The sequence below is a fragment of the Microvirga lenta genome, assembly GCF_020532555.1.
Taxonomy (GTDB): domain Bacteria; phylum Pseudomonadota; class Alphaproteobacteria; order Rhizobiales; family Beijerinckiaceae; genus Microvirga; species Microvirga lenta.
In genome coordinates this window covers 110,978-162,626 of the sequence record NZ_JAJBBR010000001.1, presented here as the reverse complement: position 1 = coordinate 162,626, position 51,649 = coordinate 110,978, and the positions used below count along the sequence as shown (strand labels likewise).

The window sequence follows — 51,649 nt, the reverse complement described above, 5'->3', positions numbered from 1 at the left end:
GAGGGCAGGTCGAAAGCCTGCTGCATGTCGACCGGCAGAAGCACAGAATTCGCGTAATCCATGGGGAAACCTCAGTTGCCCTCCTGTCTTCGCGCGTCGTCGTGCCGGTTTCACTGGACAAGATGACCGGTGGGCCGGCTAAGTGCCGGTCGGGAAGCATCGGGGCGGCGGGAGCGTCATGCTGGACGAGAAAGACAGGATCCTGGTGGCGTCCTTGCGCCGGAATGCGCGGGAGAGCCTCGTCGGCCTTGCCCGCAGCGTCGGCCTGTCGCGCAGCGCCACGCAGGAGCGGATGCGCCGCCTGGAGCGCGAGGGCGTGATCAAGGGCTATACGGTGGAGCTCGCCTCCGAGCACGACCCGGCGGTGCGGGCCATGATCGCCGTCACCTTCGAGCCGGGTTTCCGCTGCAAGCACGTGGTGCCGCGCCTGTCGGGCATTCCCGAGATCACCGCCTGCCACTCGCTGACCGGCTCCATCGATCTCATGGTGATGGTGTCGTGCGACTCCAACGCGACCCTGGACCGGATCCGCGATGCCGTCGCCGCCGTGCAGGGCGTGGCCACGGCCACGACCCATATCGTCCTCGCGACCCCGTGGGCGCGGGACTAGGGAGCGCTAGGCGCTTCGGATCTCGCTCTCGCGCACGGCCCGTTCGGTCGCACCGCTCTTGATCCGGTACGAGAGTTCCCCGCTCTGGTCGGCGGGCATGAGCCGGACGACCTCGTAGACGCCGGTCGAGCTCGTCCGGGAATCGGCATAGGCGGGGTGCTTCAGCCGGATCATCTGCCGGACTTTGAACTTGTGGGACATCGGTCGGTCTCCTGGTGAGGGGCGGGGTGTTCGTTCTCCGGCGCGGGCGGGCGGATTACCGGATGCGCCGGATGCTGGTGATGGTGCCCTCGGGCAGGGTGCCCTGTTCCTGCTGGGCGCGGGCGATCGTGCCGACCACGCGGGTGTCGGCGGCCTGGGAAGGATTGTCGATCCACAGATAGGCTGTGCGGGCGTCGTCGTAGTTCACCAGGAACATCACGGATTTCGCGGGAGTGTATTTCCGAAAGGTGCTCATCGCTTCCTCTTCAGTTCGGCATCGAATGGGGGAGCAAACAAAAAAGCCGCTCCCAGGGGAGCGGCTCCTGATCAGGCGCTCGCGATGTGCGCCGGTTCATGCATTAGGCCGTCTGGATGTTGTTGACGGCGACCTTGCCGCTGCGGCGGTCCTCTGCGGTGTCGAAGGACACCTTCTGGCCTTCGCGAAGGCCGCGGATGCCGGCGCGCTCGAGAGCTGTGGCGTGGACGAACACGTCCTTGTCGCCGTTGTCCGGCTGGATGAAGCCGAAGCCCTTTTGGTCGTTGTAGAATTTCACGGTGCCCGTGTTCATGGGATATTCCTCAGTCATGTGTCAGTGCACGTGGGCGCAAGGGCGTGGCAACGCACGGCCTCGAACCCGGTTCGTCGATGTTTGGAAGAGTGTCTGAACGTGCGCCTGGCATGCCAAGGCGTAACGGCCCGATTGTCCGGCCAAATGTCGATAAAGAACATCTAGTGCCCATTCACGGCGAAAACAAGGCTCCGGGCCAAGAAAAATCCCGATCATGCGATATTTCATCTTAACGGAAGCCTGATTTTTCCGGGAAAAATCTCCGGAAATTCTGGGTTTATTCGTTATCGCCGGCGTGAAAAACGATCTTTCTGCTTGAAAATATCGGCGGAACGATCTATGTTGGGTTCATCTAAACGATCTGTTCGGCCTGCTCTCCGAAGCTCGTGATCGAGCACCGGGCCCGCTTTCCGCACTTTTGAAGTTTGGTCGCCGCGCATGATGCCGCGGCGCGCACATCGTTTTGCTCCGCAATCGATTTCAGTCACAACGAACAACGGCGGCACGGCCCTGGCCGAAGCCGCCCGAGGAAGAACCATGCAAACCCTTTTGCATTCCAAGCCCGCACCGGCCCTGTCGCGTCCCCTGACGAAGAAGAAGCTGCGCAAGCCCGTCTCCACGTGGCAGCCGCAGCAGACCATTCTCACCCGCGACGAGATCCGGGCGATCATCATCGACCAGATCGGCTGATCCGCCGGTCCGGCAGCCGGGGCTTCGCGCCCCGGCATGGGCCGCTCCCGCGGTCCCGAGACCTCCGCCTTCTCGACCCGGCCCGCCGTTTCCACGGCGATGGCCCTGCGCTCCCGCCCAGGCGAGACGCCCCGCATCCGGCCCGCTCCTCCGAGGGCAGGCGCCGCCAGGGGGCTCCCGCAACCGGCGCGGCCCGCTTGATTCCCTCCCGGTCCCGGACCTGCCCAGGCGCGCCGATAAAGCCGCGCCGCTCTCCCGCCATGAGGCGCGGAGCAGCCCCGACGACCCGCGCCGATGGCGCCCTTGTTCTCCTCCCCCTTACGGATTTCAGACCGCGCCGGCACCCCCACCCTGGCCCTCCCCACAAGGGAGAGGGAATGGCGGCGCGCCGGACAGCGCCGCATCCGGCACCGGACAGCGCCGCACCCGGCAAGCGCGCATTCCCTCACCCGGACCTGCGGTCCAACCTCTCCCCCACTGGTTTCGCCGGTTCGAAGGCTCACGCGGATGGCGCCGCGTTGCTCTCCTCCACGGTCTCGGCCTCGGTTCGAAGGCTCATGCGGATGGCGCCGACCGGCTCTCCTCCCCACGGACCTCGGGCTTGCCCGAGATCCGCATCCTCTTGCGCAAGTCGGGAACACCCGACTTGCGGTGGGGAGGAGGTGGAGGTGGATAGCCTATGAAGGCATGGCGCCGGCACCCCGGCCCTCCCCACAAGGGGGAGGGGAAAGAGGGTGCGCCGGATCCGAAGGCGGCGCGTCTCCCGGGCCCGACGGCCCGGCCTCTTCCATCGGAAGGGAGGAGCGGGGTCCCGGACATCCGCCGCGCCTGGAGCATCGTGCGGAACCGAAGGTCCGCGCCGGCGAAAAGCGGATCCGGTTTTCCGCTCGAACGGTGCTTTTCTTGAGGAGAAAGCATCGGACCGATCCCAAAAGGGCAAGTCCGCTTTTCCCGTCCGATGCTTCAGCGGCGCAGGGAGGCGCGCAGGGTGGCGCGGGTTTCGGCCCAGAGCTGGCGATGCTCGTGCATGTGCTCGGCCACCGCCTGGGCGAAGACGGTGCGTTTCTCGAAATAGCACGGCGGCCCGTAGCCGCCCTGGCAGCTCTCCTCCCGGCGGCAGGCGCGCTTGCGGCAGGTGGCGTGCACGCGCAGCACGTCGGACAGCCGCCGCAGGGCATCGTCGGCATCGGGAAGCTTGGACAGGATCGCGTCGGTGCGGTTCATGAATCGTCTCTCGGCAATGGCTGGCATGAAATGAAGTTTTGAAAACGGCACGCGCCTTCGGGCTCCGGGCCGGCTGGCCCGAAGCCGAAGAGCGATCGAGGGTGGCGCGACGTGCACTCGTCCGGCTCGATGGTGATGGTGGTGAAAGCGATGAACCGGACGGCACCTCGCGCACGGCTTCTTTAGGCGGACAGGCGGCCATGGTCCGTGCGCTGCCGCAGACGGACGCCGCAAGCCTGTTGCGGCCGGGTCTGCAACCAACGCCGGTCCCGAGGCTGATGCCTGGGCCTCCCGCCACAGGAGGGTGCGTTCCCCTCCTGCGCAGGACCGTGCCCGACCCCACAGTCACGACGCCTCGCGAGCGCGCCCCTCGGCGGGTCAGGCAGGAACGATATAGCTTAGCTTGTGGGGGGCGTCAAGAACAAAATGGGAACAAGGTATCAGCCATGATAAAGTACCCCAATAATCAAGCGTGCACTGTGGATGGTGCGAAAGCCGCGGTGCTCTTTGCCAATTGATAGGATCTGTGAGGAGCCAAGCCCGCCTATGCTTTCGAATTGGCATAGGTGAGCGAGGTCTCCCGGGAGCGGTGCTCCAACGCGCTTAAAAATACTTGATCCATCGTCTAGCGTTAGGGCGACTAGGGCATCTTGTTTCTTACTAAGGGTGCTGAGATCAATTCGCACACCTCCAAGAACAATTTGATTTTCAAGCGCTAGAGGCACTGCGCTATCTTCGATAACCCGAAAGGCACTCTCAACGCGCTTTAACACTCTCGTTGCATCGACCTGAATCGCCTCTTCTGGTCCCGGGCCGATACTAATGTCATGTTCAAAAATTATTCCCGCAACCTGATGTATTGCAATTTGCGGCTCTGATAAAAAAATAGTTTTGGGGGTTTTAGTCTGAGGATTGCGGACTTCAGCTGTTAGCCCAACAACGCTAGAATTTACCCCCCTCAAAAGCCTTCTTGCATAGACGTTGTCGGCATGGCGGGCGATCACCAACCTTCGGTCAGCGGCCGGACCTGGTATAGATTCAACAATCGCTAAAGCTCCAGTTGGTGCCGCAAATCCAAAATTGTCTCGACGGAGATAAAATACCGCCTTGTTGTCGAGTATCTGGGGATCAAGCGGCTCAGGGATATCCTGAGATTCACCCACGGGGGGGGCTTGGGTGAAAGCCGCCTAGTCAGGACACACCATGACTTCTAGCCCGGGATTAACCATAGGTTCTAGTGCGGGTATTGCCTCCACAGGCTCTTGATTGGACGGCGCATCTCGGCGGCGCCAACGGTAACACTCCTCATGCATCTGCTCAACAAGTTCTAAAAGTTCACCTAATTGATAGGAGCATTCTGCCACCTCAGCTGCCCTAATCTCTTGACGCTGCCCATGATGGGATTTGTTCATCAGAGTTAATACAGTAGAACCATCCATAAGCGCTTCGTGATCTACAAAGCGACGGAATACGTGGGCACTAAACATCCCTTGTGGTCCTGCTTTCACCATTGAACGTAATCGGCTTACGAAGCTTGCAAGAGTAGGATTAGCATTTGCCTTAGCCCATGCCGAGTGTGCTGGGCCATCAAACATATCTCCTAGTTTTGCCTCAAGAAAAACTCGGCAAACGTCTAGAAAGTCCCTAGCTGGCTCTTCCGCGTTCATATCCTTTTCGTGGCGGGCTTTACGCTCAAGAATAGACGGAAGAGGTGGTGTCGTCCGAACAACAGGTTGCTGATATGTGGCGGGATGAACTTCTAAATGGTCAATTCTTTTGATTCCAGAGATGCGAGAAACACATCCCGAAAATTTGGAGTCATAGGACGTGATAATCAGTTGGGCTCCTGCCTTAACTAGAGGAGTTAAGGATGTAGCTAGACGCTCGCGGTTCTCATCGTCGAGTAATTCTTGTGGGTCATCAAGTAATAAAGTTTTAAGACCGCCGCGTTCTTTGAGTACATGCTCCCAGAACGCAAGGTAAAAGCCGACAAGACTTGCGCGTAATGCAGAAGCGTTAGTTACGTGCTGTGCAGGTGCCGACACTCCTCCTGCTTCAATCACGAGATCTAACTCGCCCTTGCGTCCCATATTGGTATCAACCAACTTATGTGCTGTGTCGGGGAAGGCACCTAAGTAAATACGTGACCGCCACTTCGCTGCATCGGCGCGAAGAGTTTTTCTAAGCTGATCTACTTGTCGATCCGCCAAAAGCCCTAGATCTGAAAGGCTGGCTAGGGCGCTGCTAGCTAGTACATACTCGCTAAGTCGTTTCTCTGTAGTGCGCCTAGCTTTTAGCTGATCCCTAATACGGTCGCATTGAAGTAAGGCATCTGAAAGTGGCTTGGTGCCTCTGACCATCCTATCTAATGCCAGAAGCTTTCCTGCTAACGTGAGAGTTTCTGAAGCCTCTCCTTGCTCTACCAAGCGACCAAGGACGTGAGAGGAAATTTGACGTGCCAGTGGGTCGTTCTCTTTGCGCCATCTTGCAAAGCGAATAGCTCTATCGAGCCGCTTCAATGCTTGGCCTAACTCATCACAATTTGATGGAAGGCTTATCTCAGGTGCCTCGCTAAAATCTGATCGACTGACTGCAATGCTGTCAAAAGTAGCAGCAGTCTCTTTCTTCAGTTCAGATAAGACGCCACGAAATGGCTCAAGGCTGAAGAGTTCATCTACGACGGCTTTCCGTAGAAGGTCGCAAGGATGCGGTGGAAGTTCGGTTGATAGCTCTCTCTGAAGCGGCTCAGGTAGAAAGCGTATTAGGTATCCAAGAGCATGCTCGGACCATCGTTTAAGAGTTTGTGATAATAAAATTGCATCGGCCTTAGCATCTTGAAGATGAAGCCTAACGGGAGTGCCGGTTACAGGATCAAGCGCCTCCTTGAGGGAGCCACCGCAGATAGCGCAGATATCCCCACTAATCTGAGTGTCAGGATGCTCCTCAATCCACATCGCAACACAGGCGTAAAGGCGTGTGCGCGCAGCAACTGAAGGATCTCCTGCTAGAGCCTCAAGTGTATGGGCCTGTGCAAGAATTTCAGCTATTTTGTCTTCTGCCTCATCTAACTGGTCAGATGTGAGGAGCCTTAGGCCATTAAGCCTTGCTGCAGAGATTAGGTCCTGTGGACGACTCACATGGTCTAGTGCGCGGCCAATGTTTTTCTCTAGATCAGTGAGAAGTGCAGCATTTGATGGGCTGAATGCATCACCAAGTATGGAACTGGCGGCATCATAAGCGCGAAGCTTCGCTTCCCGAAAATGCTCTGTGATGTCATTAAGGGTCTGCTCGATTCCTTTGTCATCGGAAGGAGCTGGTATTGCTACATCTGGAGCTATATCAGGATGAGTCTCTATCTCTTTTTCAAGATCACTCTTTGCAACATTGTATGCAATATCTGTGCGCTCTAAATCTGCTGTCTTAGTCTTGATAAACTCCCCAATCTTGTTCTTTGCGCGTCTACTATGATTGGCGAGATCAACGAGCGCAGACAAGCCGGTAAGTTGAGATACAGCTCGTCCGAGTTCGGATTCGGTTCCAACTTTAATGAGGGGCAGAAGGCTTGGCATGATAGTGCCAATGCGGACTGCTATTGGGTCTATTCCAAGAACTGTTAGATCGGGGGCTATTTCACTAAGTTTGCCTTGAGCTGATCGGTGCTGGCTACGACGGATAGCAGGGAGAGGGGTCCCAAAGTCATCGACAAAGGTTAACTCTACCCAAGTGTCTGTAGGGACCCATGCTTGATCAGGTATATAGTGGTCCAAATTTGGCAGGGGAGTTACTGGCGAGAGCCGATGAGATGTGCGGTCTCGATCATCTGTTGCTGTAATCCAACATTCAAAATCGCGATCTGCCTTTTCAGGCTCGCGCTGAGGGCGCAGTACTTCACCTGTTAAAGCCCACACGATCGCATTGATAAGTGATGTTTTCCCCGATCCGTTCCTACCTTCGAACAACGTCAATGAACTGGAAAATTCATGGACGTAATTGTTTGGCGCTTCTCCAGGCGTGCCAAATTTATGCAGGCCTGCAAAGCGATGTGCTTCCACTTTTTTCAATATTAGATGGCGCTTATTAGCGCCTACTGGGCGTGCCGGAAGGGCAGTCAAATATGGTGGAGCTTCAAGGATTGTACTTACAAGATCTTCAGCGTGCGCCCCGGAAACATTAGCAGTCCAAGTGTCTGATCCTCTTTTCCGATACCAGTGAAGCGCACTGCGTGTGTGTTCGTCTGGTAAGGTAAAATCTTCTAATTCTCCAACTTGAACGGATCTCCCACTAATGAGATCTGTTAGGAGAGACTCAAGGCTATGCAGGTGAAGTGGTCTCGCTTCAAAGTCAGTCATAATCCCCCCAAACGTGCCGGTCGCCGCTATATTGACGGCTTAGATCCCAGCATCGTCTCTATAAGCTTGACCTTATCTCAACTATAAGCTTTGCGCGACCCCTGGATTGCGACGAGCGATAGAAATTTTCCAGATCTGGGGCACTTGGGCGCGAGACATAACTCCCATTTGCCCCCCAACCACCCGCCATGCTAACCCTCGAACCGGAACCGGGCGCACCCGGTTCTGGGGCTTAGAAACCCCTCACAAGGCGGTCGGCATCGACCGCAACGATGCCTCCTTGCCCTATGGCCGGGAGGTGTTGGCGCATGTCCAGGGCGCGAGCCTAAAGGCCAATGCGGCCGTCCTTGTGCGGTTTTCTAACTCCCGGCCACCAGCGCGCCGCTGGTGGCTGCTTCCCAGGGGAGTTGCAGCATGGACCAGCCGTATTCCGCCTTCGCGGATCTGCTCAACAAGTTTCACACGTCGTCGGATGCGATCCAGGCGCTCTGGCTCCTCGCGGTGCCGCTGACCGTGCTCGGCACGGCCTATTGCGTCATGCGCGCGATCCGCGAGATCGCGCTCGCCGTCATCGACAGGCGCGGCGCGTGGCAGGGCGAGCCGGTCTATGCGATCTACCGCGCGCCCGACGGGCGCTGGATGCTGCTGTCGCGCGGCGCGGTGCGGGAGCTGGCCCACGGGGACGAGGCGGAGCGGGAGCCCTATCCGAGCCTGACGCAGCATTGAGCCGCGCCGCCGCGACAGGAGCCGTCGGCGGCGCGGAGGATCGTCGAACGGCAGGCGGGGCGGACATGGTCCGCTTCGGAGAGGCCGCCCCGGCCCGGCGGCATGGCGCTCGAAACCCTCAGGCGCCTTTCATCTGGATCAGCTGAACGAGGTTGCCGCAGGTGTCGTCGAGCACCGCCATCCGGACCGGCCCGGCATCCATCGGTTCCCGGGCGAAGGAGACGCCGAGGGACACAAGCCTGTCGTATTCGGAATCGATGTCGTCGACCTGGAAGGAGGTTGCCGGGATGCCGTCCTCGACCAGCGCGGCCTTGTAGGGCTTGACGGCGGGATGGTCGCTCGGCTCGAGAAGCAGCTCCGTCCCGTCGGGATCTTCCGGCGAGACCACGGTCAGCCAGCGATGCTCCCCCACGGGCACGTCGTTCTTCACCCTGAAGCCCAGCAGGCGCGTGTAGAAGTCCAGGGCCTTCGACTGGTCGTCCACGAAGACGCTGGAAACATAGATCCTCATCGGGCTCTCCTTTCTAGAGGTGGTTGCGGAGCCACAGGCCGAACGCCTCCCGCAACGGGCCGGGATCGAGCGTGTGGAGCTTGGTTCGGCCCGACCACTCGACCCGGACGAGCCCGGCCTTCTGCAGCATGTCGAGATGCTGCGTGACCGCCTGGCGCGAGAGGGGCGCTCCATCGTCCGCAAACGACAGGGCGCAGATTTCGAACAGCGACTGTTTCGGACGCTCGCGCAGACGGTCGATGATCCTGCGACGGGTCGGGTCGCCGAGGGCCTTGAAGACGCGGTCGAGTTCATCATCGTTCACGGGGTTCAATATGCAATGAAATCATTGCATGTCAAGGCGCGTCGCGCGCCGCTCCGGATCGACAGGCAGCGCAGCCCGGCGCGGGCGTGCCCGGCGAAGCGGGATCGGGCCGATGGGGATGGGGCGGGGTAGGGGGCGAGCATCGCCCCGCCGGCGGCATCCGCCGCGAGGCCCGCCGAGCGGCCGGGGGAACCGCATCCCCGGCTTGAAAAAACCCTGTCCGCTGGGGACAGGGTTTCGAGTTTTCTCCTCGCCTTCGGGATGACAATCCGAAAAGCCTCCGCAGTAGGACATGCGGCCCCCGGCCTGTCAATATTGGATCCTGATTTTCAGTTAATCATGAGATCATAATCATAAAATTTATTATCATTCCTTGTGAATCCAAATAGTAGTACCACTTTCGATACTTTGAAAAATACCACGTTTACTTATGACGTGTTGCCGATTTGCTATAGGGGCTGCGGCCGAAATCGCCGTAAGCTGCGCCGGTTCCTCCTTGCACAAGGGTGACTCTCATGAGGAAGTGTTCTTCGAGTCTTCTCGCGGCCACGGCGATCTCGGCCCTGGCCATCTCGGCGGCCTCGGCGGCGGACCTGCCGGTCACGACGGCTCCTCCTCCGGCTCCGGTCATCGCCCCCGTTCCCATCTTCACCTGGTCGGGCTTCTACGTGGGCGCGAATGCGGGCTGGGGCTGGCGCGAGGACGACCGGGAGCCCGTGTTCCTGGCGCCCGGTCCGGGCATTCCGGCGGGGCTCTCCGGCACGCTGGTCTTCTCGAACAACAACGACGGCGGTTTCACCGGCGGCGGGCAGGTCGGCTACAACTATCAGCTCGGCTCGTTCGTGGTCGGTCTCGAGGCCGACATCCAGTGGGCCGACACGGACCAGGACCAGAACGTCCTCTTCGTGCCGGGCAACGGCTTCGCCGGAACCTTCGTGCCGGGCGTGTTCAACAGCAACGCGCCGGAATGGTGGGGCTCCGTGCGCGCCCGGCTGGGCGTCGCGTTCGACCGGGTGCTGGTCTACGGCACCGGCGGCTTCGCCTATACGGACGACAACACCGGCTGGGCGCTGGGCGGCGGCGTCGAATGGGCGCTGCCCGTGAACTGGTTCGGCTCCTCCGCCGTCACCTTCGGCCTCGAGGGCCTGTGGCTCACCTTCGAGGACGACGACAACAACTTCAACGGCCCCATCGGAACCTTCACGCCCGTCGGCGGGGAGCCCGTGGCCGTCACCGTGCCGGCGACGAACAACAACGACAGCGACTTCTTCGTGGCGCGCGCCAAGCTGAACTTCAAGTTCGGCACCTACTGAGCTTCCGTCTCCTCCCGCGATGGACTGGGCCCGGGGCGACCCGGGCTTTTTTTGCGGCGCCGGAGCCGCGATGCCGCGAGCCGCCGATCGCCCTAGCCACCCGCACGCGCCTGCCTGTAAGAGAGGCGGCGAACGAAAGCGGGAGATGCGGATGAAACCTGAGAGAAGCGAACGGCCGGAGCCGTCCGACGCCGAGGCGCGGCGGAAGCTGGCGCCCGTGATCTGCTATCCCGTGGACAGCCTGGCGCCGCCCGACCTTCCGGCCTATCGCGCCGCGCGGGAGGGCTGGGAGAAGGTGGACGAAGTGGTGGTGCCGCCGCGCGACGCGCGCTGCTTCACGGTGCCCGCCGGCTGCTTCTTCCGCATCGTCTCCATCGAGGGGCCGCAGGTCGGGGACCTGAACCTCTGGGCGGCGGACGACATCGGCGAGCGCTTCTTCTCCGGCAAGACCCGGGCGCTGCACGGCACGCATCTCTCCACCGGAGACCGGCTCTGGTCGAACCTGCCGCATCTGCGGCCGATGGCGACGATCACGCAGGACACCCTCGACTGGTACGGCTTCGACGAATACGGCGGCTCCGTGCACGATGTGATCGGCACGCGCTGCGATCCCTACACGCACCGGCTCCTCTCCGGCGGCGACTATCATCATTGCTGCCACTCCAACCTCACGCGGGCCCTGGCCCATCGCCTGGGCCGCCCCCTCGCGGCGGTGGAGCCCGCGGTGCACGACGTGCTCAACGTGTTCATGTGCACCGGCTTCACCCGCGACACGGGCCAGTACTTCATGAAGGCGAGTCCCGTGCGGCCGGGGGACTTCCTGGAATTCTTCGCCGAGATCGATCTGCTCGGCGCCCTCTCAGCGTGCCCCGGCGGCGATTGCAGCACCGAGCATTCCAGCGACACGGCGGCCTGCCACCCCCTGCTCGTCGAGATCTACCGCCCGAAGGCGCCGCCCGAGGGCTGGGTTCCGCCCGCCCGCAACGGCTACGGCGGGAGCCACGGCGAAAGCGCGCCCGGCGGCGCATAGCCGGGCGCGGGGTTCACCCCGGGCTTTTTCGCGGTGCCGGAACGACGACGTTCGGAACTCAGCCGGCTTTCTTTGCCTTTGGGTTCGTCGGCCCGGCTTTCCGAGCCTCTTTCATGTAGGCTCGCAACACCGCATTCATGCGGCGCTGATACCCTGTCCCTTGCTGCTTGAAGAAATTCAGCACGTCCTCGTCCACCCGGATGGAGATGGGAAGCTTGCGGGGAGGGGAGGCGACTTCAGCCTTCGACCAGTCGATCTGCTGGAAACCTGTTTCATCCGGATCGTCAGTCGCAGCGGCCTCGATCTCCTCGTCCGACAGGGCATCGATGCGCGCCCAATCGGTGCGGGAGGTCAGGCGCTCCAGACGCCCATCCTCATGCTCGACAATGCTCGTCCCATCGTCCAGCGATGCGACGTGACGGACAATTCTTTCACGGTCCATATCGTTGTCGCTCCTCTCTTCGCGCCATCCTGGCCGAGATGACGCGGACGGTTTCGCCCCGCCACGTGTAGATCACGGCGATCACCCGGCCTTTGCAGCGGCCGATGATCAGATAGCGGTCTTCCTCATGTTCGGCCCTTGATCGGAAGGATAACGCATCGGGGTCTCCAAAGACCTCGATGGCGTCCAGGAAATCGATGCCGTGTTTTTCGATGTTCGAGCGTCGCTTGCGCTCGTCCCAGTCGAAATTCAGTTCTCCTCCGGTCAAACAGAAATCCTTCGTTTGAGGACAAGAGTCCTCTGACCACGATGATCCTTCGTGGCACCCCGGCCCATTTCAGTTCGACGCCCTGCAGCCGTTCTTTGAAGGCCGCTTATGCCATGTCCAAGTTGGGCCTGAAGGGCCGTCCTGGATCAGCAAGGCTGTATATACAACCATATGTACAAAAATGCAACTCCGATACGTGGAGGTCAGCGACGAGGCGTAACCCAGACCTTTGGGCGGCAAGGAAATCGGCCCTGTGGATTGCGGGCACAGCCGCGCCTTTCATTCTTTGCTAAGCCCGCCCTAGTTTATGGAACAGGTTTGGAGAAACCGCCTCGTGCGCTACCCGCCTCACGTCCTCGAAGAGATCCGCGCCCGGCTGCCGGTTTCGGCCGTCGTGGGCAAGCGCGTGCGCCTGAAGAAGGCGGGGCGGGAATGGAAGGGGCTCTCGCCCTTCAACGCCGAGAAGACGCCGTCCTTCTACGTGAACGACCAGAAGCAGTTCTATCATTGCTTCTCCTCCGGCAAGCACGGGGACATCTTCACCTTTCTCATGGAGACCGAGGGGCTGTCCTTTCCCGAGGCCGTGGAGCGGCTGGCCGGGGAGGCGGGCGTGCCGCTGCCCAAGCTCTCCCGGGAGGACCGGGCCGAGGAGGTCAAGCGCAAGAGCCTCTACGACGTGATGGAGCTGGCGGCGGAGTTCTTCGAACATTCGCTCCAGGGTCGGTTCGGAGCCAAGGCGCGGGACTACCTCGCCGGGCGCGCCCTGAGCCGCGAAACCCAGGCGCGCTTCCGCATCGGCTACGCGCCGCCCGAGCGCTTCGCGCTGCGCGACCACCTCGCCGCCAAGGACGTCTCCATCGAGATGATGGTGGAGGCGGGGCTCCTCTATTCCGGCGAGGACGTGAAGGTGCCCTACGACCGCTTCCGCGACCGGGTCATGTTCCCGATCTGCGACATGCGCGGCCGGGTGATCGCCTTCGGCGGCAGGGCCATGAGCGCGGACGTCTCGGCCAAGTACCTCAACTCGCCCGATACGCCGCTCTTCAACAAGGGCAGGCTCCTCTACAACTACCATCTCGCCCGCCAGCCCGCCCACGACAAAGGCACCGTGATCGCGGTGGAGGGCTATGTGGACGTGATCTCCCTGAGCGTGGCGGGGTTTCCCAACGCGGTGGCGCCCCTGGGCACGGCCCTCACGGAGGACCAGCTCGCCCTGCTGTGGCGCATGGCCGAGGAGCCCATCCTGTGCTTCGACGGCGACAAGGCCGGGCGGCGGGCGGCCTACCGGGCCCTCGACGTCGCCCTGCCGAACCTGACCGCCGGCAAGTCCCTGCGCTTCGCCATCCTGCCCGAGGGGCAGGATCCGGACGACCTCGCCCGGGCGGGCGGCGCGCCCGCCGTGGAGCGGGTGCTGGCCTCGGCGCGGCCGCTGGTCGACGTCCTCTGGGGGCGGGAGATGGAGGCCGGGCCCCTCGACACCCCCGAGCGGCGGGCCGGGCTGGAGCAGCGCATCCGCGAATCACTCGGGGTGATTCGCGACGAGACCCTCAAGCGTTACTATCGGGAAGAGATGGAAAACCGCCTCTCGGCCCTCAATCCCGACCCGCGCGGCGGGCGTTTCAACCGCCAGGGCGGGGGGCAGCGGCGCGACCGCCGCGGGCCTGCTCCGGTGTCGCCCGGCAGCCGCGTGAGCATCTCGCCGCTCCTGGCGCGCAGCCCGCTCTTCAACGGCACCACGGTGGAAACGCCCCGCGAGGCGATGATCCTGGGCACCTTCCTGGTGCATCCCGAACTGCTGCAGAATCATGCGGAAACCCTTGCAGAGCTTGAACTTGAGGGCCGGGCTTCCCAACTGATACGGAACCTGCTGCTCGACGGCGCGGCCTCCGGAAACCCCGTGGACCTGTCGGTCATGCGGGCCCGGCTGGAACGGGCGGGCCTGGGGCAGGCGGCCGAGCGCCTCCTGGCGCTTGTCCGCCCCGGCGACCGCTGGATGCTGGATCCGCACGCGGATTCCTTGCGGCTTGAGGACGCATTGCGGCAGGCGATCACCTTGCATCGTCGCGCCCGCACGTTACATAGCGAGCTTCGGGCTGCTGAACGCGCACTCGCCGAAGAGGACAACGAGGCCAATCTCGCCTGGCTGCGAGAGGTCCAAAACCAACTGTCCTCCGTCGAGGGTGCCGAGGCCGACCTGGACAACGGAGTTGTCCACCGTGACCACTGACACACGAGGAGTCAGGGCGCGGCAAGGTGGAGCACTGCGGGTTGAGCGGGGGATGGTTAACGGTTAGTCAAGCGACTTACTGTTTTATTATTGGGAATGACGTTCGGGTGGTGAAGCCGTCACGCTTTGCCGCCCATTCGCGCATCGCCGGTCTTTCCAGGGACGCCGGTGGGGCGCCGGAGTAGAGCAAAAGCATGGCAACCAAGGCAACCGAACGGGACGAAGGCGAGACGACGGCTCCGGAGCAACAGACCGACGGGCCTCTTCTCGACCTGACTGATGCCGCTGTTCGGCGGATGATCAAGCTCGCGAAGAAGCGGGGCTATGTCACCTACGACGAGCTGAACGAGGTTCTGCCCTCCGAGGAGTTCTCCTCGGAGCAGATCGAGGACGTGCTTGGCCAGCTCTCCGAGATGGGCATCAACGTGGTCGAGGCCGAGGAGGCCGAGGAAGGCCAGCCTGCGGAAGCGGAGGAGGAGGAAGCCGAAGGCGGCGACCTCGTCGAGGCTTCCCAGTCGCGCGCCGTCGCCGTGCGCGAGACGACGGCCAAGGAGCCGACGGACCGCACGGACGATCCGGTGCGCATGTATCTGCGCGAGATGGGCTCGGTGGAGCTTCTCTCCCGCGAGGGCGAGATCGCCATCGCCAAGCGCATCGAGGCCGGCCGCGAGGCCATGATCGCGGGTCTCTGCGAGAGCCCGCTGACCTTCCAGGCCATCATCATCTGGCGCGACGAGCTCGTCGAGGGCCGGGTGCTCCTGCGCGACATCATCGACCTGGAGGCGACCTATGCGGGTCCCGACGGGAAGGGTGCGCCGCGCGAGGACATGCCGGACGGCGGCGACGAGGAGCAGGCCGTCGCCGGCGAGGGCGACGAGGCCGCCCCGCCCGAGGGCGAGCTCGACGAAGACGACATGGAGAACAACGTGTCGCTCTCGGCCATGGAGGCCGAGCTGAAGCCGCGCGTGCTCGAAACCTTCGACTCCATCGCCGACAACTACAAGAAGCTGCGCCGCCTGCAGGTCGAGCATGTGGAACAGCGCATGCAGAACAAGCAGCTGACGCCGGCTCAGGAGCGCAAGTACAAGTCGCTCAAGAGCGACATCGTCACGTCGGTCAAGTCGCTGTCGCTGAACAACAACCGCATCGAGGCCCTGGTCGAGCAGCTCTACGACATCAACAAGCGGCTCATCTCCCATGAGGGCCGCCTGATGCGTCTGGCCGAAAGCCACGGCGTCGCCCGCGAGGAGTTCCTCAAGCACTACCAGGGCTGGGAGCTGGACCCGAAATGGGTGCTGCGCGTCTCCAAGCTCGGCGGCCGCGGCTGGCGGGACTTCGTCGCCAACGCCAAGGACCAGATCCACGACCTGCGCGAGAACATCCACAATCTGGCGAGCGAGACCGGCCTGGAGATCCAGGAGTTCCGCCGCATCGTCATGATGGTGCAGAAGGGCGAGCGCGAGGCCCGTCAGGCGAAGAAGGAAATGATCGAGGCCAACCTGCGCCTCGTGATCTCCATCGCCAAGAAGTACACGAACCGCGGCCTGCAGTTCCTGGACCTGATCCAGGAGGGCAATATCGGCCTCATGAAGGCGGTCGACAAGTTCGAGTACCGGCGCGGCTACAAGTTCTCGACCTACGCCACCTGGTGGATCCGGCAGGCGATCACCCGCTCGATCGCCGACCAGGCCCGCACCATCCGCATTCCGGTGCACATGATCGAGACGATCAACAAGATCGTCCGCACCTCGCGCCAGATGCTGCACGAGATCGGTCGCGAGCCGACCCCGGAGGAACTGGCCGAGAAGCTGGCCATGCCGCTGGAGAAGGTGCGCAAGGTCCTGAAGATCGCCAAGGAGCCGATCTCCCTCGAAACGCCCATCGGCGACGAGGAGGATTCGCATCTCGGCGACTTCATCGAGGACAAGAACGCGATCCTGCCCATCGACGCGGCGATCCAGTCGAACCTGCGCGAGACCACGACCCGCGTGCTGGCGTCCCTCACGCCGCGCGAGGAGCGCGTCCTGCGCATGCGCTTCGGCATCGGCATGAACACCGACCACACCCTCGAGGAGGTCGGCCAGCAGTTCTCGGTCACCCGCGAGCGTATCCGCCAGATCGAGGCCAAGGCCCTGCGCAAGCTGAAGCACCCGTCGCGGAGCCGGAAGCTCAGGAGCTTCCTGGACAACTAGGAACACGAAAGGCGGGCTTCGGGCCCGCCTTTTTTGTTGGTCGCTTCACCAGCCGGGGTTCAGTCCATGCAAACGTTCGAGGCATGGTTCGACGGTGCCGATTACAGCGTTGCTTTGATGTCCCTGAGCGAGGTTGCTCGGCTGAAAGCCCATGGCGGTTGGCTACAGGAGCCTGTCTTCCTTCACAGGATACGGGCCGCATCGCTCGAGGAGGCCGTGGATGTGCATCGAGAGAAGATGGACTGGGACAACTTCGCCGACCAGACGGACCTGATCGAGACCTGCTCTGGGTGCGGAGTCGGCTTCTTTCCGAAGCGGTCGGCCTCATGCCCGAACTGCTCCGATGAGCCGTAACAGGAAACGGTCTCGGCCAAGAGGCACGTCTTAGGCTAGGCAAAGAAGAAAAACACCACCCCGCCCGCCGCAACCGCCGTGAGGCTTGCGCCCGATACGATCCAGCCTGCTTTCGGCGCCCCGAAGAAGAAGGTCAGGGCGGCTTTCGAGGCCGTGTTGACGGCGACCGCGACGGCGATGGCGAGCGTCGCCGTGACGATGGCGATGCCCTCGTGGGACTGGCGCGCGAGCGAGAGCGTGATCGCGTCCACGTCGGCGATGCCCGAAATGGCGGCGAGCGCCGTGAGACCGCTGCCGCCCAGGGTGTCGCCGATCCATTTCGTGAGCAGGTTGATCGCGCCGATCAGGGCGGCGAGCTTCAGGGCCATGCCGAGATCGAACGGGTTGCGGATGTTCAGGACCGGGTGCTCCCGGCCGTCGTCCCGGTTCGTCAGGAAGAGGATGGCCGCCGCCGCCAGGAGCACGAGGCCCGCCGCCCCCAGGGGCCATGCGAGGGGAAGGAGGAGGGCGCCGTTGAGGGCGCTCGCCACGATCAGCACCCGTGCGACCATGACCGTGCCCGCGAGCAGGATGCCGGCGGCGAGAAGCGGGCTCGCGGCCGGGTGCTCGCGCGCCATGCGCGCCAGCGTCACCGTCGTCGCGGTCGAGGAGGCCAGGCCGCCCGCGGCCGCGGCCAGGGCGACGCCGGCCTGGCTGCCCATGATGCGCACCGCGACGTAGCCCGCGAACGAGATCGCCGCGATGAGGATGGCCAGCAGCCAGATCTCGGCCGGGTTGATGGCGCCCCAGGGATCGACGGTCCTGTTGGGCAGGAGCGGCAGCGCCAGGAAGGTCATCGCCAGGAGGATCAGGACGGAGCGGACCTCCAGCCAGGTGATCCGCCTCAGCCAGCTGTGCAGCGGTTTCTTCAGCGCCAGGATGAGCATCACGGTCACGCCCGCTGCGACCGCCACGGTGAGATCGCCGAGGATCGCATAGGCACCGAGCGCGAAGGTGAGGAGCCCCGCGACGACGCCGGTCACGCTGAAATTCTGCTCCGCCTTGGCTTCGAGCCACGAGAAGGCGCTGAAGCCGATGGCGAAGCCGAAGAAGGCCAGGCCGAGGAAGACGGGGCTGGTATGGGTGGCGAGGATGGCGCAAAGCCCGCCCAGCAGGGCCGTCAGCGTATAGGTGCGCAGGCCCGCGGTGCGTTCGCCCTCCGCCTCCTCGCGCTGCTTCCACCCGCGCTCCAGGCCGATCATCAGGCCGATCGCCAGCGCCACGGCAAGGCGGAAGAGAAGGGGGGAGTCGGTCATGCAGGGTCCCGGCCATCACCGGCCCGGTTCCGGCGAAAGTCCGGCCCGGGCGTGTCGCCGCTTCCTAGCACGACCTTGGCCGTGCCGGCACTCCGCAATCCTCCGGAGGCCTACTGCGCCGCCGGAGCCTCCGCGGGCGCTCCCCCGGTCGAGCCGGTGGTCGCCGGGCCCTCCTGCGGCGGCGGTTCGACCGCCGGGACGATGCCGTCCGCCAGAAGCGCGTGGAGCGCCTGCATGTGCCCGTCCTGCCGCGACGGTTCGGTGGGATCGGAGGTCATGACCACGGTCAGCGCCAGGCTCGGCACCACGAAGAGCATCTGCCCGCCATAGCCCCAGGCGTAGTGGACCGGATGGCCGCGCACCTCGCGCATGAACCAGCCGTAGCCGTAGCTGTCGCCGGTGAAGGGCGAGGCGGTCCGCGGCGTCCAGGATTCCCTGATCCAGTCTTCGGACAGGACACGCTTACCGTCGATCACGCCGCCCAGCCGGTACATCTCGCCGAAGCGCAGGAGGGCGCGGGGCGAGAGCGCCATCTCGTTGCCGCCGAGATAAATGCCCTGCGGGTCGCGCGTCCAGGGCGCGATGTTGATGTCGAGGGGATCGCCCAGCCAGTCGCGGGCGAGATCGAGGGTGCTGCGCTTCGAGGCCCGCGTGAGCATGGCCGAGAGCAGATGGGTGTTGCCGGTGGAATAGAGCATCCGGCCACCGGGCTCGTCGACCATCGGGCGCGACAGGGCGTAGCGCACCCAGTTGCCGCTGCTGACCCAGGCGCCGTAGTTGCGGCCGGAGGTGCGCTCCAGCCCCGAGCGCATCGAGAGAAGATGGCCGACGGTGATTTCGTCCACGCGGTCGTCCGCGTCCTCCGGAATGCTCGATTCGAAGATCGACGCGACCGTCTGATCGACGCCCTTCAGGACGCCCTTGTCGATGGCGATGCCGACCAGGGCCGAGAGCACCGTCTTCGAGGCCGACTTGATGTTCACCGGGCGGTCGAGGGCGGGGCCGCGAAAGACCTGCTCGGCCACGACGGAGCCGTCATGGGAAACGATCATGGAATGCAGGTTCGGCAACTCCTTGGCCCGCTCCACCGTCTGTTCGAGCAGGGCCGTATCGGGCTTGCGGGGAGGGGCGGGCGTCTCTGCGGAAGGCGGCGCGGCAGGCTGGGCCGTCGCGCCGGGCGCGACGGCCGACAAGGCAAGGACGACGATGCCGATCTTCGGCACCTGAAGGCTGCTGAGGCGGATCATGCGGCTCCTCGGTTCGCGGATGTCATCCCCCGACATGGGGAGGCAACCGTGCAGGACAATCGCGCGCACAGGATCGTGAGGTCCCCGGCGGGGTGTCGCTCCCCCGCGGCGGTCCGGCCGTCGTCTATTGAAAGATGCCCCCGCGCCTCCATGATACACAGGACGGGTCGAGAGGAGTGCGTATGGCCGAACGGGTAATCAAGGACGATCAGCCACGCGTCTATTTCGACTGCAACAAATGCCCCGCTTTCTGCTGCTCGATCTACGAGCGCGTCTGCGTCACGAAGCGCGACATCAACAGGCTCGCCAAGCATTTCGGCGTCACGCCGGCCGAGGCCGAGCGGCGCTATACCGCGGACTACGACGGCGAGCGCGTGCTGAAGCGGGTGAGGGACGTGATCTTCGAGCGCACCTGCACCTTCCTCGACCAGAAGACCCGTGGCTGCACGATCTACCACGCGCGCCCCGAGGTCTGCCGCTCCTATCCCAACCGGTCGCGCTGCGCCTATTACGACCTGCTGCGCTTCGAGCGCATCCAGCAGGGGGACGAGAGCGTCGTGCCCCAGATCAAGATCACCTTCCACAACGTGGAGGAGGAGGTCGTGGACAACGCCGAGGGGCCCGAGCGGATCTACGAGTGGGACGAGAAGGAGGAGTGACGCGCCGCGCTGCTCTCCTCCCCCACGAGTTCGGCCGGTTCGAAGCTCATGCGGGTGGCACTGCGCTGCTCTCCTCCCCCTTGTGGGGAGGAGGTGGAGGTGGGGGTGTGGGCGCCATCCTGGTTCCAGTCCGGCGCCAACACCCCCACCCTGGCCCTCCCCACAAGGGGGAGGGAAGACCGTTGTGCTGAACACCGCCACATCCACGACAGCCTCTCACCAACTCCCAACCTCATCCCGAGAAGCGGCGGGGCTGCGTCTCGAAGGAGGGGCCAGTGCACTCCGGAGACGCCTCGTCCTTCGAGACGGACCTGACGGTCCTCCGGATGAGGCTTCAAAACGCCGCTCCCGGGACCGGAATGTCCGGTCCGCAGGCCAGACCTGCACGATCGGATGAAGATCCGGCGGCCGTTCTGGTTTATAGCCAACTTGGAAACGCCTACGCTCGGCGAAGGCCGGGCTCATACGAAGAACGCCAAGATGGACACGAAGTCGCCTGTTCTGCCTGCCGCGCCCACTCGCTTGGCGGAGGGCGTGGCCGTTCCCGTCCTCGCGGCGATCAGCGTCTCCCACCTGCTCAACGACCTGATCCAGTCGCTCCTGCCGGCGATCTACCCGATCCTGAAGGAGACCTTTCGGCTCGACTTCGCGCAGATCGGCCTGCTGACCCTCACGTTCCAGCTCACGGCCTCGCTGCTGCAGCCCCTGGTCGGCATGGCGACCGACAAGAGGCCCCAGCCCTTCTCCCTCGTGGTCGGCATGGGCTTCACGCTCGTCGGGCTGCTCATCCTTTCCCGCGCCGGTTCCTTCCCGGTGCTCCTGCTGGCGGCGGCGCTGATCGGCATGGGGTCGTCGGTCTTCCACCCGGAATCCTCCCGGGTCGCCCGCATGGCCTCGGGCGGCCGGCACGGCCTGGCGCAATCCGTGTTCCAGGTGGGCGGCAATGCGGGCACGGCCATCGGGCCGCTGCTCGCCGCCTTCATCGTCGTGCCCATGGGCCAGTCGAGCATCGCCTGGTTCTCCGCGGTCGCACTGCTGGCGATGATCATCCTGTTCAATGTGGGGCGCTGGTATCAGGCCCGGCTCGTGGACATGAGGGCCAAGCCGCGGGCCGCGGAGGTCAGGTCGCCCCACACGAGAACGCGGGTCGCGGTCTCGATCACGATCCTCATGCTGCTCGTGTTCTCGAAGAACTTCTACACCGCCAGCATCACGAGCTACTTCACCTTCTACCTGATCTCGAAATTCCAGGTCTCGGTGCAGGATGCGCAGCTCCACCTCTTCATCTTCCTCGGGGCGATCGCGGCCGGCACCATGCTCGGCGGCCCCATCGGCGACAGGATCGGCCGCAAATACGTGATCTGGATCTCGATCCTCGGCGTCCTGCCCTTCACCCTCGCGCTGCCCTACGCCAACCTGTTCTGGACCGGAATCCTGAGCGTGCTGATCGGCGTGATCCTGGCCTCCGCCTTCTCGGCGATCCTGGTCTATGCGACCGAGCTGGTGCCGGGGCGCGTCGGCATGGTGGCGGGCCTGTTCTTCGGGCTGTCCTTCGGCATGGGGGGCCTGGGCGCGGCGGTGCTGGGCCAGCTGGCGGACTGGACGAGCATCGAGACGGTCTATTACGTCTGCTCGTTCCTGCCGGCGATCGGCCTGCTGACCTACTTCCTGCCCAACGAGAGGCCGAAGGCGCTCACGGCGTGAGGCGTCGGGAAGCCGGCGCCTACTGCCAGGAATAGTTGAAGCTGACGCTGATGCGTTCGCTCTCCGCCTCGTTCACCGGCACCTCGTGGCGCAGCCAGCTCTCCCAGAGCAGGACGGTGCCGGGGCTCGGCTTCATGTAGGCGAATTGCCGGTTCTCCTGCTTCGCCTTGGCCTTGCGGGGCGGCGCCGCCATCATGAAGCCCAGGCGCGGGTCCTCGAGCTTGAGCGCGCTCGCCCCCTCGGGAATCGTTACGTAATAGGTGCCGCTCACCACCGAATGCGGGTGGATGTGCGAGGTGTGGACCCCGCCGGGCGGCAGGATGTTGATCCACAGGCTGTCGAGCACGAGCTTGCGGCCCTTCAGGTCGAATTCAAGTTCCTTGGCGAAGGCGGACACATGGGTGTCCAGCGCCTTGAGGAGCTGCCCGAAGACCGGGATGCGCCAGGGCAGGTCGTTCAGCGAGGCATAGGACGTGTAGCCCGGATAGCCGTTCTTCGCGCACCAGCGCTGCCCGGCCTCGTCGTCCTCGGCGATCGACAGGCAGGCGGCTTCGAGCTCCTCGTTGAGGCGCTCGGATTTCGGGCCGGTGAGTTCGGCACGGTAGACCTTGGTGACGAAAAGCGTATCGATGGTTGCCATAGTTTGGCTCTAGTCGGCAGGACAGCTTCTGTCAAAGCTATCGGGCGCGCAAAAAGCCGGCCAGCTTTTATCATCGGCGAACTCTCCATTGGCTTGCAGGAATCATGGACGCCACCCACCTTGGCCGTATGACGCCACCATCCGACCCGCCGCCCCTGTCCCAGGACCTGCTCGCCCTGGCCCGGACCCTCGATTCCGACACGCTTTCCCGCGTCATCGCCCTTCGGGACTGGCTGGTGACGGCGGCGGTGCGCATGGAGGACCCGAACCTGGTGCTCACCGGCTTCGTCGAGCGCCTGATCGCCCTCGGCCTTCCCATCCACCGCGCGGCCTCCGCCATCGAGACGCTCCATTCCGAATATGCGGGCATCGGCCGGTTCTGGACGCCGGAGGAGGGGACCGTGATGCGCTATCTCCCGCACGGGGAACGCCGCGACCAGGTCTACCGCAGCAGCCCCTTTGCCCATGTGAACCGCACGGGAGAATGGCTCCTCCTCGATCTCCGGGAGGCGCCGGACGATCTCTTCCCCATCATCCCGGAACTGAAGGCGGCGGGCCTGCGCCACTACGTGACGGTTCCGATCCGCTTCATCAACGGGGCCGAGAACGCCCTGTCCCTGGCCACGCGGGCGCCGGAGGGTTTCGGCGAACGGGGGCTGACGATCCTGCGTCTCGTCATGCCGTCCTTCGCCCTCGTCACCGAGCTGCGCGCCACGAGCAACCGTCTCGACGAGGTCCTGCGCATCTATGTGGGCGACGATCCGCACCGGGCCATTCTCTCCGGCGCGATCCTGCGCGGACAGGTCACGCGGATCCGCTCGGCGATCCTGTTCGCCGACATGCGCGAGTACACGCGCATCTCCTCCACCCTGAGCCCGGAGAGCGCCGTCGAGCTTCTGAACGACTATTTCGACTGCCTCGTGCCGCCCATCGAGGACGAGGGCGGGGAGGTGCTGAAATATCTCGGCGACGGCCTGCTCGCCATCGTCCGCGACAAGGGCGACGATACGGGCGGCGCCGCGCAGGCGGCCCTGTCGGCCGCCACCAAGGCGCTCCGGCGCGTCCACACGGCCAACAACGAGGGCCGCTTCCCGGTGCCCATCGGCATCGGCATCGCCCTGCACCACGGCGACGCGGCCTACGGCAATGTGGGTTCGGGGCGGCGGCTGGATTTCACCGTGATCGGGCGCGACGTGAATCTCGCGAGCCGCATCGCGGAGCTGAACAAGCAGCTCGGCGAACCCCTGCTCATGTCCAAGTCCTTCGTCGAGCACCTCTGGGGCAACCCGTCGCCCCTGGGCGCACACGCGGTGGACGGGTTCGAGGAGAAGATCGAGGTGTTCAAGCCCTGAGGCGGGTGCCGGCGCCCCGCCTGCTCAGAGCAGGCCCCCATTCGAGACGGCACGCCACAGGATCTCGCCGCCGAGAACGCCGAGCCCGATGAAGAACCAGCGCCGGAACGCCGCCGGGCTGACCCGGTGGCGCAGCCATGCGCCGGCCGCCATGCCCAGGAGGGCCGGCGCGATGGCGCCCAGCGAGGCGCCCATGGCGGAGGCGGGCAGGGCTCCGTTCCAGCCGAGGCCCAGGCCCAGCGCGACCGTCGACACGGTGAAGGACAGGCCCAACGCCTGCACCAGCACGTCGCGCTGGAGCCCCAGCCCGGCGAGATAGGGGACGGCCGGTATCACGAACACGCCCGTCGCGCCGGTCATGAGGCCGGTCGTCGCGCCGACCACCGGACCTGCCCATCTCTCGGATGCCTGCGGCACCTGAAGCGAAACCTTCGTGATCCCGAAGAGCGCGTAGACGATGAGCGCGGCACCGAGGCCCGCCCGGATGAGCGCGGAATCGCCGCCGGCGACGATGCCGGACGCCGCGACGGTGCCGATGAAGATCGCAGCCATCATGCCCCGGAGCCGCCGCAGGAGCTCGCCGAAGCGGGGGCCCTGGAAGAGCTGCCAGAGATTCGTCGCCAGCGAAGGCAGGATCAGGAGCGCGGCGGCTTCCGCCGGCTTCATGAGGAGCCCGAGCAGGCCCATGGCGACGGTGGGAAGGCCGAGGCCGATGACCCCTTTGACGAGCCCCGCGAGGAGGAATACGGCTGCCACGGGCAGCAACTGGGCGACGGGATCCGACATGGCCGCCAGTCTGAGCCGAAACCGGAGCCGGTCACAATGCGGAATTGCCGGAGCCAGCCTTCAGCAGCCGCGAAGGGAGGGCTCCGGCATGCCGCTCATTTCTCCAGCACCGTGACGTCCACGAGGGGCACGGCGTCGTACTTCGCCGCGAGGACCTGCTTCACCGCGGCGGACAGTTCCTGGCGCACCCTCGCGGCATCGCCGTTGTCGGTCTGCACGTAGAGCGTGACCAGCATCGTGTTCTGGCCCGGGATGTCGGCCCGGGTGAACTGCGCGTTGGCCTGCACCAGCTGGGCCAGGCCGCTCTCCTGCACCACCTGGCGCACGTCGGCCGTGGCGCGCTGGGCCTGGGAGGAGCGGAGCAGGTTCGGCTCCTCGGAAAACTGCCACGTCACCAGGGCGACGGTCGCCACCAGGGCGCCGGCCCAGGCCAGAATTCCGAACCAGCTCCTGCCGCGCTTGTAGCGGACGCCCTGAGGCGAGATGCCGTAGAGGCGAAAGACGATGGCGCCGGAAACGTTGATGCCGACGATCTGCAGGAGGAGCACGAACGCGGCGGATCCGACGATGTCCCATTCGCCGATGGCCGCGCCCATGCCGACGAGCCCTGCCGGAGGCGCGAGCGAGGCCGCCACGAGCATTCCCGTCGCCGCGCCGCTGACGAGGCTGCTGCGCTCCGACTGGCACAGGTTGAGGGCGCCAGCGGCACCGGCGGAGAGCGGAAGCAGCACCGCCACGGACGACAGGAAGCTTCGCTCGATCATCAGTCCGGTGGCGATCTGCTGCTGCATGATCATGCTCAGGATGAAGGTGATCGCGATGGTGGTGACGAGCGCGGCGAAGTAGCGGCCGAGGGACCGGCCGAAGAGCTTGACGTCGCCGCGCGCCGTCGCGAGAGCCGCGTTCATGGCCGGACCGGCGAAGGGCGCGATGAGCATCGCGGCGGTCAGCAGATAGATGGTCTCCGTGAACAGGCCGATCCAGACCACGATGCCCGCGGCTGCGGCGTAGCTGAGAAACCCCTTCCACGAGCCGACGCTCTGGAGGCCGCTCAGCACCACCTCGATCGGGCTGCGGGGCTCGATGTCGGTGGCCTGGTCGGGCGCTTCGCTCGCGGGCGGCTTGAGCGTGATGACTCCCTGGGGAGCAAGGGTGATGTACAGGTCCGGGATGCCCTCGAGTTCCCCGAGCAGGCCTTCCACCTTGGCGTTGGAGGTGTGGACGATCACCAGATCGACGGGCCGTCCCTCCGCCTCGGCCGCCATCGCCGCCACGTTGGTTCCGCCGTGCCTGCCGGCGATGGAGAGCACGCGCGATCCGCAGCCGCGCGGAACCGTGACGATCATCTGGCGCATCGTTTCCGTCTTCCATCCGTCTGTTGTCGGCCTGACCCATGAAGGGCCGGGCCTCGGGCCATGGTCCGGAGCCGATGCGCGGCGCTCCGGGAACGGCAAGGTCTCGAGACTCCCTGCCACCCGAAGAGCACCGCGGCACCCGCGGGTGACCTCTGACACCCTGCTCCACCTCTGGAGAAACGACCGGTGCCGGGCTTCGTTCACGCCGGATCGAGGATAGGGGCCGGCTGGCCCTGCTCGCCGCAACCTATGCTGTGGTCGTATTCACAATCGCGGTTCGGGGTCTTAGCCTGCGCGCCGTAGTGGAGCGGGCGGCGCCAAACCCGCGATGGAGAACGGAATGTCACAGCTGATCCTGGAGCCTCTGAATTCGTACCGCTCCTATCCGCCGGAGGAAATGATCGCCCGGGCGCAGGCCTTCTACGAGGACATCAGGCGGCGCAGGACGGTGCGGGACTTCTCCGACCGGCCGGTGCCGCGGGAGGTGATCGAATACGCTCTCCTGGCCGCCGGCACCGCGCCATCGGGCGCCAATCTCCAGCCCTGGCACTTCACCGTCATCACCGATCAGGACACCAAGCGGCGCATCCGGGAGGGGGCGGAGATCGAGGAGCGCGACTTCTACAACGGCCGTGCCCCGCAGGAGTGGCTCGACGCCCTGGCGCCGCTTGGCACGGACGAGCACAAGGGGTTCCTGGAGACGGCTCCCGTGCTGATCGCCATCTTCGGCCAGCGGTCGAGCGAGGGGCCTGACGGACGCAGGATCAAGAACTACTACGTGCCGGAATCCGTGGGGATCGCGACCGGCTTCCTGATCGCCTCCCTGCATGCAGCGGGCCTGGTCACGCTCACCCACACTCCCAGCCCGATGGGCTTCCTCAACGAGGTCTGTCACCGTCCCGAGACGGAAAAGCCCTATATCCTCCTGGTCGTCGGCTACCCGGCGGAGGACTGCACGGTGCCGCGGCACGGCGGGATCAAGAAGCCTCTCGAGAGGATCGCCTCCTGGCTGTGACGGGGCTGACGAGCCTCTGGCGTGTCCTACTCTTCCGGCTCGGGAAGAGGCTGTGCGAGACCGCCCGTGTTGCCGACGCCCGTGTGCAGCTGATCGATCTTGATGCCGCCTGGGAGGACCGGAGAGCCATGCTCCGGGGCGGAGGAGACCTGCGGCGGAGCGGTGCGGGATCGCTCCGCCGGGCCCAGCAGCTCGCGCACCATCTCGATCAGGGCCGACGGTGGATAGGGCTTGGGGAGAAACCGCATCCCCTTCGGCAGATCTCCTAAGTCCGGTCTCCTGTACCCTGACGTGACGATCACCCGGATGCCGGGCCGCCTCATATCGACAATGCGTGCCAGGGCGAAGCCGTTCAGCGGACCGGGCATGTCCACGTCCGTGCAGACCAGGCGAACGTCGTGCCGGGCTTCGAGGATGGAGAGAGCCTCGTCCGCGTTCACGGCCTCGATGATCCTGTATCCGCCCTCTTCGGCGAGGATCTCAGAAGCGACCATCCGCACCAATGCTTCATCCTCGACGAGGAGGATGATGGTGGGGCTGTTCTCGGACGTCATGGGCAGCCCTCTCGCGCGCGATGCACTCAGTCGGGAGTGCTGGGGCGCTCATGGCTGGGTGGTATGAAACCAAAGCCTGCCGGACGGGGCCGACGGCGAGGAACTCTATACCCCCGATTCCACAGGCTCGATAGTGTGGCGACATCGCACGCGGCAAAAGAAGTGCGGGCTCGATCCGGCAGGCGAGGGCGGCCGGATCATCCTTGGACGTCCGTTTCGGGCCGATCCTGTCCGCGGGAAATCTCGTCATGCCAGCGGCCGTCTTCGTCCTGGTATGCGATGGTCTCGGTTTCACCGGGGACCTGCTGTTCGGCAGCGGCGCGCTCAGCGGCCCGCCTTGCGTCATCGTGCGTCCGGAACGCTTCCGAGTAGACGTCCCCGACCTTGTAGGCCCAGCCGCCGTCGTGCTCGACGATCTCATAGTGAACAAGCGCCATGGCTGCTCTCCGAACATCTTCCTGGACTGAACAGCCTGTCGGGCGGGCAGTTCCCAAAATCGCCGCCGCAGCTTGTATTGCGCCGGGCGGCCGCTCACGAACGGCCAAGGCCGGTCATCAGGCGGGCAATCTCGTCCAGAAGACGCTGGCGCTCACTCGCGCCGATCTTTCCGGACATGCTGGCCTCGACGCAGGCCTGCAGGTGATCGCGCAGCATGTCCACCTGCACACGCCGAAGCGCGGCGATGACCGCGTTGATCTGATCCGCCACGTCGCCGCAGTAGCGCTCGTCCCGGATCATCTGCTGAAGGCCCCGCACCTGGCCTTCGACGCGGCGCAGGCGCGGAAGCTGACGTGCATGATCGACGGCGACGCCGCCGTGCTCTTCCTCCGAACCAGCCATGGCGTTCCAACCACCTCCTCCGCATCAACGCGTGAGCCGCCGATTGGTCCGGAACTATACCCCCTGCTGGTATGTTGGTCCGGCAACGGCAAGACCGCGGCGCGACGCGACGCGCCTGGAGGCGGTGATGACGCCGGTGGGGACGCCTTCTCGATTTTCGACCCGCCGCACCACCGTTCTCCTTCCTGACGTGGAGGCGACCGGAAAGATGGCGGACGAGAAGAAGACGGGCGCGGCCCGGCACAGGAAGGGCACTGGCCTCGGCATTGCTGCCGGTGCCCTGGGCGTCCTTGCGCTGCTCGGGATCGCCGGCCTGGTGGTCGTCTATACGGGCGCCTACAACGTGGCCGCGACGGAGGAGCATGCCTCGTTCACGCGCTGGGCCTTCGACACCACGTTCCACAATTCCGTCGAGCGCCGGGCGGACGACGTCGTCGCGCCCGCCAACTTCACGCCGGACATGATCGCGGCGGGAGCGACAGCCTACAAGTCGATGTGCCAGCACTGCCATGCCGGGCCGGGCGTCGAGCGCTCCGAATGGGCGAGCGGGATGCGTCCGAGACCGCCGCACCTGACCGAGGCGGCGGCCGAGTGGGAGCCGCAGGAGGTGTTCTGGATCGTCAGGCACGGGGTCAAGATGTCGGGAATGCCGGCTTTCGGCCCGACCCATGACGATCAGGCGATCTGGAACATCGCCGCCTTCGTCAAGCAACTGCCGGCCATGACGCCCGAGCGCTATGCGCAGCTCGGCAGCGCGCAGCATGGCGGCGGGCATGGCGGCGGAGCGCAAACGACCGGAGCGACTGGCGGTGCGGCGCAGGGCGGCGGGATGCAGAGCCCGGCGCCCGGTGGCGCGCACGGCGCGCATCCGCACTGACTTGGAGCAGGCTTCTCATGGGTATGTCCTACTGGCGCTTCGCTGCGATGATCGCGACCTCGACCGTCGTGATGTACGGGTTGATGTACCTGAACACCTACGCCGCCGAGCACGTGTTCTGGAGCGAGACGCGCGCCTGGATGGCACTCGTCATGGGGGCGACCATGTCCGTGATCATGCTCGCCTTCATGATCGACATGTACAAGAAGATGGCGCTCAACCTCGCCATCTTCGGAGGCTCCATCGTGGTGTTCGCCTTGAGCCTCTGGCTCGTCCGCAGTCAGGCCACGGTGGACGACGTCGAGTACATGAAGGCGATGATCCCGCACCATTCCATCGCCATCATGACGAGCACGCGCGCGCAGATCTCCGATCCGCGCGTCCGCAAGCTCGCGGACGAGATCATCGAGGCGCAGGAGCGGGAGATCGCCGAGATGAGATACCTGGTCGACGATCTGGAGGCGCGGGATTGATGCGGGCGCTTTCCTCACAAGCCCGTCCGGCGCGGCTGGCCCTGGCCGCCGCAATCGGCCTGCTCGCGGGATGCGGCGAAAGCGCCGCGCCGGACGATGTGGTCGATCCCGTCAGGGCGCCCGGGATCGCCCGGATCGTGCCGGCTGGCGAAGCCCTGTCCGGGGCGCACATTCCGACCATCGATCCCGCCACGATGGTCGATGCGGAAATCCAAAAGGCGCTGGGCGCCGGTCCCCGTTGCGATTTCCGATATACGGGCGGGGGGAAACCTGTTCTGGCGATGAACATGCAGCCGGATGGGACGGCCTCGGGCGGGGTCATGAAGCTGAACGGAAACCTGGTTCCCCTCAGCCCGGCACCGGCCGACGCCACCGGGCCCGAGGGTCGCCTTCTGCTGACGGCCGACCCGGTCCGGGTGGTCGTGGCGCCCGCGGCCGACGACGAGGCCGAGGATCGCGAGGGCATGAGGCGCCGGGAGGCGACCATGATGTTCGAGATCGGACAGAACCTCAGGGTCGGGTATCGCGGCTACATGGATTGCGGGGCCGCGCCGCCGGTGAGATCGTCCCGCCAATAGGTCGGGCTGCCGCATCGGCCTTTCGCTACGCCCGGATCGGCGAAGGGCTTTCTTCACGGCCCGAGCCGCGAAACAGGTAATCCGCAGTGAACTCGCCCGCCTCCTGAAGGCGGGCCCGGTCCAGAACCCTGATCTCGGCACCCCCGCGTGACGATCAGCCCCTCGCCGCGCAGCCCATCGGCAGGCCGCCGGCGCCTCCCGCATTCGGGCGAGCTTGGCCGTCAATCCATTAACAGGTATCATCCGCGTCGATTCCAACCATGCGAGGACGGTGAATGACGCGTAAGGATTCGATGGCGACGTATTGGCGGATCGGGCTCACCGTAGCGGCCTTCGCCCTCATAGCCGGCATTATCGCCGCACCCATCTTTCCGAAGCTTGGATCACCGGACGTCGTCGCCTCCACGCCGCACCAGGGACCGGCCCCGCGCCTGCCGGTCTCGCCAGCGAGCCTCCAGACCGACTAGCGATGCGGTTCGCTTGAGCCGTCTTCGGCCCCGCGCATTCCGGCGACATGGGAGGCATGGCCCTTTCCGTCCGGCATGCCAGGCGGCAACCGGGCGAGGGAGGTCCGGGCTCGGCCGTGGATGAGGTCTTTGGCACCAATGGGAGCGAGGCCGGGACCGTCCGACCTTGCCTCGAACGCAGGATGCGATATGAAGGGCTCGGACCTCCTCCGGGCCATTCCCTTCCGATGGGATGAACCGGTTGCGGGGCCCGTTCAGGGTCCGAACGACCGTGAACGGCGCATGACGAGGGGTGACGAACGGGACCCCTTCGATTATGCGATAATCTTACATCCCTTCGGGGCCTGTAGCTCAATGGTTAGAGCCGGCCGCTCATAACGGTCTGGTTGCAGGTTCGAGTCCTGCCGGGCCCACCAATCTTTTCAATGACTTGGGCGGGAAGGTCGTTGCTGCTTCGTTTTACGGCAATCAATACGGCAATCATTGCCGCGCCCTCTTGCGAGTGATCCGGTCTGCGGCAACGGTCATAAAATCGGGGTGATGGTGGCCATAGACCCTGTCCACCATCTGCTCAGACATGCCGAGGAAGCCGGCTGTCTCCCATTTATCCACGCCCTGCTGCATGAGCCAGGTCGCTGCCGTATGGCGCAGTGTGTGAGGGCTGATCGTCTTCTGGATCCCGGCGAGCTGCACGGCCCGTTTCCAACCGACCTTGATCGATTTCACCGGCAGGCCGTCCCATTCGACGACGTACTGAGCAATGACGCCTTTGTCCTTCCAGCGCCGCAGATGGGCCAGGAGCCGCTTCGGCAATCTGACCGGGGGCTGGCGCTTGTTCGTCTCGGCCGCCCCCTCTGCCAGCCGATAGAATAGCCCGCTCTCAAGGTCGATGAAGCTCCGGTTCGCGCCGGCGTAGATGGAAGCTGAGAAAATCGCGCCTGAACGGGAGCCGGTATAGATCCCCATCAGAATGAAGCGAGCGATGTGGCGCAGATCGTGCCACTCCGATTCGACAACCTTTCCCTTTTCCTTCCCTCGAGGCAGGCGAACGGTGCGCCCGTGCCGCCAGCACGCCCAGAGGAGCTTCGCCACTTCATCGCGGGTCAGCCAAGCCCCTCGAGGAGCGCCTTTCTGGGGCAGGTCCACCTCGACATAACCCGTATGCAGGTTCCGCTTGGCGTGATGATTGATGGCAGCTCGGAGATCTTCGAGGTCGCGCCGCGAGCCGCCTCGCTTCGACCTGTCCTTGGCATAGTCCCTGCAGGTGGTAGGGGAGACCTCCGAGAGCATCTTCGTCCCCCACCAATCAAGGAGGCGATCAATCCGGGCAGATGCCTTCTTTGGGCTCGCCTGCTTCGGCACCACCTCATCCAGGTACACCGACAGAACGTCGGCTACCGGGACTTGAGCGGGATGACGGGGGCCCTGAGGGACGGGGTTGTGCTTTGAGGCAATGTACTCTGCGAGCTTTCCTTCAGCCTCTGCACGCGCATCCTGGCGGCAGCCAGTGCTGTATTGGCGTCGCCTGTCGATGATGACCCAGACCGCCTCTCGGTCCCCGCTGGCTGGTCTGAGCCATAATCTGGCTGGCTTGGATGGACGAGGCATCGATCTACCATTTTCCGAATTTCATTGAGGGTCGTCATGTCCTTCCCCGCGATCCTCCAGACCCGGAGACGGCCCTTTGCCGCCTCGCGTCTCAGGCTGGACAGGCCGATCGAACCGTCTGGGAAGGCGAGGCTCGCGGCCACGTCGAGCCTCAGTGGAGTGTCGTCTCCCACGTCTTCCCGTTTGATGGCTGCTTTTCCCATCTCACTGTCCTCCAAGACGCTCGAACTTGGCAATATCTGAATAGCCGTAGTTAAGCTGAGAGTTCATTCGCCTTGCTCTTATCTTTGCAATAATTTCAGATGGTTAGTCACTGGAGGAGCTTTCTAGACGAATGGCTGGAGGCGTCTTTCGCCCATCCCTCGGCCGCCTCCATGGCTGTCGCCTCATCATCGAAGATCCGGCAGAGCACCGTCTGCCCGTCGACAAAGCCGAGAGCCTTCCAGCGGAGGCCGCATGGGACGGCCAGGGCGATGGTCTGCCCGCCGACCCGCAGGCGCCAGTGATCGCGGCGCTTGCTCCAGCCGCGCGTGAAGATGCCTGTCATCTCCGCACCTCACATCAGCAGGGGTTGCACGGATCCGTCTGGGAAGACGAGATCGAGAGGGGTATCGGCAGTCGGCTCATCGCCGTCCCAGCCATCCGGCCACGTGCCCAGGTCAATCAGCTCGCGGATACGAGCCTCTTCCTCAGCACTGAGGATGTCGAGCCTTGGGCGGCCGAGGCGCTCGGCTGCCTCATTGCAAGCCGCCTGGATCTCCAGCACCCGCGCAAGCCCCATGAGGCGGGCCTCAAACGTGAGTGGCCCCATCCGTTGCGGGTTCTTTGCCATGGAGCCATCCTTCAGGATCTCGGCCCCGGCCTTGCGTAAGCGATGCTTCGGCTCCCGAAGCTCGCGATAGAGCGGCTTCAGGCCGAGCAAAGGCGAGAGATACGACCAGGCCGGGTTGAGCAGGATCGTCTCGAGTGCCTTTTCCTTGCTCGCGAGGGGACAGCCTATGCAGCCGGTGCGAGCGTTGATCTCTTCGGCTTCATCACCACCATAGGCATCTGCGACAACCTTGGTGGCCCAGCCGCCGTAGTCAGCCATCGGTGCATAGATCTTCAGCCAGTCCCAGACATTGCACACGCGCCAATGAAGGATTGGCGCGAGGGTCGCAATACGTCCGCGAATGCCCTTAGCCTCAGGCAGAGTCTTCTGGTACCAGCCCTGACCGCACTCGGCTCCGTCCTTGCCACAGCTCATTTCGATGCGGCGGTCGCGTATTGCACTCTCACCCTGGCGCACGCCAGTAATCATGAGTACCTGTTGGCTGTCAGGAACGGAAGTCAGCGCGCGCTCAACCGCGGCTGCCATCGGATCGACCTTGATCTGCCGAGTGCACCAGCGCAGCGTGTTGTTGTTTGGTGGCGGAACGCCTCGACCCAGGATGTAAACGAGGAAGCGCTTATCGAGCGGCGCTCGGACGATCTCCGTCCGGATCCAGTTGCCGCGGCGCTTCAGACCCTCCATCACTTCACCAGCTGCAGCAGCCAACGGCGGGAGCTCCTGGCGCGTGTCTGCGTAGAAGACAGACAACGTCTTTGGGCGAGGCAGGCGGCCGACCTCGATCAGATGGACGATGAGGGTGAGCACACAAGTGCTATCCTTTCCCCCCGACCATGCCACAGCCCAATGATCGTGTTGGGGCCCATAGGCCTGCAGCGATTGGAGTGTGAGGTCGACAGCATCGTCATAGACGAGCCGAGAGCTACCGGCGAAGAGATCCTGTTGGGGGCGAAAGCTCATATCCGCACCTCACGGCCGGCGCCGACGCGCGACAGGGGAGCGCCAGCCATGAGGGGGAACTGTGAAAGGGTGGTCATTTGGACCTCCGGACGAGGGTGCCATCCATGCGGCGCTTCCACGGCGAGTCCTTGCTGCCGACCATGGGCGGGCCTTTGCGCTGCTTGATGCCGATGTGACGCTGCTTTTGACGCTTGGAACGGGCCGCGAGGCTGTGGTCTTGGGCGTCCTTCGCGGCCTTGTGCCAGAGGTGAGCAGGACCGAGGTTGCCGCTCTCGTCCTCGTCTGAGCCGCCGTTCTCGAGCGCCTGGATGTGTTCGACAAACCAATCCTCGCGAGCTCCGTCGATCGGCTGGTGGCACAGGACGCAAATGCCCTTGTGCATCTCCCAGAGCTTCAGGGCCCGCCGCGGCGTCATCTTCCGGCGCGGTGTGGTCCCCACGTCTTCGCAGATACGGAAGGCCATCAGGCGGCCCTCCCGACATTCCGGGTGAGGGTTTCTGGTTGAACGCCGATCATCTCTGCCAGTACGTCCAGAACCTTGCTCTTGCTCTCCTGGAAGACCTGCTTGCCCATGGCTGCCTTGGACTGGCTCTTGGCCGTCCAGACGGTCACAACCGCCTCGTGGGTGGTCACGACGGCGAACTCGTCCATGGGCTTGATGAAAGCCGCGATGCGCTGCGCCTCGGCCTTGGAGTTGCAGACGATCGAACGCTCATCCCGATAGCCTGCCTTGATCAGCGCATACTTTCGGAGATGCTCCGATGTGGGGAACCGCTCGGCCATGAGCTCGGGCAGGTTCATCCAAGCTTCGTTGATGGCCGCGAAGTAGTGGTTGTGGTTCGCCTGCGACCGGTGTTCCTGAACGGCGAGACGGTAGTTCTCACCGACCACGAATGAGGCATCGCATTCCCGCTGGAAGCGCGGGTGCGGGGCCATTGCCTCGCCTGTCCATTGGAAGATGATCGGGGCGGACGACATTACGCAGCCTCACGCCGGTAGAGCGCCACGAGCTGGTCAACGCGCCGGTCGAGTTCGGCTAGAAACTCGCGAACCTCTGCCTCAAGTTCTGCGATGCGGAGGTCGTCGCGGTGAACCCGCTTCACGAACAGGCGCATATGCTCGGGCATCCGAGGGTCGAAGGAAACGAAGTCGCACCACTGACGGCCGGTGCACGCCATCTGCCAGAGCATCTGTGTGACGTACTTGCCGGGAACCGTCTGGCTGATGAGCGTGTCGATGTGGGTGGCCGTGTTCGGACACTTGATCTCGACAAGACCATCGTCCCCAACCAGGCCGTCAGGGCTGGCACCGGTCATGGGGATGGCCGGGTGAGGAACTAAAGCGACCTGCTCGACCGTGGCGTCCGTGCGGAACTCATAGGCGATCCGGGCATCCGGCTCCGTCTCCGTTCCCCACTTCATCGCGGGGCTGCTGAACTTCTCGGCAGGCTCGCCTGTCAGGCGTTCCGCGATCAGTTCGGCCATGTAGTTCGCCCGAGACGCGCCATAGCCCGTCTTGGTCTTCGCGATGACATCAGCCACCCGGGATGCCGTGATCCGGCCGCACCGGATCGCCAGCCATTCTGCGGAGCCCTGAACGATCTCGCCCATTACTTGGCCCTCTTCGCATTCAGGGCATCGAGAGCCCGCTGATACTGATCTGCCGGGAGAGCATTCAGGCTTCCGACCTTGAGGTAGGCGCAGAACTTCTTCGGGTCGGCTCCTACCTCGATGATGAGATCCTGAAGGGCTTCAACCTGCTCTTCGGAGATGGTGAGCGGTGCGCCGGCCGCGCTGCCGTCGTCATCCTCTCCACGGCTGGTCAGGTTGAGCAGAGCCTGGGCGGTGTACCGCTTCCCGTAGGAGGTCGAAGAGCCGACCGCCTGCACGGCATTCTTGCTGCCGCTGGCATCGATCGGCAGGAACATGGTCGTCTCTTCACTGTGGCCGTCCCGGTGGCTCAAGACGCCAGTCACGACGATCTTCCCGTCCTCCTGGCCGGTGCGGAAGCTCAGGGCGAAGCCGTGCTTGGCGAGGATCGGCTTGATGGCCTCGTTGATGTCCTCCCAGAGGGCATATGTGCTCTGAACCTTGCCGCTCCGGTCCTTGATGCCACCCCGTTCGGTGATGACCGGGAGATCCGGCTGCATGGCTGCGAGGGCTGCGGTATAGGCCGCCTTCGCGTTCCGGTTCATGATGCGCTCCTGCATCTCGAGCAGGCGTTCCATCTTGTCGATATCGACGGCCGGGTTCATCGCCGCCCGCTCGATCACCTGAATGATGGCGGCGCTTTCCGATGATGCCTGGGAAGCTGCAGGCAGGTTCTCGATGATTTCGGCCTCTTGCACGGCCACTGCGTTATTCTTGCTGCTCATGGTTTGGCATCCTTCGGGAGCTTGATGATCGGTTTCGGGAGGCCGAGTTCTCTGCAGAGCCGGGAGGTTGTCTCAATGCGGACCCTCTCGGCTCTTTTCGTCTGGGGGCCTCGCCAGCGGGGGATCAGAACAACCGGCTTCATGGCGCTACCTCTGCCATCAGGAGCCCATCGGCCACGTCTTGGACCCACGACGAGACGTTCACGTAAGCCGAAGTCATGGCCAGAGCGACGAGAGCCCAGAATGCGACACGCTTCATGGCGCTACCTCGTGATCCAGTAGGCGAAGAGCAGATAGCCGGTCAGGATGATGGCGAGGGTGCCCATGAACAGGGCCTCCGTCTTCCATTCGCACGAGGGCTTCTTGGGGATGCGAAAGCTCATGATTGCTTTCTCCTCACATGAGTATCGATCCAGTGGCGGCGCGCCTTGTCTTCGGTGCGGAAGTGTCGATCACAGTCGCAGCAGCGGAAGGGTTTCCGGGCCTTGAGAGCGCGCTGCCGACGATTGCGAGGCGTCCAGGCATAGAAGCGGTCTGGCTAGGTCGGAGACGCGTCCATCATGACACCTCACCGAGTTCGAGCCGCTTGGCATCAGTCCCGCCGCAAGGGCAGGGGAGGACATCGGGAATACCGTTCGACTGATAGAAGAAGATCCACCCTCTGTCAGAGCAGCGAACGCATTCCTGCATCGTGTTGAAAGGAGCCGATTGCGCTGCATCTGCTTGGGCCTGGGTGACCTCGTGGCAAACCACCGGAGAGCGGCGAGGGAATTGGAGCACGGTGCCCATTAGCGCCCCTCCACATTCGGATAATCGCCCCATGCCGTCTCGTCGCTCGGACAGTGGGCATGGCTGCCGATGAAGGCCAGCGCGTGGACGAGGTAGGCGCCGACAATGCCTCCGATCAGAAAGGATGCCGTGGTGGTAAAGAGGATGATGTGTGTACAGCTCATGATTGCGCCCTCACTCCGCAGCCATCGGAAAGGGGGCATAGTAACGCTCGTGCGCCACACGACGCGCCCACACGGCGAAATCGTCAGCATTCTCGCAGGGCGTTTCACGGACGGCAAGGTTGTCGCAGTGGACTTCCGTCAGACGCTCGAAGAAGTTCGTGGAGGCAAGGGCAACCTGCTGCGCCAGGACCGAAACTTCAGCCGCGCTCGCGATGCTGTCGCGGCCAGTGATGGCAGCGTGATTGACCTGATCGATTAGTTCGACAAAGCGGTTATGGGCGACCGAGAGATTGCGGGCGTTGGATGCGAAGGACATTGGGGCTCATCCCGTTGAGGTAATGAGCTAAGATTATACGGTAAAAAAACCGCGTCAACAGGGTATCAGTAAAAATACCGCATGAACTCTATCCTTGCTGGCGACTGGGTGCTCCCCGCTATCCACAGCTCTGAAGACTCGACTCCTCAGAACGAAGTGAACAAAATAGAAACATCAACGCCTGGAGACGATCTTGCCGGCCAACTTCATTCCGCCTACCCCAGAGAGTCCGCTCCCAAAGGAGCACCGCTATAAGCTCCAGCTGCGTTGCCAAGACTGCTTGACTGACTCGTACCCGGTCGTGACGTTCGGCGTACGGCGGCTGTCAACCGTGGAAGTGAGTCAGCGGATCCAGGAATTTGCCTACCGAACGGAAATGCCTTGCCCGAGCTGCCAAGGTGGTTCACCTCGGCTTATTGGCTTCTTTGCCGATAGAACAAAGGATGAACACAATGTCAGCTACAGCTCTTAAGACCTACTATGTTGTGCAACCGTTTGTCCGCGGAAAACGAGGAGGGCTCAAGGCAGAGCAGGCAATTCAAGTGCAGAGCGAGACTGCCGCGATCCTTAGGGGAGAGCGCCTAGCTGAGAGCAAAGCCGGTGTGCTTGTATTCTCTCAGACAGGCGATCCAGAGATGGGGGACTTCGATGAGCCAGTGTTCTTGGCGAGCCATGGCGATGTGCCGCCCCGCGACTAAAAGAAAGGCCTCCTCACCCGCCGTTGCCACGGGATGAGGAGGCCTCCCGCTTCAGGAAGGCTGGAGATGTTCAAAGGAGCCTTCGCCAAGAGAATAACAAAGGTCGACAGTGGTTTCAGCTCGGCGGTAGAAGATTGTCGCACAAGGAAACCAATTTCGCCCGAGCTCGTCAGTACAGCGATCCAACCGACAGGGAGCATGAAATGAAACCCGTAACTGGGGCGCTTGCTGGCGTTGTGCTTGTAGCGATGAGCGGAGCAGCTTTGGGCGAGCCAGGTCCCAAAGAGCGGCAGTGCATGGTCGGAGAGCAGCGGATCGAGGGTGAGTGTAAGCCCATTACGCGAGGTCCAAAGAATAGAGGCTCTGGGCCCAACTAGTGCCTTTTCTAGTTTGGCAAAAGAAAACCCTGGCTTGTGCCAGGGTAAGAGGAGGACCAGGGAGTGTAAGTGGAAGAGCAATGATCTTCAGAGGATCAACTTCCCAAGCTTGGCATTGTTCCTAGTTAGAAGGCGAAGAGCGTATCGTAGTGTGTGGCCGCACGCGCACCTCGGCATCTGAGGAGCTAACATTGCGGCGCTGTGGAGATCGTGACAGTAAGTGCCTCGGGCGGTGCCGTAAGGTATCCCGCCGCTTGGGGCGCACCCTGTCTTCAAATTATGGACGCCGCGTAGCCTAGCGAGCTAATCCTCCTTGAGAGGGTTAGTACGTCACATCGCTAATTACGCGTCGGACTAACGCCAATATCCGTACTTGGCGCCCATCGTCCTCGCTCGGGTCGTGGAAGACCGTTTTCGGTACGACGATCGGCTTATGGCGCAAGCTGGTGGAGCGAGGACAGAACTCATATCTGTCCTCATGGATCTCTAGCTGCTTGACGGACCATTCTCGGGTATGGCCGCCATCTCTGGTCTGCTCGACCACGACAACCAGCCCATCCCGGAGGACCATCAGGCCTTCAAGGTCGTGGAAGTCCAACCCGATAACCTTGTCACCTTCCAGCATCGGGCGGGGCTTAAGGCCGTTCATGGAATCGCCCCTAACCCTGAACCCAATCCTCCGCGCGTGTGGGAACTCTTTATCCGGGTAGTCGGTCACATACTCGATGTCATCGGGTTCAAACTCTGGGGCCTCTCGGAAGGCGCCGGCCTCCACATCGCCAACAATTGGCACCATCGCCGTCTTCTCGGTGATGAGGGTGGCTCCAGAGGCGGAACTGGACGGAGCATCTGACGATTGCGCGCCTGACCCTAGTTCCTCTGGGCCTGCCCCCGCAAATAGCCAAACCGCCGTTGTTTTCAGAACCGGAGCAAGGGCGTTTAGCGTTGCGGTGCTCACTCCTTGACGGTCGTCCTTCTCGACTGCCCGCTGCAGGTTCCGGATCGCATCAGGCTTGCCAGCCTCCCGCGAGGCGGCCGACGCGGAGAGGCCAACTACCTCAAGGCGTTTCTCGATGCGGGTCAGAATTTCTCTCAGTTCCATAGGGCGGTAATCTAACCGCGCTGGTTCGTTCAAACGAGCGGTAATTAATCCGTTGACTTCAGCGGTATTAATACCGATATTCGTTTGCATGAGTGGCAAAGATCATCTTCTAAGGTTGGCTGCGATCTTCGGAAAGCAGCTTGGCATTCCTCAGACGACCGTCAGCTGGCGGCTGTTTCAGGACACGAACAAGCTTGAAGGGATCGAGCGAGGGCGTGATCTTTACCTCGGCAGGTTTGAGCGGGCTGTCCAATATCTCTCGGACCATTGGCCCGCGGGTGCGGAATGGCCATCTGACATTCCAAGGCCCTTGGGCTCCCGAGCAGGCGAGGCTGCCTGATGCGCCGCGCTCGCTATCGTCTTTGTGCTCACGGTCATCTCTGGTTCCTCACCCATGACGGCTACGTCCTCATCAGGAGGGCGAGCCGATGATTAGTTCATGGCGTCTGACTTGCTCGCTCCCATCTCTGCAGCTTCTGCTGCGATCAAAAGTGCTTGGCCAAGGCCTCGGGCCAATTCTGCGCTCATTGCAAGTGGCAGTTTATATCGGGTGCCGAAGACCAGATCCTCCGGGGTTCTCGCGAAATCCAGAACCATCATGGCCTCGCGACCATCAACGGTACCAACTGAGTAGGAGGTGAGCGTGCCCGCTTCTCCTGCGTCTAACAGTGCGTTCATTGGGTGCCCTAACGGAAGTTGTTCCTACTACTCTTACGGCCTTTATGTGACGCCCAATGTGTCGGCTCGCACACTCCGACGGCATTCATATTGCTTGTTTGCCTCGCGATCCGCTCCGACCTCATTCGATCCCGCTGGTCCCGTAGTCGGGTTGAGGAGTGCTGACCGTTCCCTCTCCACCTGTTGGCCTACACTCACCCGGTTCACTGCCCACACCTCTGTCCCGCGAAGATCGCTCCAAGCAGCACTGCTTTCACCTCAATTCAACAGGCAAACATTACATGAACGCTAGGAACCCCTACGCGGCCATCAAGGCTGCCTTCGATCAGGATGTGGACCGCCTCGGCGGCGTTGTCGTCGCTGCGCGCAAGACGAGGGTAGGGCAGGCTCTAATCTCTCGCTATTCCTCGATCTCCGATCAGAACGCCTCCACGCACGTTCCAGCTGATGTCCTCCTCGATATCACTATGGAGATCGTGCGGCGCGGCGGTGAGCCCGACACGCTCCGCGTCCTCGCCGACCTGGCCGGGTTCAAGTTGGTCCCGCGTGAAGCATCCGAGGCCGGTGGCGAGAACCTCCTCAAGCACCTCGTCGATACCACCCAAGCGCAGGCGCGGCTCTCCTCCACGATTGCTGACGCTCTTGCTGACGGTCAGATAGATCCCGCTGAGCAGCGGGCCATCGACGCCGCTGCGGCAGCCGAGGAGAAAGAGCTCGCCGAGCTTCGGCAGGATCTCAAGCCCGCCCAGGTCGTCATTCCGATCCGCGGGAGCGCAGTATGAGCCGCCGTCTCCCTGACGCGAAGATTGCGGCCGCCAAGGCTCTCCGCGCCAAGGGGCACAGCATCAGCGAAATCGTCGCTCTGGCGGAGATCAGCCGGGGCACTGCGCATGCGCTTACCACGGGCATCCGGCTTCCCTTCGGCCCTCTCAAGCGCGGACCCAAGAAGAAGATCGCTTTCAACGTCTGCAAGGCCCTCCACGAGCAGGGCCTGAACTATCGCCAGATCGCTGCGCGCCTCGGCTGCGCTCACTCGGCGGTCTACCGCACCCTCAAGACCGGAAAGGCTGCTGCCTGATGGACGATCAAGCATTCAACACCGAGTCCGTTGCCGCCGATCAGCTCCGCGCCTTTATCGAGCGCGTCGAGCGCATCGAGGAAGAGATCAAGGGCCTGAACGGCGACAAGTCCGACATCTACAAGGAAGCCAAGATGAACGGCTTCGACGTGAAGGTGATGCGAAAGGTCGTCGCTCTCCGTCGCAAGGATTTCGCCGAGCGTCAGGAAGAGAACGCTATCCTCGAGATGTACATGAACGCGCTGGGGATGGTCTGATGACTGCCCCTCGCACGTGCACGCGCACGCGTAAGAGAGCCCCCAAGCCTCGGCTGCCGCTGTTCACGGGCGAGGTGATCTCTCGCGAGCGTCTCCCAAGCCCGAAAGAGATCCGTCTTCACTTCTCGGTTGCCAAGTGCCTGAAGGACTATGCCCGCAGGGATTGGCAGTGGACCCACTTCCCGGCCGGCGAGGTGCGCGACGAGGTTACGGGCGCCAAGCTCAAGCGCATGGGCACGAAGCCGGGCTGGCCTGACTTCATCTTCGTCTCGCCCGAGGGCGTCTTCCATGGCCTTGAACTCAAGCGGGAAGGGGAGGGCCTGAACGACGATCAGGAGGACTTCCACAACCACGCCAAGGCACAGGGCTGGAAGGTCGCCGTTGCCGAAACCTTCAAGGATGCGGTGGAGACCCTGAACGCCTGGGGCTGCCTGCGCATCAAGTTCAGCGAGGTTCGCTGATGGTGAAATTTGCTCGCCAGGCCGACGCATTGGCCATTTCAAAGGAACAGGCCCTTGAGGGCTTCTTCTACTTCAGCCGCGTGCGTGAGGAGAGGGCCAGCAAGTTCCCTGACTACGTAGAGGCCCGCCTCGCAGCCAGTGAGAGCATCGGGAAGCTCGCCAAGGCTGAAGAGGCTTTCGGCAGCGCCCGTGTCCGCACGTGGCTCAATGAGATCGAGGGGAAGGCCACGGCAGCCCTGAACCAAAAAGGTGACGCATGAGCGGACTGTCGCCTGAGATGATCGACGCCATGGTCGCCGCTGGTCTGACCGCTGAGCAGATGGCTGCCCTCGTCAAGGCTCAGCTGGCGGCACAAGCTGCCGCTGATGAGGCTCGCCGTGCTGCGAAGAGAGAGCAAGCCACCGAGCGCCAGCGTCGGAAGAGAGAGCGTGATCGTAAGCCTGTCACGCATGTCACGCGTGACAACGCGCTACAGGCCGTGACGGAGCGTGACACCCCCTCCGAGGTTCCCCCCAAAGATATTAACTCAAACCCCCCTCCTACCTCCCCCAGTTCCGATGCTGACGCATCGGCGCTGCCTGCCGGCCGCGCCCCGGAAGTTTCGATCAACGATCAAATCTGGAGCTCGAAGGCTGCCCTGGCCGACCTGTCGGGCAAATCCGAGGCCAGTGTCGGCAAGTGGATCGGCAAGGCGCTGAAAGACCATCCGCCCGATGTCGTGAAGCAGGGCATCGACGCCGCCCTGCATGCCGGAACCCGCGACCCCTTCAGCTACGCCCGAAGCGTGATGCTCAACTCCCGAGGAGCCCAGAATGCCCAGCCAGGAACTCGCAACGGTCGAACCGATCCCGCCTCTCGACCCCAAGGCACCGCGGCTCGGGTCGCTTCCCTCATGGGCTACGAGCCTGAACCAGATGTGCATGGACCTGAGGAAGAACGACGCGTACCGGATCGGCCCTCATGACCGAAAGGTCGTTACGCTTCCGGCTTCCTCGATGCCGAACCCGACGCAGCGGGTGTTTATCGAGCGTAGGGTCGCAGAGCTGGACCTGATGACCAACCCGGGCCCGGCCAAGGAGATCGACGCGACCATCGGCGCGATCATCGTTCGCTATGCGACCGCCCGCCAGGACGACGACATGATGCGGGCCCGCATGGAGGGCTACCGGATCGTGCTGCGCGACTTCCCGGCCTGGGCCGTCCGTGAAGCCTATGCCCGCTGGCTCAAGGGCGAGATCGGCCGCGAGTACGACGCATCCTTCCCGCCTCCGGAGCGCGTTCTCCACGACTGCGCCAAGAGCCTCGTCATGGCTACCATCGGCCAGAAGGTCGGCCTGCAACTGGTTCTGGACGCCGAGGGCTATCAGCCCCTTTCAGAAGCGGAAATGGCCGAACGCCGCCAGCGGCTCGACGCTCTAATGCAGAACATCGCCACCACGGCCAGCCCTGAGGATCGTGGACCCGGCAAGCTGAAGCCGCAGCCCGAGACGCCCGAAGAACAGGCCCGCCGTGAGCGGATCCTGAAGAACCCCGGCAAGGGCATCCTCGCTGAGCTCCGTGAGAAGATGGAGGCAGACCGTGCCGCAGCCGAATGAACCTGAGGCGGCACCTGAGGAGAGGGCCCGCGCCGTTCGGTATTGGGAGGAGGTCGTCCGTCCCCAACTGGCTGGGCGCAGGACCGAAGCCCCGAAGCCTGCCGAGACGCCCGCACAGCACCTTGAACGCCACCTCGCCCGAGCGGACGAGCCGGTGAAAGTCGGCCCGGAACTCGCCAGGAAACTTGCTGAAAAGAGAGGTGGCGCATGAGCACGCCGAACAAGCTCAACAACCTCGATGTGAAGGAGATCCGGCGCCGCCGCCTCCTTGGCGCTCCCGGCCAGAAGCTCGCAGCGGAGTACGGCGTCAGCGCGGCGACGATCTCCTACCACACGAGGGGCATCAATCATCGCCTGATCAAGCTCTTCGGCAACCGGAGCGCAGCATGAGCACCAAGGTCACTATCAAGCTCATCGAGACCATCCGTCAGGACCGCTCCAAGGGCTTCATGCCTGCCGAGATCGCCGCCCGCTATGGCGTTCCAGCTCACACGGTCCGTCACCTCACGAGGGACATCAAGCCGACCAAGCGGGTGTTCCTGGACGACCGCAGCGAGGAGATCCTGCTCCTCGTAGGACAGGGGCTCAGCCAACGTGAGATTGCCCGCAGGCTCGGCGTTACCTCTAGCGCCATCAACAAGGCATTGGCTCGCATGGAATGGAAGGCAGCAGCATGACAAAGCTCTATCCGCTTGCCGCAGACCCCGGCCAGACCCACTATGCCAGGGCAAGGATCATCGACCACACGCCCCCGGAGACATTCGAAGGCTTCACCTGGTTCGTGGTCGTCTGCAATCCCAAGTGCGAGAGGAGGGCGCAGCTCGGCCTCCGCAGGGCAGGGTATCAGACCTATCTCCCCCAGACGAAACGCTGGATCACTCACGCCCGCAAGAAGGCGAAACGGGAGTCCCCGCTTTTCCCCCGCTACCTCTTCCTCGGCATCAAGCCAGATCAGGACTTCTACCGGATGCGTGGCGTGGATGGAGTCGAGGGACTAGTCCGAAATGATGGAGTTCCGGTCCAGATCCCGGCGCCGGACGACCACCCCCATCCACTGGCACGGCTGCTCGATCGGGAGTTGGTCGGAGAGTTCGACTTTACTCGCCTGCCTGAAGTTGGCCCTCAGTTCAGTCCTGGTGAACAGGTGCGTCTTGCATCTGCGTTCCTCTCCGAATTTCAAGGACAGGTCGTGGCCATGCTGTCAAAGGGCAGGGTAGATGTTCTTGTCGAGTTCATGGGCCGCATGACCCGCGTACAGTTGAAAGCGACCGAGTTGCAACGGTTGGAGGCTGTGGAGTGAGAAGCCAAGGCGGCTTGCACAGAAATCCATCCTACTCCTGGATTGTGCTCATCAGGCGAAATCCGGAATTCCAGCTGTGATTTCGCGAAAGGCTGTTTATGGAATGCCTCACCGCGATTGCAAGCCAATGAGCATCATTACCTGCAGGACCGTGGCTGAGGCCCGGAGCCAGTCAAGAACTCCGGGCCCCCACGTCAGAAGGTCAGCCCGCATGCCTTTCGAATTGCTACTTGCACTGGGGATGGTGGCAATGAAGGGTCGAACTCGCCTCTAGGCAGAAGCGGCGGTTGAGCTAAGAAGCGGGGCTGTGTTCCCCGATGCGGTTGCGCCCGATGCACCAGGAACGGGTGGCACAGATAGACAGTGCCAGCCTGACCCGTAGCCAAAGCCTCTTCGCAGCCTTCCGTCGACGCGAAACCGTCGGCTGCAAGTTCCCCCAGCGTCAGGCCGTTCTCTCCATGTGGCAGCAGCTGCCGGGCGATATGGGCATGAGAGCCCTTGCGGATGACTGTCGGTGCGTCTTCCGGGTCCACATCCGAGAACAGGAAGAGCAGCAGCAGCGCGCGGCCTCGGCTTTTCGCGTTAGCGCGCCACTGCATGAAATCGGGGTTCTCAAATCCGAAGCTCACGTCGACGTGCCAGCCGCCATCGCCAGGGTCATCCTTGGAGGGGAAGCGGATCGGAAACGTTCCAAGTCCAGTTGGCTTCAGCCAGCGTCCCTCGCCCGCAAGCGCATCATAAGCGCTGTGCAAGCGCGGGGTATTTGCGGCCGCGACGAAGGTTGACCCTGACATGAAGCCAAGGCGGATGACTGGCTGTGTCCATGTGTGAGGCTCGTTGGGGGAAAGACCCATAGCCGTCCATAGCTCGTCCCGCCCCTGACGCGCGAGTTCGGCATTGAAAGCGTGTTCGAGCTTCAGGTAGCCGTGTTCAATGAAATCATCGATCTGAGCATGGCTCAGACCCGAGGAACCGAAGTTCGGCATATCCATAATTCTCCGTTCGGCCGCCATTTCTGACCGGCCGTGAAACCTGATTGGCGCTTATTGCGCAGCGACGACGTCAATCGTTCAGATCAGGGGGAAGAATGTGGACATGAACATCATGCAGCCGATGGTAGGCTAGCTGTCCTATGAACACAAGCCACCAGCGCGGCAGCCCTCAAGACCCTTTCGAGATCATTAGTGGTGAAGCGTGGTCGCGCAGGTGTGAGAAAAGTGTCCGCGATTTGCGCGTAATGCCCTTTATGGAACCGGATAGTGTGTCGTTTCAGCGTATTCGGAAGATTTTATGATTGTACTCTATCCAAATCCAGTATAGCTCTAGTCTAAGCTGCTCTTTTGAGAGCTCTAGCGAGAGCAGTTATTCTTCCGAAAACTTACGCCAAATATTGGGCAAAAAACGCAACTTTGGAGCTTCGAAGTCTCATGAGCCTGCGCCTCTTTCAGATCCCGTACGACTCCGGGCACCGGGGGCGCCGCATGGGTGCTGGACCTCTCCATCTCGTTGAGAGGGGCATCCTCAACCAGCTTCGAACGCGAGATCCTGATACGCGGCTTATTCCCGTCGAGGCCCAATCTCCATTCCCAACGGAGATTGGAACAGCTTTTGACTTGCACCGCGAGACGGCAGCGGCGGTTTCAAACGCAATCCGAGATGGTGCCCTTCCGCTCGTCCTTTCAGGTAACTGCAACAGCTCGCTCGGCACCGTTTCCGGCATACAACACGCCTATCCCGATGACGCTGTTGGTGTGCTATGGTTCGATGGGCATGGGGATTGCAATACACCTGAGACTTTCACAGGGGACTTCCTCGATGCCATGGGACTAAGCACGCTGACTGGCCGCTGCTGGCAGGCGCTTTGCGCCACTATACCAAGCTATCGAGCACTTCCTGACAAGCACGTCATCCTGGTTGGCGGGCATGGCATGGATGAGGGAGCCCGGACTGTCCTTAACAGCTCCCAGATTACGACGATAGGTCCCCAACAAATCCGAGAATTCGGTGCCAGGGACGCATTGCAAACGGCCCTCGACGCACTTCAGCGACAGGGTGTCTCCCGCATCTATCTTCACCTTGATGTTGACGTCATTGACGCTGCATTTGCGCCTGCCAACGAATTTGCGCCCGAGGGTGGCCTATTGCCAAAGGAGATCATTGATATCGTTGCTGCTGTCACGGAACAATTCACGGTCGCAGCCGCCACTGTCGCATCCTATGATCCTCAATGGGATCGAGAGGATCGCATCCTGCAAGCAGCCACTCAGTTTCTCATGGCTATAGCATCAACTCGCTCGTTAGAGCCGAATTGACGGATTTCGCGGAGCGGGCCTTATGGAACGTACTTGGTCTTCGACTGCCTTTAGGCCAGTCCAACAATGGTTTCTGGGAACAACGATGCGAGACTCTTGCAACGGATTGCCCATGGCGCTAGTTATAGACGCATAGCACTCTCGGTGATTTTCACCCGGAGTGCGTTAGCTTTATGAACGCACGCCGCCCGGTCATTCCGAGGCGGCTTTTTTGCGTCCTCGTCAAAGCCCCGCAAATCCCGCCAGACAAATCGCCGAGACGACGGCTGTTTCATGATAGAGATCAGCCCCAACCTCTACGTAGAAGAGAGCATCGCTGAGAGGCTGGGGCTGCTGAGATAGGCTAGGGCGGGGGCCTACTTGCGGTTTATGGCCGGCACAATGCCAGCAGCAACAGTGAACCGCAGGGCTTCCAATTCGGCTCTTAGCCTCCGCACCTCGTTGACAAGTTCTTCAAGGGCAGTAGGCCCGATGTGTTCGAGAGCCACATTCTGACGACGCTTCTGCCTCGCTGCAATGTCGTCCTCTGCCTTCTTGAGGATCTCATCTACGTTCTTTGCCATTCGGTTCTCCTTTGTTTGGCAAGAACATCCTCTCAGAAGTGAATAAGGCAACAAAGTGATGGTTAACGGCCCGCAAAATCTGCGCCCGAAATCCACAGGTGCCAGCATGGACATCCTCCTCCGCTTCCTCACCCTGACACTCAGGGAAAATCAGACCGAGCTCCAACTGTCTGAGATGCGGAAGAAGCAGGTCTTCATCCTCCACACCGACCGCAGGGTGGTGCTCACGAAGGAGCATCGGCGGTTCCTGCGTCTGGCTTGAGCCTTCCTGAAAGCGGGAGTAAACCTACGGCTCGATGCCTTGGATGCGAGGGCCTGTCGGCCCTGTGGTGACCTCTTCGACGCCCTTCACCCTTTGTGTATGGTGTACTAACAAAAAGGCAAGACTCACACAGGCCTCGTCATAGGCGGCCCTCATTGAGGTGGGTTGCCCGTTCGTGAGCGGGGCCGCCTCATACAGGTTTTCACAGAGATTGCGAAGGGATTGCGTCTCGAAACTGACATCAATCTTGTGAGCGAATGCGTTTCGAATTTTGCGCACGTACTCCAAGGCTTTGAATTCTCGATCTGTAATGAGATCAAGCCCGTAACAAATTTTAACACGCGCAGAGAAACTGCCGAGTGGTCTATCGCTGAGCAAAAGCTCGTCGGCGACTTCCTCTCGAATCCTGGACTCAAGGAGGCGACGGAGCAACTCGTCAAGCATTGATGCTCCCAACAGTACTAGGCCTCGATCGGTCCCGCCGCCAAACTCTTGCGCCATGAGTCGCCTGAAGTCATGCATCTCAGGCCATTCTTCGATCTCAATCTTATTGAAGTCCATCATTAACTCCCAACTGCATAGCCATTATAGCAGAGGGCTGCAGCGCGTGGCTAAACTCACCAACATCCAGCCCCGACTTGCGTCTATGCCTCCAAGGCTCAAGGCTCCACCCAAGTCGGTAGATCCCTTTTACACCTCGCCAGAGTGGAGGGAATTGGTAGCGAGGCTCAAGAGGGAACGAGGAGCCTATTGCCGGAGGTGCGGATCAACTGACCGCATCATCGCAGACCACATCATCGAACGTAAGGATGGTGGTGCCGATCTGGATCCGAACAACATCGAACTCCTCTGCCACGCGCACCATCAGAAGAAAACAGCACAGGCAAGGGCACGAAGGGCAAGAGGGCAGGCATCGTAACTGAAGTGTCTGCTCGGGTTCTATCTAAGGGCGTCCTCCAAGAGCTCACGGTTTCGGATCAACCATCCGACACTTCGCGTCTGCCAAGCGATGCCCCATACTCGTGGCGCGTGCTCCGTTTCAGGGGTAATCTGTTGCTCGATCACCTCGTTGGAGGCGCTCTGCGCAGCAAACTCTATGATTCTATAGGTGAGCCTATGCCGCATATCAGCAGAGAGTTCATATCCTTCGGCAAAAATGCGGACCTGACGCGCGCGCGATGCGGCGCTTGGTAGCCCGTTCATCTCAGCCACATCGTCGTCATAGAGCTGCGCATTATTCCAGGTAGCCATGGCAAGCTCCGTCAGCCGGTCCACTGGGCCCGCGACTTCCCAGTCAATAAGCCCAATAGGTTTGCCATCCAAAGAGACGATGTTCCAAGGGGCTGTGTCGCAATGGCCGATTATATCCGGAATACCGACACTGCGGCCGAACCAAGCTCGCCAGGTAGCATTGTCTGGGACTCTAAATGATGCAGTGGCATCGTGTAGGCGGCGCATCATGGCCCCAAGCTCGAATATGGCGTCGTCTGACCACGGTGCGGGATTTCTCACCTCTCCTTCAATGTATGTGAGGAGCTCTCGACCTTGTTCATCGAAGCCTGAACCCACGACCTGCGGCGCTCCTGCGAACCCTACCTGCTGCAGGTGCCGGAGCAATGCATGAACAGACGAGGCCCACGGCCCGGTCTCCCGGACAATGACATTGCCACGACGAGCAACAGCCGTTCGACCGCCACCCGAGAGCGGTTGCTCTTCAGCGTCATTCCGTTCGTCCATCAACGGACTCCTGCCTGCTCTGAGACTTCAATACTGATCTGACGGGGTGGGGGAGTCAAAAGTCTAGGATTAGGCTCAGCCCCCGCACCCGCGCCCCCTCATGCGCAGATTATTCCCGGCTTGGAGGTTGCAACTGCAAACCAGCTCATGAAGTGCGACAGAAACCGCAACAAGGAATACGAGCAGCGCAGAGGCTCAGCCCGAGAGCGAGGCTACACCACCCGGTGGGACAATGCCCGCAGGGCCTTCCTGATGCAGAACCCGCTCTGCGGCATGTGTCAGAGGGAAGGGCGCATCACCCCGGCTACGGTGGTCGATCACATCCAAGCGCACAAAGGCGACCAAGAGTTATTCTGGAACACCGATAACTGGCAGCCCTTGTGCAAGCCCCATCACGATAGGGACAAGCAGCAAGAGGAGCGAGGAAGGCTTCAGGCAGTTGGTGAAGATGGCTGGCCGCTATGACTGCTTGAAGTAAGGTCGGCCTTTGAGGTGGAGGAGGACGATAGGGTAGGCCATTAGGACTGCACCGATCGCCAAAGACGTCGCCACCATTCCTCCACCGATCAACCCAGCGTCGGCGGCCACAATGTACGCAAGAGCAGCGGCAGGATAGAAGAGGGTAACCGCCGTAATCAAACCTGGCGAGAAGCGTCCCCGAAACACGATGAACGGTAAGACGTGAAAGAAGGTAGCATTGATTAGCATCAGTGCAGCGAAACTTAGTCCGATGACTGGAAGTGTGTTAGCCGTCTGCGCCGCCACAAAGCCGAGCACCACGACTCCCGAGTTCGTCACGTAGAACGTAGGCCAGTCAACGGGCAACTTGAGGACAGACTGCGCCCAGCCTCGCCAATCTAGTGCAAACTCCTCGAGGATATGGATTGCGTATGCGCCTAAGAGGAGCCAGCACACTGCTTCGTACGTCATCGTCCCCCCAGACAAAGGTTACTTAGGCTTCGCCGTTTGACGTTTCCGAAGTCCACAGGGAAATCGTTCAAGTGTCAACGCATAGCGATCTTAACGCTGGGCTAGGGCAGGGAGCGAGGACGATTCCAGGTTGTAGGGTGGACGGGTGGCCCTTATGGTGCTTTCCCGCTGGAGCCACAGAAATAGCCGCCAGCAACTCCAGCCCCGTCAAAAACGCCATCCCCTGAGGCCCTCGCTCTCAATCGTGAAGGCAGTAAGCAACAGTCCAGGTAGAAGCCACCCTAGCTTGTCTCAACGGAAAGCTAACGGGGCTGACGTCGATTAGTGCGGAATTCTTCGATTTCAAGCCCCGGATTAAGACTATCTTCAACGGATTTCTTGATTGATGAATGCGCCTGAGCTTGTCG

The 51,649-nt window shown here is 62.6% G+C and carries 66 protein-coding genes and 1 tRNA gene (1 of these 67 only partly in view); 32 read left to right on the top strand and 35 right to left on the bottom strand.

Going from position 1 to position 51,649, the window contains the following annotated elements:
- Positions 1–62, bottom strand: the 5' end (the start) of a protein-coding gene (locus LGR44_RS00910; RefSeq protein ID WP_226736246.1) for a cysteine hydrolase family protein. 520 nt of this gene lie to the left of the window's left edge; only the first 62 of its 582 coding nucleotides appear in the window; the start codon lies at positions 60–62; the stop codon falls past the left edge of the window.
- Between the two features lie 116 nt (positions 63–178).
- Here LGR44_RS00910 and LGR44_RS00905 point away from each other — a divergent pair, with 116 nt between their 5' ends.
- Entirely contained in the window at positions 179–610 is a 432-nt protein-coding gene (locus tag LGR44_RS00905) for an Lrp/AsnC family transcriptional regulator (protein ID WP_226736244.1), read from the top strand.
- A 6-nt stretch (positions 611–616) separates the two neighbouring features.
- On the opposite strand, the gene LGR44_RS00900 is transcribed toward LGR44_RS00905, so the two are convergent.
- The 3 genes from LGR44_RS00900 to LGR44_RS00890 all read right to left on the bottom strand — a co-directional run bounded on the left by LGR44_RS00900 (position 617) and on the right by LGR44_RS00890 (position 1,380).
- Positions 617–811, bottom strand: coding sequence for a hypothetical protein (locus LGR44_RS00900; RefSeq protein WP_226736241.1), 195 nt, complete (start codon positions 809–811; stop codon positions 617–619).
- 55 nt (positions 812–866) lie between these two features.
- The gene (locus tag LGR44_RS00895) at positions 867–1,067 is read right to left on the bottom strand and encodes a hypothetical protein (RefSeq protein ID WP_226736239.1); all 201 of its coding nucleotides are present in this window, start codon (positions 1,065–1,067) and stop codon (positions 867–869) included.
- A gap of 103 nt (positions 1,068–1,170) precedes the next feature.
- Positions 1,171–1,380 (bottom strand): cold-shock protein, encoded by a 210-nt coding sequence (locus LGR44_RS00890; protein ID WP_226736237.1) that lies wholly within the window; start codon positions 1,378–1,380, stop codon positions 1,171–1,173.
- A 537-nt stretch (positions 1,381–1,917) separates the two neighbouring features.
- On the opposite strand from LGR44_RS00890, the gene LGR44_RS00885 reads away from it, so the two are divergent.
- Positions 1,918–2,070, top strand: a complete 153-nt coding sequence (locus LGR44_RS00885; protein WP_226736234.1) for a hypothetical protein — start codon at positions 1,918–1,920, stop codon at positions 2,068–2,070.
- A 963-nt stretch (positions 2,071–3,033) separates the two neighbouring features.
- On the opposite strand, the gene LGR44_RS00880 is transcribed toward LGR44_RS00885, so the two are convergent.
- The 3 genes from LGR44_RS00880 to LGR44_RS00870 all read right to left on the bottom strand — a co-directional run bounded on the left by LGR44_RS00880 (position 3,034) and on the right by LGR44_RS00870 (position 7,643).
- The gene (locus LGR44_RS00880) at positions 3,034–3,294 is read right to left on the bottom strand and encodes a hypothetical protein (protein WP_226736232.1); all 261 of its coding nucleotides are present in this window, start codon (positions 3,292–3,294) and stop codon (positions 3,034–3,036) included.
- A gap of 440 nt (positions 3,295–3,734) precedes the next feature.
- Positions 3,735–4,457 carry a hypothetical protein gene (locus LGR44_RS00875; RefSeq protein WP_226736230.1) on the bottom strand — a complete coding sequence of 241 codons (723 nt, stop codon included), beginning with the start codon at positions 4,455–4,457 and terminating at the stop codon, positions 3,735–3,737.
- 24 nt (positions 4,458–4,481) lie between these two features.
- Positions 4,482–7,643 carry an ATP-binding protein gene (locus LGR44_RS00870; RefSeq protein WP_226736228.1) on the bottom strand — a complete coding sequence of 1,054 codons (3,162 nt, stop codon included), beginning with the start codon at positions 7,641–7,643 and terminating at the stop codon, positions 4,482–4,484.
- Between the two features lie 414 nt (positions 7,644–8,057).
- Between LGR44_RS00870 and LGR44_RS00865 the strand changes: the two genes are divergently transcribed.
- Positions 8,058–8,369 carry a hypothetical protein gene (locus LGR44_RS00865; protein WP_226736226.1) on the top strand — a complete coding sequence of 104 codons (312 nt, stop codon included), beginning with the start codon at positions 8,058–8,060 and terminating at the stop codon, positions 8,367–8,369.
- A gap of 118 nt (positions 8,370–8,487) precedes the next feature.
- Here LGR44_RS00865 and LGR44_RS00860 read toward each other — a convergent pair whose 3' ends face one another.
- On the bottom strand, positions 8,488–8,880 hold the full coding sequence (locus tag LGR44_RS00860) for a VOC family protein (protein WP_226736224.1): 393 nt from the start codon (positions 8,878–8,880) through the stop codon (positions 8,488–8,490).
- A gap of 13 nt (positions 8,881–8,893) precedes the next feature.
- A complete protein-coding gene (locus tag LGR44_RS00855; RefSeq protein ID WP_226736222.1) occupies positions 8,894–9,184 on the bottom strand; it encodes an ArsR/SmtB family transcription factor in 291 nt (96 codons plus the stop codon).
- Between the two features lie 515 nt (positions 9,185–9,699).
- On the opposite strand from LGR44_RS00855, the gene LGR44_RS00850 reads away from it, so the two are divergent.
- Both LGR44_RS00850 and LGR44_RS00845 read left to right on the top strand, forming a co-directional pair.
- Positions 9,700–10,497 carry an outer membrane protein gene (locus LGR44_RS00850; RefSeq protein ID WP_226736220.1) on the top strand — a complete coding sequence of 266 codons (798 nt, stop codon included), beginning with the start codon at positions 9,700–9,702 and terminating at the stop codon, positions 10,495–10,497.
- 151 nt (positions 10,498–10,648) lie between these two features.
- Entirely contained in the window at positions 10,649–11,527 is an 879-nt protein-coding gene (locus tag LGR44_RS00845; RefSeq protein ID WP_226736217.1) for an urea carboxylase-associated family protein, read from the top strand.
- A 58-nt stretch (positions 11,528–11,585) separates the two neighbouring features.
- Here LGR44_RS00845 and LGR44_RS00840 read toward each other — a convergent pair whose 3' ends face one another.
- On the bottom strand, positions 11,586–11,969 hold the full coding sequence (locus LGR44_RS00840; RefSeq protein ID WP_226736215.1) for a BrnA antitoxin family protein: 384 nt from the start codon (positions 11,967–11,969) through the stop codon (positions 11,586–11,588).
- Positions 11,959–12,237, bottom strand: a complete 279-nt coding sequence (locus LGR44_RS00835; RefSeq protein WP_226736214.1) for a BrnT family toxin — start codon at positions 12,235–12,237, stop codon at positions 11,959–11,961. The genes LGR44_RS00840 and LGR44_RS00835 overlap by 11 nt, the downstream gene beginning before the upstream one ends.
- Positions 12,238–12,571: 334 nt before the next feature.
- Between LGR44_RS00835 and dnaG the strand changes: the two genes are divergently transcribed.
- The 3 genes from dnaG (at position 12,572) to LGR44_RS00820 (ending at position 17,010) form a co-directional block, all read left to right on the top strand.
- Positions 12,572–14,464 (top strand): DNA primase, encoded by a 1,893-nt coding sequence (gene dnaG, locus LGR44_RS00830; RefSeq protein ID WP_226736212.1) that lies wholly within the window; start codon positions 12,572–12,574, stop codon positions 14,462–14,464.
- A 194-nt stretch (positions 14,465–14,658) separates the two neighbouring features.
- Positions 14,659–16,656: an RNA polymerase sigma factor RpoD gene (gene rpoD, locus LGR44_RS00825; protein WP_226736210.1), complete on the top strand. Its 1,998-nt coding sequence runs from the start codon at positions 14,659–14,661 to the stop codon at positions 16,654–16,656.
- 66 nt (positions 16,657–16,722) lie between these two features.
- On the top strand, positions 16,723–17,010 hold the full coding sequence (locus tag LGR44_RS00820; RefSeq protein ID WP_226736208.1) for a hypothetical protein: 288 nt from the start codon (positions 16,723–16,725) through the stop codon (positions 17,008–17,010).
- Positions 17,011–17,045: 35 nt separating this feature from the next.
- On the opposite strand, the gene LGR44_RS00815 is transcribed toward LGR44_RS00820, so the two are convergent.
- Positions 17,046–18,305, bottom strand: a complete 1,260-nt coding sequence (locus LGR44_RS00815) for an MgtC/SapB family protein (protein ID WP_226736206.1) — start codon at positions 18,303–18,305, stop codon at positions 17,046–17,048.
- 110 nt (positions 18,306–18,415) lie between these two features.
- Positions 18,416–19,552: a serine hydrolase domain-containing protein gene (locus tag LGR44_RS00810; protein WP_226736204.1), complete on the bottom strand. Its 1,137-nt coding sequence runs from the start codon at positions 19,550–19,552 to the stop codon at positions 18,416–18,418.
- A 182-nt stretch (positions 19,553–19,734) separates the two neighbouring features.
- On the opposite strand from LGR44_RS00810, the gene LGR44_RS00805 reads away from it, so the two are divergent.
- Together LGR44_RS00805 and LGR44_RS00800 are read left to right on the top strand one after the other, a co-directional pair.
- The gene (locus LGR44_RS00805; protein ID WP_226736202.1) at positions 19,735–20,211 is read left to right on the top strand and encodes a YkgJ family cysteine cluster protein; all 477 of its coding nucleotides are present in this window, start codon (positions 19,735–19,737) and stop codon (positions 20,209–20,211) included.
- Between the two features lie 480 nt (positions 20,212–20,691).
- A complete protein-coding gene (locus tag LGR44_RS00800; RefSeq protein ID WP_226736200.1) occupies positions 20,692–21,915 on the top strand; it encodes an MFS transporter in 1,224 nt (407 codons plus the stop codon).
- Between the two features lie 19 nt (positions 21,916–21,934).
- Here LGR44_RS00800 and LGR44_RS00795 read toward each other — a convergent pair whose 3' ends face one another.
- Complete coding sequence (locus tag LGR44_RS00795; RefSeq protein ID WP_226736198.1) at positions 21,935–22,555, bottom strand: TIGR02466 family protein; 621 nt, start codon at positions 22,553–22,555, stop codon at positions 21,935–21,937.
- Positions 22,556–22,659: 104 nt separating this feature from the next.
- On the opposite strand from LGR44_RS00795, the gene LGR44_RS00790 reads away from it, so the two are divergent.
- Complete coding sequence (locus tag LGR44_RS00790) at positions 22,660–23,907, top strand: adenylate/guanylate cyclase domain-containing protein (protein WP_226736196.1); 1,248 nt, start codon at positions 22,660–22,662, stop codon at positions 23,905–23,907.
- Positions 23,908–23,931: 24 nt separating this feature from the next.
- On the opposite strand, the gene LGR44_RS00785 is transcribed toward LGR44_RS00790, so the two are convergent.
- Both LGR44_RS00785 and LGR44_RS00780 read right to left on the bottom strand, forming a co-directional pair.
- Positions 23,932–24,693, bottom strand: coding sequence for a sulfite exporter TauE/SafE family protein (locus LGR44_RS00785; RefSeq protein WP_226736194.1), 762 nt, complete (start codon positions 24,691–24,693; stop codon positions 23,932–23,934).
- Positions 24,694–24,788: 95 nt separating this feature from the next.
- Positions 24,789–26,048 (bottom strand): DUF389 domain-containing protein, encoded by a 1,260-nt coding sequence (locus LGR44_RS00780; RefSeq protein ID WP_226736192.1) that lies wholly within the window; start codon positions 26,046–26,048, stop codon positions 24,789–24,791.
- Positions 26,049–26,388: 340 nt separating this feature from the next.
- Here LGR44_RS00780 and LGR44_RS00775 point away from each other — a divergent pair, with 340 nt between their 5' ends.
- Positions 26,389–27,063, top strand: a complete 675-nt coding sequence (locus LGR44_RS00775) for a nitroreductase family protein (protein WP_226736191.1) — start codon at positions 26,389–26,391, stop codon at positions 27,061–27,063.
- A 26-nt stretch (positions 27,064–27,089) separates the two neighbouring features.
- Here the strand turns inward: LGR44_RS00775 and LGR44_RS00770 are convergent, their stop codons facing one another.
- The 3 genes from LGR44_RS00770 to LGR44_RS00760 form a co-directional block, all read right to left on the bottom strand.
- On the bottom strand, positions 27,090–27,617 hold the full coding sequence (locus tag LGR44_RS00770) for a response regulator (protein WP_319004794.1): 528 nt from the start codon (positions 27,615–27,617) through the stop codon (positions 27,090–27,092).
- Between the two features lie 197 nt (positions 27,618–27,814).
- Positions 27,815–28,054 (bottom strand): DUF2188 domain-containing protein, encoded by a 240-nt coding sequence (locus tag LGR44_RS00765; RefSeq protein WP_226736189.1) that lies wholly within the window; start codon positions 28,052–28,054, stop codon positions 27,815–27,817.
- Positions 28,055–28,148: 94 nt separating this feature from the next.
- Entirely contained in the window at positions 28,149–28,457 is a 309-nt protein-coding gene (locus tag LGR44_RS00760) for a metal-sensitive transcriptional regulator (protein ID WP_226736187.1), read from the bottom strand.
- A gap of 127 nt (positions 28,458–28,584) precedes the next feature.
- On the opposite strand from LGR44_RS00760, the gene LGR44_RS00755 reads away from it, so the two are divergent.
- From LGR44_RS00755 to LGR44_RS00735, 5 genes are all read left to right on the top strand, one after another.
- Positions 28,585–29,334 (top strand): c-type cytochrome, encoded by a 750-nt coding sequence (locus LGR44_RS00755; protein ID WP_226736184.1) that lies wholly within the window; start codon positions 28,585–28,587, stop codon positions 29,332–29,334.
- 23 nt (positions 29,335–29,357) lie between these two features.
- Positions 29,358–29,807, top strand: coding sequence for a DUF305 domain-containing protein (locus tag LGR44_RS00750; RefSeq protein WP_226737069.1), 450 nt, complete (start codon positions 29,358–29,360; stop codon positions 29,805–29,807).
- Entirely contained in the window at positions 29,807–30,385 is a 579-nt protein-coding gene (locus LGR44_RS00745) for a DUF6692 family protein (protein WP_226736182.1), read from the top strand. The genes LGR44_RS00750 and LGR44_RS00745 overlap by 1 nt, the downstream gene beginning before the upstream one ends.
- Positions 30,386–30,660: 275 nt before the next feature.
- Entirely contained in the window at positions 30,661–30,852 is a 192-nt protein-coding gene (locus tag LGR44_RS00740; RefSeq protein WP_226736180.1) for a hypothetical protein, read from the top strand.
- A gap of 340 nt (positions 30,853–31,192) precedes the next feature.
- Positions 31,193–31,268 (top strand) — tRNA-Ile (locus LGR44_RS00735).
- A gap of 64 nt (positions 31,269–31,332) precedes the next feature.
- On the opposite strand, the gene LGR44_RS00730 is transcribed toward LGR44_RS00735, so the two are convergent.
- The 9 genes from LGR44_RS00730 to LGR44_RS00690 all read right to left on the bottom strand — a co-directional run bounded on the left by LGR44_RS00730 (position 31,333) and on the right by LGR44_RS00690 (position 37,892).
- Positions 31,333–32,214 (bottom strand): site-specific integrase, encoded by an 882-nt coding sequence (locus LGR44_RS00730; RefSeq protein WP_226736177.1) that lies wholly within the window; start codon positions 32,212–32,214, stop codon positions 31,333–31,335.
- A gap of 556 nt (positions 32,215–32,770) precedes the next feature.
- Positions 32,771–33,007, bottom strand: a complete 237-nt coding sequence (locus LGR44_RS00725; protein ID WP_226736175.1) for a hypothetical protein — start codon at positions 33,005–33,007, stop codon at positions 32,771–32,773.
- 9 nt (positions 33,008–33,016) lie between these two features.
- The gene (locus LGR44_RS00720) at positions 33,017–34,249 is read right to left on the bottom strand and encodes a phosphoadenosine phosphosulfate reductase domain-containing protein (RefSeq protein WP_226736172.1); all 1,233 of its coding nucleotides are present in this window, start codon (positions 34,247–34,249) and stop codon (positions 33,017–33,019) included.
- Positions 34,250–34,322: 73 nt separating this feature from the next.
- Entirely contained in the window at positions 34,323–34,712 is a 390-nt protein-coding gene (locus LGR44_RS00715) for a hypothetical protein (RefSeq protein WP_226736170.1), read from the bottom strand.
- Positions 34,712–35,227 carry a hypothetical protein gene (locus LGR44_RS00710; protein WP_226736168.1) on the bottom strand — a complete coding sequence of 172 codons (516 nt, stop codon included), beginning with the start codon at positions 35,225–35,227 and terminating at the stop codon, positions 34,712–34,714. Before LGR44_RS00710 ends, LGR44_RS00715 begins: the two co-directional genes overlap by 1 nt.
- Complete coding sequence (locus LGR44_RS00705) at positions 35,227–35,859, bottom strand: lambda exonuclease family protein (RefSeq protein ID WP_226736165.1); 633 nt, start codon at positions 35,857–35,859, stop codon at positions 35,227–35,229. Before LGR44_RS00705 ends, LGR44_RS00710 begins: the two co-directional genes overlap by 1 nt.
- Positions 35,859–36,623: an ERF family protein gene (locus LGR44_RS00700; protein ID WP_226736163.1), complete on the bottom strand. Its 765-nt coding sequence runs from the start codon at positions 36,621–36,623 to the stop codon at positions 35,859–35,861. The genes LGR44_RS00705 and LGR44_RS00700 overlap by 1 nt, the downstream gene beginning before the upstream one ends.
- A gap of 788 nt (positions 36,624–37,411) precedes the next feature.
- Complete coding sequence (locus LGR44_RS00695; protein WP_226736161.1) at positions 37,412–37,576, bottom strand: hypothetical protein; 165 nt, start codon at positions 37,574–37,576, stop codon at positions 37,412–37,414.
- 10 nt (positions 37,577–37,586) lie between these two features.
- Entirely contained in the window at positions 37,587–37,892 is a 306-nt protein-coding gene (locus LGR44_RS00690) for a hypothetical protein (protein ID WP_226736159.1), read from the bottom strand.
- 452 nt (positions 37,893–38,344) lie between these two features.
- On the opposite strand from LGR44_RS00690, the gene LGR44_RS00685 reads away from it, so the two are divergent.
- Entirely contained in the window at positions 38,345–38,590 is a 246-nt protein-coding gene (locus LGR44_RS00685) for a hypothetical protein (protein WP_226736156.1), read from the top strand.
- A 699-nt stretch (positions 38,591–39,289) separates the two neighbouring features.
- Here the strand turns inward: LGR44_RS00685 and LGR44_RS00680 are convergent.
- Both LGR44_RS00680 and LGR44_RS00675 read right to left on the bottom strand, forming a co-directional pair.
- Positions 39,290–40,069 (bottom strand): LexA family protein, encoded by a 780-nt coding sequence (locus LGR44_RS00680; RefSeq protein ID WP_226736154.1) that lies wholly within the window; start codon positions 40,067–40,069, stop codon positions 39,290–39,292.
- Positions 40,070–40,501: 432 nt separating this feature from the next.
- The gene (locus tag LGR44_RS00675) at positions 40,502–40,747 is read right to left on the bottom strand and encodes a hypothetical protein (RefSeq protein WP_226736152.1); all 246 of its coding nucleotides are present in this window, start codon (positions 40,745–40,747) and stop codon (positions 40,502–40,504) included.
- 281 nt (positions 40,748–41,028) lie between these two features.
- Between LGR44_RS00675 and LGR44_RS00670 the strand changes: the two genes are divergently transcribed.
- The 10 genes from LGR44_RS00670 (at position 41,029) to nusG (ending at position 45,438) form a co-directional block, all read left to right on the top strand.
- Positions 41,029–41,529 carry a phage regulatory CII family protein gene (locus LGR44_RS00670; protein WP_226736150.1) on the top strand — a complete coding sequence of 167 codons (501 nt, stop codon included), beginning with the start codon at positions 41,029–41,031 and terminating at the stop codon, positions 41,527–41,529.
- Positions 41,526–41,825, top strand: coding sequence for a helix-turn-helix domain-containing protein (locus LGR44_RS00665; RefSeq protein ID WP_226736148.1), 300 nt, complete (start codon positions 41,526–41,528; stop codon positions 41,823–41,825). The genes LGR44_RS00670 and LGR44_RS00665 overlap by 4 nt, the downstream gene beginning before the upstream one ends.
- On the top strand, positions 41,825–42,082 hold the full coding sequence (locus tag LGR44_RS00660; protein ID WP_226736145.1) for a DUF2312 domain-containing protein: 258 nt from the start codon (positions 41,825–41,827) through the stop codon (positions 42,080–42,082). The genes LGR44_RS00665 and LGR44_RS00660 overlap by 1 nt, the downstream gene beginning before the upstream one ends.
- Entirely contained in the window at positions 42,082–42,543 is a 462-nt protein-coding gene (locus LGR44_RS00655) for a hypothetical protein (RefSeq protein WP_226736143.1), read from the top strand. Before LGR44_RS00660 ends, LGR44_RS00655 begins: the two co-directional genes overlap by 1 nt.
- On the top strand, positions 42,543–42,803 hold the full coding sequence (locus tag LGR44_RS00650; RefSeq protein ID WP_226736141.1) for a hypothetical protein: 261 nt from the start codon (positions 42,543–42,545) through the stop codon (positions 42,801–42,803). Before LGR44_RS00655 ends, LGR44_RS00650 begins: the two co-directional genes overlap by 1 nt.
- Positions 42,800–43,507, top strand: coding sequence for a hypothetical protein (locus LGR44_RS00645; protein ID WP_226736139.1), 708 nt, complete (start codon positions 42,800–42,802; stop codon positions 43,505–43,507). The genes LGR44_RS00650 and LGR44_RS00645 overlap by 4 nt, the downstream gene beginning before the upstream one ends.
- Positions 43,508–43,595: 88 nt before the next feature.
- Positions 43,596–44,138, top strand: a complete 543-nt coding sequence (locus LGR44_RS00640) for a hypothetical protein (RefSeq protein ID WP_226736136.1) — start codon at positions 43,596–43,598, stop codon at positions 44,136–44,138.
- A 207-nt stretch (positions 44,139–44,345) separates the two neighbouring features.
- Positions 44,346–44,528: a helix-turn-helix domain-containing protein gene (locus LGR44_RS00635; protein WP_226736134.1), complete on the top strand. Its 183-nt coding sequence runs from the start codon at positions 44,346–44,348 to the stop codon at positions 44,526–44,528.
- Positions 44,525–44,815: a sigma factor-like helix-turn-helix DNA-binding protein gene (locus LGR44_RS00630; RefSeq protein WP_226736132.1), complete on the top strand. Its 291-nt coding sequence runs from the start codon at positions 44,525–44,527 to the stop codon at positions 44,813–44,815. Before LGR44_RS00635 ends, LGR44_RS00630 begins: the two co-directional genes overlap by 4 nt.
- Positions 44,812–45,438, top strand: a complete 627-nt coding sequence (nusG, locus tag LGR44_RS00625; protein WP_226736129.1) for a transcription termination/antitermination protein NusG — start codon at positions 44,812–44,814, stop codon at positions 45,436–45,438. The genes LGR44_RS00630 and nusG overlap by 4 nt, the downstream gene beginning before the upstream one ends.
- 194 nt (positions 45,439–45,632) lie before the next feature.
- On the opposite strand, the gene LGR44_RS00620 is transcribed toward nusG, so the two are convergent.
- The gene (locus LGR44_RS00620) at positions 45,633–46,424 is read right to left on the bottom strand and encodes a phytanoyl-CoA dioxygenase family protein (RefSeq protein ID WP_226736127.1); all 792 of its coding nucleotides are present in this window, start codon (positions 46,422–46,424) and stop codon (positions 45,633–45,635) included.
- Between the two features lie 441 nt (positions 46,425–46,865).
- Between LGR44_RS00620 and LGR44_RS00615 the strand changes: the two genes are divergently transcribed.
- Positions 46,866–47,750 (top strand): arginase family protein, encoded by an 885-nt coding sequence (locus LGR44_RS00615; RefSeq protein WP_226736125.1) that lies wholly within the window; start codon positions 46,866–46,868, stop codon positions 47,748–47,750.
- Positions 47,751–48,106: 356 nt separating this feature from the next.
- Here LGR44_RS00615 and LGR44_RS00610 read toward each other — a convergent pair whose 3' ends face one another.
- Entirely contained in the window at positions 48,107–48,313 is a 207-nt protein-coding gene (locus LGR44_RS00610) for a hypothetical protein (protein WP_226736123.1), read from the bottom strand.
- A gap of 106 nt (positions 48,314–48,419) precedes the next feature.
- Between LGR44_RS00610 and LGR44_RS00605 the strand changes: the two genes are divergently transcribed.
- Positions 48,420–48,575: a hypothetical protein gene (locus tag LGR44_RS00605; protein ID WP_226736121.1), complete on the top strand. Its 156-nt coding sequence runs from the start codon at positions 48,420–48,422 to the stop codon at positions 48,573–48,575.
- A 24-nt stretch (positions 48,576–48,599) separates the two neighbouring features.
- On the opposite strand, the gene LGR44_RS00600 is transcribed toward LGR44_RS00605, so the two are convergent.
- Positions 48,600–49,136, bottom strand: a complete 537-nt coding sequence (locus LGR44_RS00600; protein WP_226736119.1) for a hypothetical protein — start codon at positions 49,134–49,136, stop codon at positions 48,600–48,602.
- Between LGR44_RS00600 and LGR44_RS00595 the strand changes: the two genes are divergently transcribed.
- Positions 49,075–49,494, top strand: a complete 420-nt coding sequence (locus LGR44_RS00595) for an HNH endonuclease (protein WP_319004791.1) — start codon at positions 49,075–49,077, stop codon at positions 49,492–49,494. The genes LGR44_RS00600 and LGR44_RS00595 overlap by 62 nt on opposite strands.
- Before the next feature lie 20 nt (positions 49,495–49,514).
- Here LGR44_RS00595 and LGR44_RS00590 read toward each other — a convergent pair whose 3' ends face one another.
- Entirely contained in the window at positions 49,515–50,312 is a 798-nt protein-coding gene (locus LGR44_RS00590) for a phosphotransferase (RefSeq protein ID WP_226736117.1), read from the bottom strand.
- Between the two features lie 147 nt (positions 50,313–50,459).
- On the opposite strand from LGR44_RS00590, the gene LGR44_RS21885 reads away from it, so the two are divergent.
- Entirely contained in the window at positions 50,460–50,777 is a 318-nt protein-coding gene (locus LGR44_RS21885; protein WP_319004790.1) for an HNH endonuclease signature motif containing protein, read from the top strand.
- On the opposite strand, the gene LGR44_RS00580 is transcribed toward LGR44_RS21885, so the two are convergent.
- On the bottom strand, positions 50,772–51,242 hold the full coding sequence (locus tag LGR44_RS00580; RefSeq protein WP_226736113.1) for an HXXEE domain-containing protein: 471 nt from the start codon (positions 51,240–51,242) through the stop codon (positions 50,772–50,774). The two genes, LGR44_RS21885 and LGR44_RS00580, sit on opposite strands and share 6 nt — an antisense overlap.
- Positions 51,243–51,649 lie beyond the last annotated feature (407 nt).

Coding starts and splice junctions, on each gene's coding strand:
- LGR44_RS00905 (WP_226736244.1), top strand. CDS start 179: ATGCTGGACGAGAAAGACAGGATCCTGGTGGCGTCCTTGCGCCGGAAT.
- LGR44_RS00900 (WP_226736241.1), bottom strand. CDS start 811: ATGTCCCACAAGTTCAAAGTCCGGCAGATGATCCGGCTGAAGCACCCC.
- LGR44_RS00895 (WP_226736239.1), bottom strand. CDS start 1,067: ATGAGCACCTTTCGGAAATACACTCCCGCGAAATCCGTGATGTTCCTG.
- LGR44_RS00890 (WP_226736237.1), bottom strand. CDS start 1,380: ATGAACACGGGCACCGTGAAATTCTACAACGACCAAAAGGGCTTCGGC.
- LGR44_RS00885 (WP_226736234.1), top strand. CDS start 1,918: ATGCAAACCCTTTTGCATTCCAAGCCCGCACCGGCCCTGTCGCGTCCC.
- LGR44_RS00880 (WP_226736232.1), bottom strand. CDS start 3,294: ATGAACCGCACCGACGCGATCCTGTCCAAGCTTCCCGATGCCGACGAT.
- LGR44_RS00870 (WP_226736228.1), bottom strand. CDS start 7,643: ATGACTGACTTTGAAGCGAGACCACTTCACCTGCATAGCCTTGAGTCT.
- LGR44_RS00865 (WP_226736226.1), top strand. CDS start 8,058: ATGGACCAGCCGTATTCCGCCTTCGCGGATCTGCTCAACAAGTTTCAC.
- LGR44_RS00860 (WP_226736224.1), bottom strand. CDS start 8,880: ATGAGGATCTATGTTTCCAGCGTCTTCGTGGACGACCAGTCGAAGGCC.
- LGR44_RS00850 (WP_226736220.1), top strand. CDS start 9,700: ATGAGGAAGTGTTCTTCGAGTCTTCTCGCGGCCACGGCGATCTCGGCC.
- LGR44_RS00845 (WP_226736217.1), top strand. CDS start 10,649: ATGAAACCTGAGAGAAGCGAACGGCCGGAGCCGTCCGACGCCGAGGCG.
- LGR44_RS00840 (WP_226736215.1), bottom strand. CDS start 11,969: ATGGACCGTGAAAGAATTGTCCGTCACGTCGCATCGCTGGACGATGGG.
- rpoD (WP_226736210.1), top strand. CDS start 14,659: ATGGCAACCAAGGCAACCGAACGGGACGAAGGCGAGACGACGGCTCCG.
- LGR44_RS00820 (WP_226736208.1), top strand. CDS start 16,723: ATGCAAACGTTCGAGGCATGGTTCGACGGTGCCGATTACAGCGTTGCT.
- LGR44_RS00815 (WP_226736206.1), bottom strand. CDS start 18,305: ATGACCGACTCCCCCCTTCTCTTCCGCCTTGCCGTGGCGCTGGCGATC.
- LGR44_RS00810 (WP_226736204.1), bottom strand. CDS start 19,552: ATGATCCGCCTCAGCAGCCTTCAGGTGCCGAAGATCGGCATCGTCGTC.
- LGR44_RS00805 (WP_226736202.1), top strand. CDS start 19,735: ATGGCCGAACGGGTAATCAAGGACGATCAGCCACGCGTCTATTTCGAC.
- LGR44_RS00800 (WP_226736200.1), top strand. CDS start 20,692: ATGGACACGAAGTCGCCTGTTCTGCCTGCCGCGCCCACTCGCTTGGCG.
- LGR44_RS00795 (WP_226736198.1), bottom strand. CDS start 22,555: ATGGCAACCATCGATACGCTTTTCGTCACCAAGGTCTACCGTGCCGAA.
- LGR44_RS00790 (WP_226736196.1), top strand. CDS start 22,660: ATGGACGCCACCCACCTTGGCCGTATGACGCCACCATCCGACCCGCCG.
- LGR44_RS00785 (WP_226736194.1), bottom strand. CDS start 24,693: ATGTCGGATCCCGTCGCCCAGTTGCTGCCCGTGGCAGCCGTATTCCTC.
- LGR44_RS00780 (WP_226736192.1), bottom strand. CDS start 26,048: ATGCGCCAGATGATCGTCACGGTTCCGCGCGGCTGCGGATCGCGCGTG.
- LGR44_RS00775 (WP_226736191.1), top strand. CDS start 26,389: ATGTCACAGCTGATCCTGGAGCCTCTGAATTCGTACCGCTCCTATCCG.
- LGR44_RS00770 (WP_319004794.1), bottom strand. CDS start 27,617: ATGACGTCCGAGAACAGCCCCACCATCATCCTCCTCGTCGAGGATGAA.
- LGR44_RS00765 (WP_226736189.1), bottom strand. CDS start 28,054: ATGGCGCTTGTTCACTATGAGATCGTCGAGCACGACGGCGGCTGGGCC.
- LGR44_RS00760 (WP_226736187.1), bottom strand. CDS start 28,457: ATGGCTGGTTCGGAGGAAGAGCACGGCGGCGTCGCCGTCGATCATGCA.
- LGR44_RS00755 (WP_226736184.1), top strand. CDS start 28,585: ATGACGCCGGTGGGGACGCCTTCTCGATTTTCGACCCGCCGCACCACC.
- LGR44_RS00750 (WP_226737069.1), top strand. CDS start 29,358: ATGTCCTACTGGCGCTTCGCTGCGATGATCGCGACCTCGACCGTCGTG.
- LGR44_RS00745 (WP_226736182.1), top strand. CDS start 29,807: ATGCGGGCGCTTTCCTCACAAGCCCGTCCGGCGCGGCTGGCCCTGGCC.
- LGR44_RS00740 (WP_226736180.1), top strand. CDS start 30,661: ATGACGCGTAAGGATTCGATGGCGACGTATTGGCGGATCGGGCTCACC.
- LGR44_RS00725 (WP_226736175.1), bottom strand. CDS start 33,007: ATGACAGGCATCTTCACGCGCGGCTGGAGCAAGCGCCGCGATCACTGG.
- LGR44_RS00720 (WP_226736172.1), bottom strand. CDS start 34,249: ATGAGCTTTCGCCCCCAACAGGATCTCTTCGCCGGTAGCTCTCGGCTC.
- LGR44_RS00715 (WP_226736170.1), bottom strand. CDS start 34,712: ATGGCCTTCCGTATCTGCGAAGACGTGGGGACCACACCGCGCCGGAAG.
- LGR44_RS00710 (WP_226736168.1), bottom strand. CDS start 35,227: ATGTCGTCCGCCCCGATCATCTTCCAATGGACAGGCGAGGCAATGGCC.
- LGR44_RS00705 (WP_226736165.1), bottom strand. CDS start 35,859: ATGGGCGAGATCGTTCAGGGCTCCGCAGAATGGCTGGCGATCCGGTGC.
- LGR44_RS00700 (WP_226736163.1), bottom strand. CDS start 36,623: ATGAGCAGCAAGAATAACGCAGTGGCCGTGCAAGAGGCCGAAATCATC.
- LGR44_RS00695 (WP_226736161.1), bottom strand. CDS start 37,576: ATGAGCTGTACACACATCATCCTCTTTACCACCACGGCATCCTTTCTG.
- LGR44_RS00690 (WP_226736159.1), bottom strand. CDS start 37,892: ATGTCCTTCGCATCCAACGCCCGCAATCTCTCGGTCGCCCATAACCGC.
- LGR44_RS00685 (WP_226736156.1), top strand. CDS start 38,345: ATGTCAGCTACAGCTCTTAAGACCTACTATGTTGTGCAACCGTTTGTC.
- LGR44_RS00680 (WP_226736154.1), bottom strand. CDS start 40,069: ATGGAACTGAGAGAAATTCTGACCCGCATCGAGAAACGCCTTGAGGTA.
- LGR44_RS00675 (WP_226736152.1), bottom strand. CDS start 40,747: ATGAACGCACTGTTAGACGCAGGAGAAGCGGGCACGCTCACCTCCTAC.
- LGR44_RS00670 (WP_226736150.1), top strand. CDS start 41,029: ATGAACGCTAGGAACCCCTACGCGGCCATCAAGGCTGCCTTCGATCAG.
- LGR44_RS00665 (WP_226736148.1), top strand. CDS start 41,526: ATGAGCCGCCGTCTCCCTGACGCGAAGATTGCGGCCGCCAAGGCTCTC.
- LGR44_RS00660 (WP_226736145.1), top strand. CDS start 41,825: ATGGACGATCAAGCATTCAACACCGAGTCCGTTGCCGCCGATCAGCTC.
- LGR44_RS00655 (WP_226736143.1), top strand. CDS start 42,082: ATGACTGCCCCTCGCACGTGCACGCGCACGCGTAAGAGAGCCCCCAAG.
- LGR44_RS00650 (WP_226736141.1), top strand. CDS start 42,543: ATGGTGAAATTTGCTCGCCAGGCCGACGCATTGGCCATTTCAAAGGAA.
- LGR44_RS00645 (WP_226736139.1), top strand. CDS start 42,800: ATGAGCGGACTGTCGCCTGAGATGATCGACGCCATGGTCGCCGCTGGT.
- LGR44_RS00640 (WP_226736136.1), top strand. CDS start 43,596: ATGACCAACCCGGGCCCGGCCAAGGAGATCGACGCGACCATCGGCGCG.
- LGR44_RS00635 (WP_226736134.1), top strand. CDS start 44,346: ATGAGCACGCCGAACAAGCTCAACAACCTCGATGTGAAGGAGATCCGG.
- LGR44_RS00630 (WP_226736132.1), top strand. CDS start 44,525: ATGAGCACCAAGGTCACTATCAAGCTCATCGAGACCATCCGTCAGGAC.
- nusG (WP_226736129.1), top strand. CDS start 44,812: ATGACAAAGCTCTATCCGCTTGCCGCAGACCCCGGCCAGACCCACTAT.
- LGR44_RS00620 (WP_226736127.1), bottom strand. CDS start 46,424: ATGCCGAACTTCGGTTCCTCGGGTCTGAGCCATGCTCAGATCGATGAT.
- LGR44_RS00615 (WP_226736125.1), top strand. CDS start 46,866: ATGAGCCTGCGCCTCTTTCAGATCCCGTACGACTCCGGGCACCGGGGG.
- LGR44_RS00610 (WP_226736123.1), bottom strand. CDS start 48,313: ATGGCAAAGAACGTAGATGAGATCCTCAAGAAGGCAGAGGACGACATT.
- LGR44_RS00605 (WP_226736121.1), top strand. CDS start 48,420: ATGGACATCCTCCTCCGCTTCCTCACCCTGACACTCAGGGAAAATCAG.
- LGR44_RS00595 (WP_319004791.1), top strand. CDS start 49,075: ATGAGTCGCCTGAAGTCATGCATCTCAGGCCATTCTTCGATCTCAATC.
- LGR44_RS00600 (WP_226736119.1), bottom strand. CDS start 49,136: ATGGACTTCAATAAGATTGAGATCGAAGAATGGCCTGAGATGCATGAC.
- LGR44_RS00590 (WP_226736117.1), bottom strand. CDS start 50,312: ATGGACGAACGGAATGACGCTGAAGAGCAACCGCTCTCGGGTGGCGGT.
- LGR44_RS21885 (WP_319004790.1), top strand. CDS start 50,460: ATGAAGTGCGACAGAAACCGCAACAAGGAATACGAGCAGCGCAGAGGC.
- LGR44_RS00580 (WP_226736113.1), bottom strand. CDS start 51,242: ATGACGTACGAAGCAGTGTGCTGGCTCCTCTTAGGCGCATACGCAATC.